Origin of the sequence: Micromonospora antibiotica, from assembly GCF_017599305.1 — a bacterium.
Taxonomy (GTDB): domain Bacteria; phylum Actinomycetota; class Actinomycetes; order Mycobacteriales; family Micromonosporaceae; genus Micromonospora; species Micromonospora antibiotica.
In genome coordinates, this window is sequence record NZ_JAGFWR010000014.1 from 1 (window position 1) to 57,671 (window position 57,671).

49 protein-coding genes and 3 pseudogenes (1 of these 52 running past the window's edge) are annotated in these 57,671 nt (G+C 72.7%); 26 read left to right on the plus strand and 26 right to left on the minus strand.

What is annotated here, in order from left to right:
- Positions 1-345 precede the first annotated feature (345 nt).
- The gene (locus tag JQN83_RS21555) at positions 346-924 is read right to left on the minus strand and encodes a GNAT family N-acetyltransferase (RefSeq protein ID WP_244252938.1); all 579 of its coding nucleotides are present in this window, start codon (positions 922-924) and stop codon (positions 346-348) included.
- A 101-nt stretch (positions 925-1,025) separates the two neighbouring features.
- Here JQN83_RS21555 and JQN83_RS21560 point away from each other — a divergent pair, with 101 nt between their 5' ends.
- Both JQN83_RS21560 and JQN83_RS21565 read left to right on the plus strand, forming a co-directional pair.
- Entirely contained in the window at positions 1,026-1,508 is a 483-nt protein-coding gene (locus JQN83_RS21560) for a MarR family winged helix-turn-helix transcriptional regulator (RefSeq protein WP_208568957.1), read from the plus strand.
- Positions 1,509-1,519: 11 nt separating this feature from the next.
- Complete coding sequence (locus tag JQN83_RS21565; protein ID WP_208568958.1) at positions 1,520-2,506, plus strand: pirin family protein; 987 nt, start codon at positions 1,520-1,522, stop codon at positions 2,504-2,506.
- Between the two features lie 167 nt (positions 2,507-2,673).
- Here JQN83_RS21565 and JQN83_RS33855 read toward each other — a convergent pair whose 3' ends face one another.
- Positions 2,674-2,802, minus strand: a complete 129-nt coding sequence (locus JQN83_RS33855; RefSeq protein ID WP_255597954.1) for a hypothetical protein — start codon at positions 2,800-2,802, stop codon at positions 2,674-2,676.
- A gap of 135 nt (positions 2,803-2,937) precedes the next feature.
- Between JQN83_RS33855 and JQN83_RS21570 the strand changes: the two genes are divergently transcribed.
- Positions 2,938-4,527, plus strand: a complete 1,590-nt coding sequence (locus JQN83_RS21570) for a phospholipase D family protein (RefSeq protein WP_208568959.1) — start codon at positions 2,938-2,940, stop codon at positions 4,525-4,527.
- Here the strand turns inward: JQN83_RS21570 and JQN83_RS21575 are convergent.
- Positions 4,476-5,249, minus strand: a complete 774-nt coding sequence (locus JQN83_RS21575; RefSeq protein WP_208568960.1) for an acetoacetate decarboxylase family protein — start codon at positions 5,247-5,249, stop codon at positions 4,476-4,478. The two genes, JQN83_RS21570 and JQN83_RS21575, sit on opposite strands and share 52 nt — an antisense overlap.
- Before the next feature lie 379 nt (positions 5,250-5,628).
- Here JQN83_RS21575 and JQN83_RS21580 point away from each other — a divergent pair, with 379 nt between their 5' ends.
- The gene (locus tag JQN83_RS21580) at positions 5,629-6,453 is read left to right on the plus strand and encodes a SigB/SigF/SigG family RNA polymerase sigma factor (protein WP_208568961.1); all 825 of its coding nucleotides are present in this window, start codon (positions 5,629-5,631) and stop codon (positions 6,451-6,453) included.
- 314 nt (positions 6,454-6,767) lie between these two features.
- Here JQN83_RS21580 and JQN83_RS21585 read toward each other — a convergent pair whose 3' ends face one another.
- Genes JQN83_RS21585 through JQN83_RS21595 form a run of 3 tightly spaced genes read right to left on the minus strand, consistent with a single transcriptional unit; the run spans position 6,768 to position 9,558 of the window.
- On the minus strand, positions 6,768-7,361 hold the full coding sequence (locus JQN83_RS21585) for a GNAT family N-acetyltransferase (protein WP_208568962.1): 594 nt from the start codon (positions 7,359-7,361) through the stop codon (positions 6,768-6,770).
- Complete coding sequence (locus JQN83_RS21590) at positions 7,358-8,878, minus strand: APC family permease (protein ID WP_208568963.1); 1,521 nt, start codon at positions 8,876-8,878, stop codon at positions 7,358-7,360. Before JQN83_RS21590 ends, JQN83_RS21585 begins: the two co-directional genes overlap by 4 nt.
- 53 nt (positions 8,879-8,931) lie before the next feature.
- Positions 8,932-9,558 (minus strand): GOLPH3/VPS74 family protein, encoded by a 627-nt coding sequence (locus tag JQN83_RS21595; protein WP_208569071.1) that lies wholly within the window; start codon positions 9,556-9,558, stop codon positions 8,932-8,934.
- Between the two features lie 142 nt (positions 9,559-9,700).
- Here JQN83_RS21595 and JQN83_RS21600 point away from each other — a divergent pair, with 142 nt between their 5' ends.
- Genes JQN83_RS21600 through hrpB form a run of 3 tightly spaced genes read left to right on the plus strand, consistent with a single transcriptional unit; the run spans position 9,701 to position 13,323 of the window.
- Positions 9,701-10,546 carry a helix-turn-helix domain-containing protein gene (locus JQN83_RS21600; protein ID WP_208568964.1) on the plus strand — a complete coding sequence of 282 codons (846 nt, stop codon included), beginning with the start codon at positions 9,701-9,703 and terminating at the stop codon, positions 10,544-10,546.
- 40 nt (positions 10,547-10,586) lie between these two features.
- Positions 10,587-10,787, plus strand: coding sequence for a DUF397 domain-containing protein (locus JQN83_RS21605; protein WP_208568965.1), 201 nt, complete (start codon positions 10,587-10,589; stop codon positions 10,785-10,787).
- A gap of 25 nt (positions 10,788-10,812) precedes the next feature.
- On the plus strand, positions 10,813-13,323 hold the full coding sequence (gene hrpB / locus JQN83_RS21610; RefSeq protein WP_208568966.1) for an ATP-dependent helicase HrpB: 2,511 nt from the start codon (positions 10,813-10,815) through the stop codon (positions 13,321-13,323).
- Positions 13,324-13,401: 78 nt separating this feature from the next.
- Here the strand turns inward: hrpB and JQN83_RS21615 are convergent, their stop codons facing one another.
- A complete protein-coding gene (locus JQN83_RS21615) occupies positions 13,402-14,127 on the minus strand; it encodes a PP2C family protein-serine/threonine phosphatase (RefSeq protein WP_208568967.1) in 726 nt (241 codons plus the stop codon).
- A gap of 254 nt (positions 14,128-14,381) precedes the next feature.
- Here JQN83_RS21615 and JQN83_RS21620 point away from each other — a divergent pair, with 254 nt between their 5' ends.
- Entirely contained in the window at positions 14,382-16,991 is a 2,610-nt protein-coding gene (locus JQN83_RS21620) for a glycoside hydrolase family 9 protein (protein ID WP_208569072.1), read from the plus strand.
- 289 nt (positions 16,992-17,280) lie between these two features.
- Complete coding sequence (locus tag JQN83_RS21625; protein WP_208568968.1) at positions 17,281-17,706, plus strand: hypothetical protein; 426 nt, start codon at positions 17,281-17,283, stop codon at positions 17,704-17,706.
- 811 nt (positions 17,707-18,517) lie between these two features.
- On the opposite strand, the pseudogene JQN83_RS21630 reads toward JQN83_RS21625, so the two are convergent.
- The 6 genes and pseudogenes from JQN83_RS21630 to JQN83_RS21655 form a co-directional block, all read right to left on the minus strand.
- Positions 18,518-19,093: pseudogene (locus tag JQN83_RS21630) on the minus strand (snapalysin family zinc-dependent metalloprotease); the annotation flags it as partial.
- 134 nt (positions 19,094-19,227) lie between these two features.
- On the minus strand, positions 19,228-19,485 hold the full coding sequence (locus JQN83_RS21635) for a UBP-type zinc finger domain-containing protein (protein WP_208568969.1): 258 nt from the start codon (positions 19,483-19,485) through the stop codon (positions 19,228-19,230).
- Positions 19,485-21,062: a Na+/H+ antiporter gene (locus tag JQN83_RS21640; RefSeq protein ID WP_204927910.1), complete on the minus strand. Its 1,578-nt coding sequence runs from the start codon at positions 21,060-21,062 to the stop codon at positions 19,485-19,487. Before JQN83_RS21640 ends, JQN83_RS21635 begins: the two co-directional genes overlap by 1 nt.
- A 37-nt stretch (positions 21,063-21,099) precedes the next feature.
- On the minus strand, positions 21,100-22,065 hold the full coding sequence (locus JQN83_RS21645) for a TIGR03885 family FMN-dependent LLM class oxidoreductase (RefSeq protein ID WP_208568970.1): 966 nt from the start codon (positions 22,063-22,065) through the stop codon (positions 21,100-21,102).
- A 102-nt stretch (positions 22,066-22,167) separates the two neighbouring features.
- Positions 22,168-23,580, minus strand: coding sequence for an NADP-dependent succinic semialdehyde dehydrogenase (locus tag JQN83_RS21650; RefSeq protein WP_208568971.1), 1,413 nt, complete (start codon positions 23,578-23,580; stop codon positions 22,168-22,170).
- Between the two features lie 12 nt (positions 23,581-23,592).
- Positions 23,593-23,856: a DUF6343 family protein gene (locus tag JQN83_RS21655; protein WP_208568972.1), complete on the minus strand. Its 264-nt coding sequence runs from the start codon at positions 23,854-23,856 to the stop codon at positions 23,593-23,595.
- Between the two features lie 200 nt (positions 23,857-24,056).
- Between JQN83_RS21655 and JQN83_RS21660 the strand changes: the two genes are divergently transcribed.
- Positions 24,057-24,911, plus strand: a complete 855-nt coding sequence (locus JQN83_RS21660; protein WP_208568973.1) for a GDSL-type esterase/lipase family protein — start codon at positions 24,057-24,059, stop codon at positions 24,909-24,911.
- Positions 24,912-24,954: 43 nt separating this feature from the next.
- Here JQN83_RS21660 and JQN83_RS21665 read toward each other — a convergent pair whose 3' ends face one another.
- The 3 genes from JQN83_RS21665 to JQN83_RS21675 form a co-directional block, all read right to left on the minus strand.
- The gene (locus JQN83_RS21665; protein WP_372444101.1) at positions 24,955-25,683 is read right to left on the minus strand and encodes an EcsC family protein; all 729 of its coding nucleotides are present in this window, start codon (positions 25,681-25,683) and stop codon (positions 24,955-24,957) included.
- 178 nt (positions 25,684-25,861) lie between these two features.
- A complete protein-coding gene (locus JQN83_RS21670) occupies positions 25,862-26,011 on the minus strand; it encodes a hypothetical protein (RefSeq protein WP_172898379.1) in 150 nt (49 codons plus the stop codon).
- Between the two features lie 231 nt (positions 26,012-26,242).
- Positions 26,243-27,145 carry a peptidase M23 gene (locus JQN83_RS21675; RefSeq protein WP_208568974.1) on the minus strand — a complete coding sequence of 301 codons (903 nt, stop codon included), beginning with the start codon at positions 27,143-27,145 and terminating at the stop codon, positions 26,243-26,245.
- Between the two features lie 420 nt (positions 27,146-27,565).
- Here JQN83_RS21675 and JQN83_RS21680 point away from each other — a divergent pair, with 420 nt between their 5' ends.
- The gene (locus tag JQN83_RS21680) at positions 27,566-28,486 is read left to right on the plus strand and encodes a proteasome assembly chaperone family protein (RefSeq protein ID WP_208568975.1); all 921 of its coding nucleotides are present in this window, start codon (positions 27,566-27,568) and stop codon (positions 28,484-28,486) included.
- A gap of 262 nt (positions 28,487-28,748) precedes the next feature.
- Positions 28,749-29,543, plus strand: a complete 795-nt coding sequence (locus JQN83_RS21685; protein WP_208568976.1) for an exodeoxyribonuclease III — start codon at positions 28,749-28,751, stop codon at positions 29,541-29,543.
- Positions 29,544-29,736: 193 nt separating this feature from the next.
- Here JQN83_RS21685 and JQN83_RS21690 read toward each other — a convergent pair whose 3' ends face one another.
- The 3 genes and pseudogenes from JQN83_RS21690 to JQN83_RS21695 all read right to left on the minus strand — a co-directional run bounded on the left by JQN83_RS21690 (position 29,737) and on the right by JQN83_RS21695 (position 30,877).
- Positions 29,737-29,928 (minus strand): DUF397 domain-containing protein, encoded by a 192-nt coding sequence (locus JQN83_RS21690; RefSeq protein ID WP_208569075.1) that lies wholly within the window; start codon positions 29,926-29,928, stop codon positions 29,737-29,739.
- A pseudogene (locus JQN83_RS33235) lies at positions 29,925-30,089 on the minus strand (Scr1 family TA system antitoxin-like transcriptional regulator); the annotation flags it as partial. The pseudogene JQN83_RS33235 and the gene JQN83_RS21690, both read right to left, overlap by 4 nt.
- Before the next feature lie 56 nt (positions 30,090-30,145).
- Positions 30,146-30,877, minus strand: coding sequence for a helix-turn-helix domain-containing protein (locus tag JQN83_RS21695; protein WP_307799539.1), 732 nt, complete (start codon positions 30,875-30,877; stop codon positions 30,146-30,148).
- Between the two features lie 387 nt (positions 30,878-31,264).
- Here JQN83_RS21695 and JQN83_RS33240 point away from each other — a divergent pair, with 387 nt between their 5' ends.
- The 3 genes from JQN83_RS33240 to JQN83_RS21710 all read left to right on the plus strand — a co-directional run bounded on the left by JQN83_RS33240 (position 31,265) and on the right by JQN83_RS21710 (position 32,606).
- Positions 31,265-31,609 carry a hypothetical protein gene (locus JQN83_RS33240; protein ID WP_307799541.1) on the plus strand — a complete coding sequence of 115 codons (345 nt, stop codon included), beginning with the start codon at positions 31,265-31,267 and terminating at the stop codon, positions 31,607-31,609.
- Positions 31,606-31,860 (plus strand): flavin reductase, encoded by a 255-nt coding sequence (locus JQN83_RS21705; protein WP_307799542.1) that lies wholly within the window; start codon positions 31,606-31,608, stop codon positions 31,858-31,860. Before JQN83_RS33240 ends, JQN83_RS21705 begins: the two co-directional genes overlap by 4 nt.
- 428 nt (positions 31,861-32,288) lie before the next feature.
- Positions 32,289-32,606 (plus strand): antibiotic biosynthesis monooxygenase family protein, encoded by a 318-nt coding sequence (locus JQN83_RS21710; RefSeq protein ID WP_208568977.1) that lies wholly within the window; start codon positions 32,289-32,291, stop codon positions 32,604-32,606.
- 37 nt (positions 32,607-32,643) lie between these two features.
- Here the strand turns inward: JQN83_RS21710 and JQN83_RS21715 are convergent, their stop codons facing one another.
- The 3 genes from JQN83_RS21715 to JQN83_RS21725 form a co-directional block, all read right to left on the minus strand.
- Positions 32,644-33,921 carry a lanthionine synthetase LanC family protein gene (locus JQN83_RS21715; RefSeq protein ID WP_208568978.1) on the minus strand — a complete coding sequence of 426 codons (1,278 nt, stop codon included), beginning with the start codon at positions 33,919-33,921 and terminating at the stop codon, positions 32,644-32,646.
- A 216-nt stretch (positions 33,922-34,137) separates the two neighbouring features.
- The gene (locus JQN83_RS21720) at positions 34,138-34,749 is read right to left on the minus strand and encodes a class F sortase (protein ID WP_307799545.1); all 612 of its coding nucleotides are present in this window, start codon (positions 34,747-34,749) and stop codon (positions 34,138-34,140) included.
- Positions 34,750-35,051: 302 nt separating this feature from the next.
- A complete protein-coding gene (locus JQN83_RS21725) occupies positions 35,052-35,594 on the minus strand; it encodes a hypothetical protein (protein ID WP_443674019.1) in 543 nt (180 codons plus the stop codon).
- A gap of 397 nt (positions 35,595-35,991) precedes the next feature.
- Here JQN83_RS21725 and trmB point away from each other — a divergent pair, with 397 nt between their 5' ends.
- A complete protein-coding gene (gene trmB, locus JQN83_RS21730) occupies positions 35,992-36,621 on the plus strand; it encodes a tRNA (guanosine(46)-N7)-methyltransferase TrmB (RefSeq protein WP_244252956.1) in 630 nt (209 codons plus the stop codon).
- Positions 36,622-36,638: 17 nt separating this feature from the next.
- Here the strand turns inward: trmB and JQN83_RS21735 are convergent.
- A pseudogene (locus JQN83_RS21735) lies at positions 36,639-36,701 on the minus strand (cupin domain-containing protein); the annotation flags it as partial.
- A 139-nt stretch (positions 36,702-36,840) separates the two neighbouring features.
- On the opposite strand from JQN83_RS21735, the gene JQN83_RS21740 reads away from it, so the two are divergent.
- Positions 36,841-39,354, plus strand: a complete 2,514-nt coding sequence (locus JQN83_RS21740; protein WP_208568981.1) for a DEAD/DEAH box helicase — start codon at positions 36,841-36,843, stop codon at positions 39,352-39,354.
- A gap of 84 nt (positions 39,355-39,438) precedes the next feature.
- Here the strand turns inward: JQN83_RS21740 and JQN83_RS21745 are convergent, their stop codons facing one another.
- A complete protein-coding gene (locus tag JQN83_RS21745) occupies positions 39,439-40,875 on the minus strand; it encodes a vanadium-dependent haloperoxidase (protein WP_208568982.1) in 1,437 nt (478 codons plus the stop codon).
- Between the two features lie 607 nt (positions 40,876-41,482).
- On the opposite strand from JQN83_RS21745, the gene JQN83_RS21750 reads away from it, so the two are divergent.
- Both JQN83_RS21750 and JQN83_RS21755 read left to right on the plus strand, forming a co-directional pair.
- A complete protein-coding gene (locus tag JQN83_RS21750) occupies positions 41,483-42,127 on the plus strand; it encodes a hypothetical protein (protein ID WP_208568983.1) in 645 nt (214 codons plus the stop codon).
- 592 nt (positions 42,128-42,719) lie between these two features.
- Positions 42,720-43,658, plus strand: a complete 939-nt coding sequence (locus tag JQN83_RS21755) for an endonuclease domain-containing protein (protein ID WP_208568984.1) — start codon at positions 42,720-42,722, stop codon at positions 43,656-43,658.
- Between the two features lie 1,076 nt (positions 43,659-44,734).
- Here the strand turns inward: JQN83_RS21755 and JQN83_RS21760 are convergent.
- Entirely contained in the window at positions 44,735-45,214 is a 480-nt protein-coding gene (locus JQN83_RS21760; protein WP_208568985.1) for a cytidine deaminase family protein, read from the minus strand.
- A 567-nt stretch (positions 45,215-45,781) separates the two neighbouring features.
- Between JQN83_RS21760 and hrpA the strand changes: the two genes are divergently transcribed.
- Positions 45,782-49,837: an ATP-dependent RNA helicase HrpA gene (hrpA, locus tag JQN83_RS21765; RefSeq protein WP_208568986.1), complete on the plus strand. Its 4,056-nt coding sequence runs from the start codon at positions 45,782-45,784 to the stop codon at positions 49,835-49,837.
- Here hrpA and JQN83_RS21770 read toward each other — a convergent pair whose 3' ends face one another.
- Positions 49,838-50,776 (minus strand): LysR family transcriptional regulator, encoded by a 939-nt coding sequence (locus JQN83_RS21770; RefSeq protein ID WP_208568987.1) that lies wholly within the window; start codon positions 50,774-50,776, stop codon positions 49,838-49,840.
- Between the two features lie 29 nt (positions 50,777-50,805).
- Here JQN83_RS21770 and JQN83_RS21775 point away from each other — a divergent pair, with 29 nt between their 5' ends.
- From JQN83_RS21775 to JQN83_RS21800, 6 genes are all read left to right on the plus strand, one after another.
- A complete protein-coding gene (locus tag JQN83_RS21775) occupies positions 50,806-51,537 on the plus strand; it encodes a succinate dehydrogenase cytochrome b subunit (protein ID WP_208569079.1) in 732 nt (243 codons plus the stop codon).
- 1 nt (position 51,538) lies between these two features.
- Positions 51,539-53,476 carry a fumarate reductase/succinate dehydrogenase flavoprotein subunit gene (locus JQN83_RS21780; protein ID WP_208568988.1) on the plus strand — a complete coding sequence of 646 codons (1,938 nt, stop codon included), beginning with the start codon at positions 51,539-51,541 and terminating at the stop codon, positions 53,474-53,476.
- Entirely contained in the window at positions 53,473-54,234 is a 762-nt protein-coding gene (locus JQN83_RS21785) for a succinate dehydrogenase/fumarate reductase iron-sulfur subunit (protein ID WP_208568989.1), read from the plus strand. Before JQN83_RS21780 ends, JQN83_RS21785 begins: the two co-directional genes overlap by 4 nt.
- A gap of 492 nt (positions 54,235-54,726) precedes the next feature.
- A complete protein-coding gene (locus JQN83_RS21790; protein ID WP_208568990.1) occupies positions 54,727-55,911 on the plus strand; it encodes a zinc-dependent alcohol dehydrogenase in 1,185 nt (394 codons plus the stop codon).
- Positions 55,908-56,927, plus strand: a complete 1,020-nt coding sequence (locus JQN83_RS21795) for an SDR family NAD(P)-dependent oxidoreductase (RefSeq protein ID WP_208568991.1) — start codon at positions 55,908-55,910, stop codon at positions 56,925-56,927. Before JQN83_RS21790 ends, JQN83_RS21795 begins: the two co-directional genes overlap by 4 nt.
- Positions 56,928-57,005: 78 nt before the next feature.
- A protein-coding gene (locus JQN83_RS21800; RefSeq protein WP_208568992.1) for a serine hydrolase crosses the window boundary here: on the plus strand, positions 57,006-57,671 show its 5' portion. The gene runs 354 nt beyond the window's last position; the window shows 666 of its 1,020 coding nt (coding positions 1-666); its start codon is at positions 57,006-57,008; its stop codon lies beyond the right edge, outside the window.

Genomic DNA, 57,671 nt, shown 5'->3' on the forward strand with positions numbered 1-57,671 from the left:
CGAAGTCGCCCACGAACTCAACACCCGACCCCGCGAAACACTCGACTGGAACACACCAGCCCAACGCCTCGCACAACTCATCGTCCCCTAACGATTGCACTCACCCCTTGACCCCGCCCGCCCCATTCCGCCCCAAACTTCTTGATCACCGCCCCTCCGGTGCCGTCTCCCGGCGATGCCTCCGGTGATCAAGAGGTTTGCGTCATCTGCGGGCCTGAAATTGACGCGAAGCTCTTGATCACCGGGGGCAGGGCGGGAGCGGAGCGGGCAGGGGGCGGGAGGAGGGCGGGACGGGGCGGGCGGAGCGGCGGGTGGGTGGTGGGGGGGTGGGGGGTGGGGGGTGGGTCAGGGGTCGGTGGTGAGGCGGGCGTGGAGGTGTTCGTCGTGTCGGTGGCCGTCGCCGTAGCGGTGGGATTCGCGCAGGGTCCCCTCCAGCCGGTATCCGGCCCGTGCGGCGACCCGGCAGGAGGCGGGGTTGCCCACGGCGTGACACAGCTCGATCCGGTGCAGGCCGAGCCGGGTGAAGGCCCAGTTGGTGAGCGCATCCAGCGCCCGGCCGGCGACCCCACGGCCCCGGGCCGGGGCGGAGGTCCAGTAGCCGACGGCGGCGTTGCCGTCCCGGATCTGGTGTACGGAGACCGCACCGAGCAGCGTTCCGTCGGTGTCCCCGGTCACCGCGAGGGAGGCGTGGCTGCCGTCGCTCCAGTCGGCGCGGCGGGCGATCCACGTGGCGGCCTGTGTCAGGTCGCCCACCCCCTGCCCGTTCCACCGGACGATCTCGGGGTCGACCAGGGCGGCCAGCACGGCCGGTGCGTCCGCCGCCCGCCAGGGACGCAGCAGCAGGCCGGGGGCGGTGATCTCCACGGGTTCCACCACGGCAGTCTGCCAGCTCGCCGTGGTCGGCGGCCCGCCCTTGTGGCTCATCCTTCGAATTCTGAAATTCCACCTCTCAAGCGATGGTGTCGCCCTGCTCACACGCATCACAGCAAGCTTGTTTAAATTTGAAAGAGTGCTATTGTTCGGGCATGACGGAGAGCCTGGACAGCGAGCGGATGGCTTGCTGGCGTGCCTACATCGAGGCCAGCCAGCGGCTGTTCACCCGGCTGGAGGATGACCTGCGTGCCGACGGGGAGCTGAGCTTCGCCGACTACCACGTGCTGGTCCTGCTCTCCGAGGCGCCGGGCCAGCGGCTCCGGATGGGTGAGCTGGCCGGCCGGCTGGTCTTCTCCCCCAGCCGGCTCACCTACCAGATCTCCACCATGCAGCGGCGGGGCCTGGTCTCCAGGCAGTCCTGCCCCGGGGACCGTCGGGGCAGTGAGGCGGTGCTCACCGCCGCCGGGTTGCTGACCCTGCGCGAGGCCGCGCCGGGGCACCTCGCCTCGGTCCGCCGGCACCTGATGGACGACCTCGACGACGCCGAGGTCACCACCCTGACCCGGGTCTTCGATCGGCTCGGCCGGCGGCTGCGCGCCGACCGGGACGCGTCGTCCACCCACCGCGACACCTGAGGAGAGCCGAGATGCCCGCGATCACCGTCGACGACGTCCTCGTCCTGCCCCGCCTGCCCCGGCTCGACGAGACCACCAGCTACCGGCCGGTCCGCCGGCTGACCACCGCCCCGAGCGGCTACGAGGGTGAGGGGTTCCCGGTCCGCCGGGCCTTCGCCGGGGTGCCGATGCAGGATCTCGACCCGTTCATCCACCTCGACCAGATGGGCGAGGTGGACTACGCGCCGGGCGAGCCGAAGGGCACCCCGTGGCACCCGCACCGGGGCTTCGAGACGGTCACCTACATGATCGACGGGATCATGGACCACCAGGACTCGCAGGGTGGTGGCGGCACCATCACCGACGGCGACACCCAGTGGATGACCGCCGGCAGCGGCCTGCTCCACATCGAGGCCCCACCGGAGCACCTGGTCGCCAGCGGTGGCCTCTTCCACGGCCTCCAGCTCTGGGTCAACCTGCCCCGGGTGGCCAAGATGATGCCGCCGCGCTACCAGGACATCCGGGGTCGGGAGGCGGCCCTGCTGACCACGCCGGACGGCGGGGCGCTGATCCGGATCATCGCCGGTGAGATCGCCGGGCACCAGGGGCCGGGGTCGACCCACACGCCGATCACCATCACCCACGTCACGCTGGAGCCCGGTGCCGAGTTGGACCTGCCCTGGCGGGCCGACTTCAACGCGCTGGTCTACGCGCTCTCCGGTCGCGGCACGGTCGGCACCGACCGGCGACCGTTGCAGGGCGGCCAGTTGGCCGTGCACGGTCCGGGCGACGCGCTGCGGGTGACCGCCGCCGGCAAGCAGGACGGCAACACCCCGGGCCTGGACCTCTACATCATGGGCGGAAAGCCCATCCGGGAGCCGGTGGCGCACTACGGGCCGTTCGTGATGAACACCCGCGCCGAGCTGATGCAGGCCTTCGAGGACTTCCAGGCCGGCAAGCTGGGCGTCGTGCCCGCCCAGCGGCTGCCGCACACCGGCGGCCAGGGCGACCGGCCCTGACCGGGCGTACGCCGGCCTGGAGCCGGTGACCCGTCCACGGGCGTCCCGGGACCATCCCGGGGCGCCCGTTTCGGGCGCGGTGAACGACGCGAAGGGGAGTCCCCGTGCGCCGAGGTGTCCGTTCCGGTGGACCGGGGCGGGCGGTGGTGGCAGGTGGGTGGCGGCCGTCAGGAGACCGCGAAGATCCCGGCCACCCCGAGAATCACCATGAGCAGCACCGCCAGGATCGCGCCGCGTTCGCTCTCGACCGCCTGCGTACGGTCCTCGGTCGCGGAATTCGTCGTCTCGGCGGGCATTGCGGTGCCTCCTCGGCGTTCGCGGCTCTACGGGGTGCGGTAGGCCACCGTCCGGGCATCTGTCGTGCCACCCGGAATGCGCATTCGCGGCGGGGGTCCTACCGTGAGGACGTCGTCGACCTCGGGAGGTGGAGCGTGGCGATCGAGGACTGGTTCCTGACCGCTGAGGAACGCGCCAACCCGGTGTCGGGGATACCCGTCTGGACGACCGGAAACCTCGCCGAGCCACTGATTCACGGTGCGGCGTACTTCGACCGCCTGGTCAGCGCGGTGGAGGCCCTCGGCGCGGGTGACCACCTCTTCTTCACCGACTGGCGGGGCGACCCGGACGAACGGATGCGCCCGGACGGCCCGACGGTGGCCCAGCTCTTCGCGCAGGCCGCCCAACGTGGCGTGGTGGTCAAGGGGCTGCTCTGGCGCTCCCACCTCGACGCGCTGTCCTACAGCGAGGTGGAGAACCGGGACCTGAGCGAGACGGTCAACGCCGCCGGCGGTGAGGTGCTGCTCGACCAGCGGGTGAGGCGGGGCGGGTCGCACCACCAGAAGCTGGTGGTGCTGCGCCACCCCGACGCGCCGGAACGGGACGTCGCCTTCGCCGGCGGGATCGACCTGTGCCACAGCCGCCGCGACGACGCCGACCACCACGGCGACCCGCAGCCGTTGGCCATGTCACCCCGGTACGGCCCGCGCCCGCCCTGGCACGACGTGCAGCTCGCCGTCCGGGGGCCGGTGGTCGGTGCGTTGGACACCACGTTCCGCGAGCGGTGGACCGACCCGATGCCGTTGGACTCGGAGAACCCGCTGGCCTACCTGCGGGACCGGCTGCGCGGCTCCGACCTCCGCCCCGACCCGCTGCCCGCCCAGCCGGCCGACCCGCCGCCCTGCGGCCCGCACCGCATCCAGGTGCTGCGCACCTATCCGGCGGTCCGCCCCCGCTACGCGTTCGCCCCGGACGGCGAGCGCACGGTGGCCCGCGGCTACACCAAGGCGGTACGCCGGGCCCGCCGGCTGATCTACCTGGAGGACCAGTACCTCTGGTCGACCGAGGTGGCGGAGCTGTTCGCCGAGGCGCTGCGGGCCAATCCGGACCTGCACCTGGTCGCCGTGGTGCCGCGTCATCCGGACGTCGACGGCGCGTTGGCGCTGCCGCCGAACATGGTGGGTCGGGAGCAGGCGTTGTCGCTGTGTGAGCGGGCCGCCCCGGAGCGGGTGCACGTCTTCGACGTGGAGAACCGGGCGGGCGAGCCGGTCTACGTGCACGCCAAGATCTGCGTGGTCGACGACGTCTGGGCGAGCGTGGGCAGCGACAACTTCAACCGCCGGTCCTGGACCCACGACAGCGAGCTGTCCTGCGCGGTGCTCGACGACACCCGCGACCCGAGGGCCCCCGCCGACCCGGCGGGTCAGGGTGACGGTGCCCGGGTGTTCGCCCGGGACCTGCGGCTGCGGTTGTGGCGTGAGCACCTGGACCGCGATCCGGACGGGGCCGACGACGCCGACCTGCTGGATCCGGCCGACGCGGTGGCGGCGATCACCTCGACCGCCAACGCCCTGCAACGGTGGTACGACACCGGTCGGCAGGGTCCCCGGCCACCGGGCCGGTTGCGTCCGCACCGGCCCGAGCGGTTGCCCTGGTACACCCGGCTCTGGGCGTTGCCGGCCTACCGGCTGGTCTACGACCCCGACGGCAGGCCGCTGCACGCCCGGCGCAAGGGCACCTGGTGAGCCGGCGCCCCGGTCGGCGTCGGCGCGGTGGCCGGTGGCGACGGGGGCGGCACGGGATACCTGGTCAGTCCGCCCGGGTGAGCGAAGGAGGCCCGCGGGGCGTAGCAGCCCCCGAAGATGAGCAGGGGGTTCTCCGGGCGCAGCGCGTAGCTCGGGTGCACCGGGTCGAAGAACTCGACCGACTCGATCTCGAAGGGGCTGACCGGCTCCGACACGTACGGGTAGACGCCGCTGACCAGGTCGCCGTCGCGGAGGGTGAAGTAGCGGTGGTGTCCGGCGCGTATCTCGTGGCCGGTCTGGCCGACCCGGGCCCGGGTCCGGATCAACGGGGCGCCACCGATCTCGGTGTCGGCGACCAGCACGTCACCGCGTACCCGCAGGGTGGTGCGCCCCAGCACGGCGGGGGCGCCCCGGGCGGCGGCGTAGTCGCGCACCCGGGGGCTGCAGGTGACGTAGTGGGTCCACCAGCCGCCGGGGGTCACCCCGTCGGGCGCGTCGACCCCGGCGAGGGCCACCCCGAGGCAGGTGAGCGTGTAAGCGCCGAAGCCGGAGGTCTGGGCGGCGTCCTCGACGACCTGTTGGTTCATGAAGACCTGGCGGTCGGGCCGGGGGCGCAGGCCCGGGGGGACCAGGGCGGCGACCGCGTCCGGGTCGGCCGGCAGCCAGCTGAAGTGCAGCGTCCGGCTGTCGACGACGAGTTGCGGGTCCGCGGGGTCGAGCACGGTGCTTCCTCCGTACGGGGTGGTCCCCGCGACGGTACGGGCGGGCTCGGCGGCGGGACAAGGACGGAAACCCGACACGGCGTCGTGGTGTCGGGCTCCCGGTCGACGGACCGGTCCACCGGTGGGCCGGGTGGGGCGACCCGGCGGGGCCGTGCCGGCTCCGGTCCCGGATCGGACGACGCTGCGTGGTGAGGGTCACCGCCATCGGTAATCTATGACCGCTTCGGGGCTTTAATGAAGCAAAATCACTTAAGTACATCAGCCTTTCGGCTAGATTTCCCCTCACCGATCAGGCTATGGTGGCTTCCGAACGGCCCATCTGAAGCTAAACCAAAGCGTCACGCCTTTTTCCGCGGACGAGGTGCAGGGAGGACCACCAATGACCGCGTCAACCATGAGCGAGCAGGCGACCACCACGCCGACCACCACCGAGAAGCTCGACCCCCGCGCCCTCACCGACAGCGCCGCCGACCTGCTGAACGCGATGGCCGCACTGCCCGCCAACCACCCGTCGCGGGCCGCGCTGCGGGACCGGGCGATCGAGGCCTGGCTGCCGCTGGCCAACCACCTGGCCCACCGCTACAGCGGCCGGGGCGAGCCCACCGACGACCTGGCCCAGACCGCCGCCGTCGGCCTGATCAAGGCGATCGACAAGTTCGACCCGACGCGCGGTGTCGACTTCGCCGGCTACGCCATCCCGACCATCATCGGTGAGCTGAAGCGGCACTTCCGCGACCGCACCTGGGACATCCGGGTGCCCCGTCGGCTCCAGGAGCTGCGGCTGGCCATCTCCGACGCCAACAGCTCGCTGCTGCAGACCCTCGGCCGCTCGCCGACGGTCGCCGACATCGCCGCCCACCTCAAGATCACCGAGGAGGAGGTCCTGGAGGGCCTGGAGGGTGCCCGCGCCTACAACGCGGTGTCGCTGTCCACCCCGACCGGCGACGGCGACCGGGCCACCGAACTGGGCGACATGCTCGGCGGCGAGGACAACGAGTTCGAGCTGGCCGAGCTGCGGGTCGCCCTCGGCCCCGCGCTGGCCACCCTCGACGAGCGCGAGCAGAAGATCCTCACCCTGCGCTTCTACGGCAACCTGACCCAGTCGCAGATCGCCGACCAGATCGGCGTCTCGCAGATGCACGTGTCGCGGCTGCTCGCCCGGGCCCTGACCAAGCTGCGCGGTCAGCTCGACGGCACCTACTAGGGGGTGGCGGCGGTCACCGACCCGGCGGGTCGGTGACGGCCACGACCACGAGGCCCGGCCGGCGGTTCGCCGGCCGGGCCTTCCCCATGTCCGAAGCCGCCGCGCCCGGCTCCGCAACCGCCGTGGCCCGACCCCGCAACCGCCGCGCCCGGCTCCACAACCCCGCGGCCCGACCCGCAACCCCGTGGCCCGACCCCGCAACCGCCGTACCCGACGTAGGAAGTGCCGCGCCCGACTCCGCACGGCGTGGCGCCACAGCGGAAAAGCCGTGGCCCCGACGCGCATGCGTCGGGGCCACGGTCTCGTCGGTCCGGTCAGCCGGCCGCCGGATCCCGCCACATCGGATAGAACGGCGTGCCGTCCGGCAGTCGGAAGACCTCCCGCAACCGGTAGCCGTGCCGGGCGTAGAGGTCCCGCCCGGCCTCGCTGCTCGCCTCCAGGTAGCCGGGCACCCCGTGGGCGTCCAGCCAGGCGTGGTGGTGCCGCAGCAGCGCGGTACCCAGCCCCTGGCCCTGCCGTCCCGGCCGGACGGCCAGCAGCGCCAGGTGGTGGTGGTCGGGATGCGGATGGTTGGCCGCGAACAGCTCGTCGAGGTGCTGGAACCGGGGGGTCCACTCACCACAGGCGGCGGCCAGCCGGTCGTCGTAGTCCACCGGGGCCGGCGAATCGCCACCGACCTGGGGCAGCCAGACCGCCACCCCGTCCCGGTCCGCGGTGCCGAAGACCAGGCCGTGCCGCATCGCGTGGTCGACCAGGATCTCGAAGTTGTCGGCGAAGACGGCCTCCCGCTTCGCCTCGTCCGGCACCAGCCACCGGGTCGCCGGGAGCACCAGGAACGCCTCGGCGATCCGCTCGGCGACGAGCCGGGTGTCGGCGGCGTCGAGTCGCTCGACGGTGACCGTGTTCACCGCCGGGCCTCCACCGGCACCGGGCCGTCCACCGGCGGGTCGAACAGTGAGGTCGCCGCGCTCTCCGCGCCGCGCCCGATCCGGGCGTAGACATCGGGACGGTTGGACCGCAGCACCATGCCCCAGAGGAAGCCGATCAGCGCGGCCACCGGGTAGACCCCCGGGATGATCCAGCGCAGCGGCGAGTCCGGCGCGACGCCGAGCAGGGTGGCGAAGTTCGTCACCGCCACCGCGACGACGGCCGCCAGCGCGACGGTGGCCAGTGCCGGGGCGATCGCCCGCCGCCACAGCGACTCCGAGGTGTCGGACCGGGCGAAGTAGACGATCACGGCGACGCTGGTGGTGGCGATCAGCAGCAGTACACCGAAGCCACCGCCGGTGCCGGCGTAGTAGAAGAGCTGCACCACCGGGTCCCAGCCGTTGACCGCGTACAGCACGATCACCAGCAGGCCGAGCAGGCTCTGCGCCAGCGACGCCACCCGGGGTGCCCCGGTTCGGGGCGAGGTCTGCCCGAAGGCGGCCGGCAGCACCCGCTCCCGGCCCAGCGCGAAGGCGTACCGGGCGGTGGTGTTGTGGAACGAGATCATCGCGGCCAGCACCGAGGTCATGAAGAGCGCCTGGCCGATGGTGACGGCGGTGTCGCCGAGGTGCGCGGCGGCCAGGTTGAAGATCAGTTCGATGCTCTGCTCACCGGCGGCGGCGGAGATGTTCTCCGGCCCCACGGCCACGGTCATCGACCAGGAGGAGAGGGCGTAGAGCCCAGCGATGATCGCCACCGAGAGGTACGTCGCCAGCGGCACCGTCCGCTTGGGGTCCTTGCTCTCCTCGCTGAACACCACCGAGGACTCGAACCCCACGAAGCCGGTCATGGCGAGCACCAGCAGCGCACCCGCCCCCGGCACCAGCAGGTTGGACGGGGCCAGCGCGGCGAAGCTGGTCGTGCCGCCCGCCGGGTTACTGAGCTGACCCAGGTCGAACACGACGATCAGCACGATCTCGGCGATCAGCAGCACCGCCAGGACCTTGCCGTTGACGTCCACCCGCAGCAGGCCGAGGAAGGCGACCAGCGCCCAGGCCACCAGGGCCACCACGGCCCAGTGCGGCTCGACGCCGAAGAGGGTGCCGAGCACCGGCGCGGCGGCGGCGCCGATGGCGCCGTACAGACCGACCTGGAGCGCGTTGTACGCGATGAGGGCGACCCAGGCCGCGCCGACGCCGGCCGGCCGGCCGATGCCACGCGCGACGTAGGCGTAGAACGCGCCGGCGTTCTCCACCCGGCGGGCCATCGCCACGTAGCCGACGGAGAAGAGCGCCAGCACGGCGCCGACGGCGAGGAAGGCCAGCGGCATCCCGGTGATGCCGGTGACCGCGTAGCCGGTGGTGACCACGCCGGCCACCACGGTCAGCGGGGCGGCGGCGGAGAGCACGAAGAAGATGACCGACGGCACGCCGAGGCGGCCACGGGCCAGGGCGTCACTGACGTTGCTTGGTCGTACGACTGTCGGATGGGGGGGCATGGGGCTGCTCCGGAAGAGGGGGAGATGAGGGGGAAGGTGGTGGCGCGGCGAGATCAGGGGATGCCGCGCAGCACCGCAGCGCCGACCGCGGCCTCGGTGTGCACGACGAGTTCCTTCAGCGGCGGAGGCAGCGACTGGACGAGGGTGGCCAGTCGGTGGTGGGCGCGCGGGCCGGCGCTCCACAGCACCTCGCGGGTCAGCCCGGCGGCGGCCACCAGCCCGAGCAGCGTGGTGTCCGACACCAGGGGCTGCTCCGGCCGCTCGACCAAGGCCCGCAGCCGGGTCGCCGGCCAGGCTGCGGCGTTGAGGTCGATCGGCAGGTAGCTGACCGTGGTCCGCAGCAGCCGGCGGTTCTCCTGCCGGCGCAGCACCCCGGCACGGGCCAGCCGCTCCCCTACCGAGGTGGTGGACGACTGGGCCAGGAAGGCGAGCCAGGTGCGCACCGCCTGGTGCTGCGACTCACCGATCAGTTGGTCGAGCACGGTGTGGGCCAGTGCGTCGGCCGGGGGACGCCGGTCGATCACGCTGACCAGTCCACCCGAGACGGTGATCTGTCCGAAGAGGATCAACTCGGCCAGCAGACCGGCGGCGAGACCGAGGCCGGTGGCGCTCGGATGCAGCTTGGCCTTGCCCCGGCTGTCGTTGTGCGCAATCAGAAAAAACTCGTCGGCGATCAGCAAACGAGCCTCCAACGCATTGTCCACAGGTGATCCACGCCGGGTGACAGGATGCCCCCAGACCTCCAGCTTTGCAACTCCCAGATTCGATGGTTGCACTCCGTACTCATGCGACCTGCGGATCTTGTCGTGACAGACTCGGAGGGTGACTGCCAGCCCCACCGTTCGCCGCCGCCGCATCGCCCGTGAACTCCGCCAACTGCGGGAACGCGCGGGCATGACGCTCGACGTGGCCGCCCGCCAACTCGACATGTCCAAGAGCAACCTGTCCCGGATCGAGAACGCGCAGATCGGGATCAAACCCCGTGACGTCCGCGCCGCCCTGGCCCTCTACGAGGTGACCGGCGTCGATGCCGAGGCGCTCATCGAGATCGCCCGGGGCGCGCAGCAGCGCGGCTGGTGGCAGAACTACAGCGACGTGCTGCCGGAGTGGTTCGAGTTCTACGTCGGCCTTGAGGCGGAGGCGGAGAGCCTGCGCACCTACGAGGCGGAGTCCGTCCCCGGCCTGTTGCAGACGGAGGCGTACGCCCGGGAGATGTTCCGCCGTACGGCCGGCGAGGAGGGGTTGGAACGGAAGGTGGCCGCCCGGCTGCGCCGGCAGGAGGTGCTCCACCGGGAGTCTCCCCCGGTCGAGCTGTCGGTGGTGCTCAACGAGGCGGTGCTGTTGCGCCCGGTGGGCGGACCGGCCGTCATGGCGGAGCAGCTGACCCACATGGCCCGGATCGCCCAGTCACCGAACGTGACATGCCACGTACTTCCGTTCGCGTCCGGCGGGCACCCGGCGATGAGCACTCCGTACGTGATCATCACGTTTGCCGACGCGGCCGACAATTCCGTGGTTTACCTGGACAATCTCACGCTGGGTCTGGCGCTGGAGGAAGCGGGACACGTGCGCGGGTATACCCTTGTGCACGAGGAGCTGTGCCGGATGGCACTGGATCCGGCGGCGTCTTTGGCCCGCCTGGAGGAGGCTGCTCGTCACTTTGCGTGATCGCATTGCGGCACGCCCGGGGGGAACGGAAGGTATGGGAATGCAGGCGCTGCCTCTGTCCATGATGGACTGGCGGACCAGCAGCCGCAGCAGCGGCAACGGCAACTGTGTGGAGATCGCCACCACCGACGACCGGATCGCGGTGCGCGACAGCAAGGACCGGTGCGGTCCCGCGCTGGTCTTCTCCGCCCACGCCTGGACAGCCTTCGTCACCGGCATGGAGGCGGTACGACCGGGCTGACCCCCGGCGTGCCACAGTGGCAGCCGTGCTCCGTGACGTACCACTCGACCTGCCGGTCCGGCCGGCGCTGCCACCGCTGCTGCGGGCGCTGACCGGCACCGGCAGCGCGGTCCTGGTGGCCCCGCCCGGCACCGGCAAGACCACCCTCGCGCCGCTCGCGGTGGCCGACGGGGTGCCCGGTCGGGTGCTGGTCGCCCAGCCCCGCCGGGTGGCCGCCCGCGCGGCGGCCCGACGGATCGCCGACCTGCTCGGCGAGCGGGTCGGCGACCGGGTCGGGTACGCCGTGCGCGGCGACCGCCGGGTCGGCCCGGCCACCCGGATCGAGGTGGTCACCACCGGCCTGCTGGTCCGCCGGTTGCTGCGCGACCCCGAGCTGCCCGGGGTCGACGCGGTGCTGCTCGACGAGTGTCACGAGCGGCAGCTCGACGCGGATCTCGCGTTGGCCTTCACCGTGGAGGCCCGCGCGGCGCTGCGGCCCGAGCTGTGGCTGGTGGCCATGTCGGCGACCCCGGAGGCGGACCGGTTCGCCGCGTTGCTCGGCGGCGACACGCCGGCCCCGGTGGTCCGCGCCGAGGCCGCCCTGCACCCGGTCGCCCGGGTCTGGACGCCGCCGCCGCGCCCGGTCGCGCCGCCGGGCGCGGGACGGGTCGATCCGCTGCTGCTCGACCACGTCGCCGCCACCGTCCGGCGGGCCCTGCACGAGCAGGACGGCGACCTGCTGGTCTTCCTGCCCGGGGCGGGCGAGATCGGGGCGGTGGCCCGCCGGTTGGCCGACCTGACCGACCGGGTGGCCGTCCTGCCGCTGCACGGGCGGCTACCCGCCGCCGCACAGGACGCCGCGTTGCGCCCGGCCGCACGACGTCGGGTGGTGCTCGCCACCTCCGTCGCGGAGAGCAGCCTGACCGTGCCCGGGGTCCGGGTGGTGGTCGACGCGGGCCTGGCCCGGGTGGCCCGCACCGACCTGTCCCGGGGGCTGGGCGCACTGGTCACCGTGGCGGTGTCCCGGGCCGCGGCGACCCAGCGGGCCGGGCGGGCCGGCATGCAGGCCCCGGGGGTGGTCTACCGTTGCTGGTCCGAGGCCGTCCACGGCCGGCTCGCCGCCCAGCCCGAGCCGGAGATCGCCACCGCCGACCTGACCGGCTTCGCCCTGGACCTGGCCGCCTGGGGCAGCCCCGACGGCGTCGGCCTGGCACTGCCCGACGCACCGCCGCCCGCCGCGCTGACCGTCGCCCGGGAGACGTTGACCAGCCTCGGCGCGATCGACGCCGAGGGTCGGGTGACCGCCCGGGGACGGGCCATCGCCGCCACCGGCACCCACCCCCGGCTGGGTCGCGCCCTGCTCGACGGCGCCGCCCGGGTCGGCCGGGACCGGGCCGCCGAACTGGTCGCCCTGCTCGCCGAGGACGGCCTGGCCGGGCGGCACGACGACCTCACCGCCGGGTGGCGGCGGCTGCGCGACGACACCGATCCCGGTGCCCGCTGGCGTGCGGAGGTACGCCGGCTGCGCGCCGCCCTGCCCGCCACCACCGAGCGGGGCGGCGTCGGCGCACGGCTGCCGGACGATCTGGCGGCGGGGCTGCTGGTGGGGCTGGCCTATCCGGAGCGGCTGGCCCGGCTGCGCCGGGCCGGCGGGACGTCGTACCTGATGGCGGGTGGGACCGGGGCGGAGCTGGCGGCCGGGTCGGCGCTGGCCGGGACGGGCTGGCTGGCCGTCGCCGTCGCCGACCGGTCGCCGGGCGCACCGACCGCCCGGGTCCGGTTGGCCGCGCCGGTCGACGAGGCGACCGCCCGGGAGGTCGGCGGTCCGCTGCTGACCGAGGTACGCGAGGTCGGCTGGGTCGACGGCGACGTGCTGGCCCGGCAGGTGACCCGGCTCGGGGCGATCGAGCTGGTCAGCCGCCCACTGGCCCGGCCGGCGTCGGAGCTGCTGGCCGCCGCCCTCGCCGACGGGCTGCGCCAAGTGGGCCTGGACCTGCTGACCTGGACCCCGGCGGCCCGGACACTGCGCCAGCGGCTGGCGTTCTGCCGGCAGGCGTTGGGGGCGGACTGGCCGGAGGTCTCCGACGCCGCGCTGCTCGCCGCCGCCGACCGGTGGCTCGGGCCGGAGCTGGCCGCCGCCCGTCGCCGTGCCGACCTGGCCCGGATCGACGTGACCGGGGCGCTGCGTCGGCTGCTGCCCTGGCCGCAGGCGGGCCGGCTGGACGAGCTGGCCCCGGAACGCATCGAGGTGCCCAGCGGCTCCCGGGTCCGGGTCGACTACGCCGATCCGGCGGCGCCGGTGCTGGCGGTGAAACTCCAGGAGACGTTCGGCTGGGCGGACGCGCCCCGGCTGGCCGACGGTCGGGTGCCGGTGCTGCTGCACCTGCTCTCCCCCGCGGGCCGGCCGGTCGCGGTCACCGCCGACCTGGCGTCGTTCTGGCGCACCGGCTACCCGCAGGTGCGCGGGGAACTACGCGGGCGCTATCCGCGCCATCCCTGGCCGGAGGACCCGACCACGGCCACCCCGACCCGGCACACCACGCACCGCCGACGCTGAGCCGACGCACCGCCGGACGACGCCGAGCCGACGCACCGCCGGACGACGCCGGGCCGACGCCGCAGGGCGGCGGAGCTGTCACTCGTCGACGACGTCGGCGATGAGCACGGTGATGTTGTCGGGGCCGCCGGCCCGCAGCGCCAGGTCGATCAGGCGACGGGCGCACGCCTCCCGGTCGGGGGTCTCCCGGAGCACCTCGGTGAGGGTCTCCAGGCGGACGACGTTGGAGAGGCCGTCGCTGCACAGCAGCCAGCGGTCACCGGCCCGGGGCACCATCGTCGCGTACGACGGGGAGACCTGCTCGCCCTGCAACGCCTGGGTGACCACGGCCCGCCGGGGGTGGCTGGACGCCTCCTCGGGGCTGATCACGCCCTGGTCGACCAGCATCTGGACGAAGGTGTCGTCCCGGGTGACCTGCTTGAGGGTGCCCTCGCGGAACAGGTAGGCCCGGGAGTCACCGACGTGCGCGAGCGCCAGGCAGCTGCCCGTGCGGGAGAAGAGCAGGGCGGTCAGTGTGGTGCCCATGCCCTGCCGCTCCCGGTCCTCCTCGACCGCCTGGTGGATCCGCGCGGTGGCCAGCTCGATGCCGGTCTGCAACGCCGCCACCAGGGCGTCCTCGGGGGTCTCCACGTCCAGTGGGGCGACCGCGTCGATGGCGATCCGGCTGGCCAGGTCGCCGGCCGCCATCCCGCCCATACCGTCGGCGACGGCGACGAGCCAGGCACCGGAGTGCAGGGCGTCCTGGTTTCCGCTGCGGATCAGCCCACGGTCGCTCGTCCCGACGGAACGAAGCTTCAGGGTCATGGGTGGCAGCCTGCCAGGCGGAGGGCGTTGTTGTCTCTAGGAGATCAGGACGACTGCGCGTGGCGCGGCGAATCTCACTACCGCAGGCGTCGATCCGGGCGGCTGCGACCAGCCCGAAGGTCATCCAGTCGAATCGATTGACAGGGACGAGACGCGCTGGAAACATCTGGCTGATAGCTGGGAGCGCTCCCAGTGATGAGCGTCTACGGCACACCCCACCACTGTCCTTCCGCCCGGAAAGGAATCCCGTGATCCTGACCCGACGACGTCGGCGGCATCTCGCGGTATTGGCAGCGACGACCCTGATCCTCACCGGCGCCGGCACCGGCGTGGCCCACGCCGAAGTCCCGCCGGACGCGCCCGAGCAGATCAGCAACGGCGACTTCAGCGAGGGCGTCTCGCCCTGGTTCTCCTACGGCACCGGCCCGCTCGACGTCGTCGACGGCCGGCTCTGCGTCACCGTCCCCGCCGGCCTGGCCAACCCGTGGGACGCCGGCATCGGCCACGACGGGGTCCGGCTCAACGCCGGGGCCGAATACAAGCTCAGCTTCGACATCTCCGCCACCCCCGGGTTGAGCGTCAACGCCGTGCTCCAGCTCGGCAGCGCCCCCTACACGTCGTACGCGAGCGTGCCGGCGGTGGCCGCCCCGACGAGCAAGCGGGTCGAGCAGACGTTCACCGTCCCGGACGACAACCCCAACGCCCAGCTCATCTTCCAGGTCGGCGGGGCCGCCGCCGAGCAGCGGATCTGCCTGGACAACGTCTCGCTGCGCGGTGGCGAGGCCGCCCCGCCGTACGTGCCGGACACCGGCCCCCGGGTCCGGGTCAACCAGGTCGGCTACCTGCCCGGCGGCCCGAAGAACGCCACCGTGGTGACCGAGTCGACCGGGGCGCTGCCCTGGCAGCTCAAGTCGGCCGCCGGCACGGTCGTCGCCAGCGGCCAGAGCACCCCGCGCGGGGTCGACGCCGCCTCCGGGCAGAACGTGCAGACCGTCGACTTCTCGTCCTTCCGTACGCCCGGCACCGGCTACACGCTGGTCGCCGACGGCGAGACCAGTCACCCGTTCGACATCTCCGGCGACCTCTACGACCGGCTGCGGGCCGACGCGATGCAGTTCTTCTACGCCCAGCGCAGCGGCATCGAGATCGACGGTGACCTGATCGGCGAGGAGTACGCCCGCCCGGCCGGTCACCTCGGCGTGGCCCCCAACCAGGGCGACACGCAGGTGCCCTGCCAGCCCGGCGTCTGCGACTACTCGTTGGACGTGCGCGGTGGCTGGTACGACGCGGGCGACCACGGCAAGTACGTGGTCAACGGCGGTATCGCCGCCTACCAGTTGCTGAGTGCCTTCGAGCGGACCAAGACGGCGGAGACCGCCGCCGGTGGCGCCGCACTGGGTGACTCGACGCTGCGGGTGCCCGAGCGGGGCAACGCGGTGCCGGACATCCTCGACGAGGCCCGCTGGGAGATCGAGTTTCTGCTCCGGATGCAGGTGCCGGACGGCAAGCCGCTGGCCGGGATGGTCCACCACAAGATCCACGACAAGGCGTGGACCGGCCTGCCGCTCGCCCCGCAGGACGACGCCCAGCCGCGTGAGCTGCACCCGCCGACGACCGCCGCCACCCTGAACCTGGCTGCCGTCGCCGCGCAGTGCCAGCGCCTGTTCGCCCCGTACGACGCGGCGTTCGCCGCCCGCTGCGGCACCGCCGCGTCGAGCGCGTACGCCGCCGCGAAGGCGCACCCGGCGGTCTACGCCGACCCGAACGACGGCATCGGCGGCGGCGCGTACGACGACACCAACGTCACCGACGAGTTCTACTGGGCGGCCGTGGAGCTGTACCTGACCACCGGCAAGAAGGCGTACCTGGACGACCTGACCGCCTCGCCCCAGCACACCGGCGACGTGTTCGCCACGGGCGGCGCGTTCAGCTGGCAGAGCGTGGGCGCGGTCGGCCGGCTCGACCTGGCCACCGTGCCGAACGGCCTGCCGGCCGCCGACAAGACCCGGGTCCGCGCCTCGGTGACCGCCGCCGCCGACAACTACCTGACCACCCTGCACGCCCAGGCGTACGGCCTGCCGGTGCCGGGCGAGGCGGCAAGCTACGTCTGGGGCAGCAACAGCAACATCATCAACAACATGGTCGTGCTGGCCACCGCGTTCGACCTGACCCGGGACGCGAAGTACCGGGACGGCGCCGTGCAGGCGACCGATTACCTGCTCGGCCGCAACGCGCTGAACATGTCGTACGTGACCGGCTGGGGCGAGCAGAACGCGCGCAACCAGCACAGCCGGATCTTCGGCAACCAGCTCAACCCGGCCATGCCGAACCCGCCGGTCGGCTCGCTCGCCGGTGGCCCGAACGCCGCCCTGCAGGACCCGTTCGTCGCCCAGCTGCTCAAGGACTGCGCGCCGATGTTCTGCTATGTCGACGACATCAACTCGTACTCGACCAACGAGGTGGCGATCAACTGGAACTCGGCGCTGGCCTGGCTCGCGTCGTTCCTCGCCGACCAGGGGGAGGCCAAAGCCGTGGCCCCGCGCACCTGCGCGGTCAGCTACCAGGTGCACGGCACCTGGCCGGACGGCTCCAACACCCAGGTCGTCCTGCGCAACACCGGTGACACCGCGATCAACGGCTGGACCCTGCGGTACGCCTACAACGGCGACCAGAAGGTCACCCAGGCGTGGACGGCCAAGGTGACCCAGTCCGGGGCCACCGTGACGGCGAAGAACGAGTCGTACAACGCGAAGATCGCGCCGGGCGCCAGCATCACCTTCGGTCTGCTCGCCAAGACCGGCACGCTGGCCAACCCGTCGCCGGACCTGATCACCGTCAACGGCGTCGCCTGCACGGTGTCCTGACCGGCACTCCCACCCTCGGGCCCCGGGCTGCCACCCGGGGCCCGAGCGCGCGGGGCGGTCGTCCCCCGACCGTCCGGCGCTCCCCCACCAGGCCCCACACCCCCGACACCACCACCCGGCACCCCATCACCCGGCAGGCCCACCGCCCACCGCCGCCACCCGGCACGCCCAACCACCCGGCTCGCCGACCGCCCACGCCCAGCCCGACCAACCGGCACGGCCAGCCCGCCAGTCCGATCGGCCCGCCGAACCCGACCCGACCGACCGGCACGTCCTGTCCGGTCCAGTAGTGGAGACGAGTTCCATGCCCGAGCTGACCAGGATCTCCGACGCCGAACGTCGGCGCATCGTCCACGAGTTCGTCGACGAGACCGTCGGCGACGCCCACCCCGAGGTCGTGGCGATGGTCCGTGACCTCACGTTCCGGGTCCGCGACACCGTCGAACTGGCCCGCGCCGCCGGCATCACCCCCGAGTCGCCCCGCGCCGGCCACGTGGTGGCCGCGCTGGTCGCCGCGTACGGCGAGGTCTTCGACCGGGTCGACGACGCCGGTTACCGCAGCGCGCTACTGGCCCGCCTGGAGGTGGCGAACGACCCGCGGACCGAGCGGTACTTCCAACTCCTCGCCACGGTCAACGGCTGGACCCCACCCCCCACCCTGACCCCCGTCCTGGACTGGTTCATCGCCGCCCTGCGTCACCATCCCGCCCCCTGACCGCCCTTCGCGCCCTACCCGACCCGGACCCCGCCCTCCGCGCTCCCGCCTGATCGGCGGTGGAGCGGCGCGGGCAACGGAGGCGCAGGGTTGGCGGCGGCGCGCGCGATGCCAGCAGCACGGACGGTACGGGTGGGGGCCGGTGGCGATGGCGCGGCAGGGCCAGCAGCACGGACGATGCGAGCAGACGAGCGGCGCGAGCCGAGCCGGCGGCACGAGCGGAACCGGCGGCGCAGGCAGTGCCAGCAGCACAGGCAGCGCGGCCACCGAGACCTGACGACCCGCGGCTCGGGCTCGGGCTCGGGGAGATCGTCTGCCTACCCACACCATTGCCCGAGACCTGTATGCCTGCTGGGCATTAATATGACGGACAGTCATACCTGTTCCAGGACAGTCATACTCATCTGCCGCTAACGCAAAGTGACGATCACTACAAGGCATGGGGTGGGCGGCGCCGTCTTGTCGATGACCGCGACCAGCAGTCCCAGCCGGCAGGGTAAGAGCGGACCAGGGAGCCGGAGGTCCCACTTGAGCAGCGCGGCCACCTCGTCCCACGCCCGCCTGGCACGAGCGCGTGACACGAACGCGTGACACGAACGCGTGACACGAGCGAGCCGGGCCGGGCCGAGCCGCGCAGTGCCGCGCCGACTGAACCGAGCAGGGCCGAGCAAGGCCAAGCAGGTCTGAGCTGCGCAAAAGCAGGACCGAAGCAGAGCAGGACCGCGCAAGGGCAGGCCAGAAACGGGAGCAGGGCCGAGCGCCCGCTGTCACGGCACGACAGGCGGGCGCTCGAACCCGGCCGGACTCAGCCGGGCAGGCCGCTGACGGCGGCGGGCACAGCGACGTCGCCGCCGGTCCAGACGTAGCTGGCGTCCACGTCCGGTGCGGCGAACCCTCCGGCGAACAGCGAGTTGACCCGGGACGCCTCGGCGGCGCTGGGCTTGGCGTTGCGGCAGGAGACCGGGGCGCTGCTGCCCGACATGAGGTCGGTGCACAGGCCGGTCCGGTTGTCCGGCAGGCCGAGGATGTGGCCGATCTCGTGGGTGGCGATCCGGGTCCGGTCGTAGCCCTGGTCGACGGCCTGGGTGCCCATCCAGACCCGACCGTTGCCGAGGCTGGTGGTCTGCGCCCGGGGCCAGCCCGTGTCGACGTAGATGGTGATGTTGCCGGGCGTGCGGGCGACCAGCCGGACGTTGCCCACCGAGCTGTTCCAGATCGTCGCGGCCTGGTCGAAGTTGGTGCGGAATTCGCCGGCCCGGCTCGCGTCGTAGTAGACCGTCCGGGCGGCCGCCGACGCGGTGGTGCCGGCCGAGGTGACCGCGCCGGTCGCCGCGAGCACCAGCGCCAGCAGGGTCCCGGCGGTACGCGAGAACTGTCGTCGTCGAATCATCCGACCTCCATCGATAGAAGTTTACCGATGTTATGTGGTTGGTCGGACCCGGGTCGAATAGCGATTACGTCATACCGCCGCGACCGCCCGCCCGGCCACTCCCGCCGCGACCGCCCACCTCAGCCACCCGGTCAGCCGATCTCCTCGTCGAGGAAGCACCAGCGCCAGGACTCCCCCGGCTGGATCGAGCGCATCACCGGGTGCCCGCTCGACTCGAAGTGCTTGGTCGCGTGCTGGTACGGCGACGAGTCACAGCACCCCACCTGCCCACACTCCACACACGACCGCAGGTGCACCCAGTCGTCGTTGCCGACGGCCACGCACTCCGGGCAGGCGTCGGTGACGGTCGGCTCGGCGGTCCCCGCCCCGGTCAGGTGCGCACAGCTCATCAGTCGCTCTCCCGTCGCAACAACGACTCCTCCAGGTCAAGGTCACGGTAGGCCCGCACCAGCACCTCCTCGGGAATCCGTCCCTCGTCGCGGGCGGCCCGGAAGACCTCCCGCTCGGCGTCGATCATCTCCTGCCGCAGCCGACCGTACGCCTGCGACGGGGTCTCCCGGTCGCTGCCACCGAGCCGTTCCCACGCCAGGTTGGTGCGGCTCTGCACCAGCCCGCGCAACCGCTCCACCACGGCCGGCGGCGCACCGTCGGCCAACGCGTCCAGCTTCTCCCGGGCCGCGCGCCCGGCCTGCTGCTGCACCGTGGCGGCGGAGAGCGCGTCGGCCACCGGGTCGTCCGGGGGCAGCTTCAACCGGCGGGCCACCCACGGCAGGGTCGCCCCCTGGCCGAGCAGCGTCGCCATGATCACCGCGAAGGCCAGCCAGATGAATAACGCCCGCTGGTAGGGCTGCTCCCCGGCCAGGGTCAGCGGCAGACCCAGCGCGGCGGCCAGCGTCACCACCCCGCGCATCCCGGCCCAGCCGATGACGATCGGGAACTGCACCGGCGGACCCGGGTCGCGCTGCCGCACCCGGGGTACCAGCCGGGCCAGGTAGGTGGCGGGGAAGACCCAGACGAACCGGGTCAGGAAGACCGCCGCCAGCACCGCCGCGGTGATCCCCACCAGCCGCCCGGTCGGCTCGTCGAGATCCCGCAGCACCTCGGGCAGTTGCAGGCCGACCAGCAGGAAGACCAGCCCCTCCAACAGGAACTGCACCAGCCGCCAGAACGCGCCGGTCTGCAACCGGGAGGCGGCCGACAGCAGCAGAGGCATCTTGTGGCCGATACCCAATCCGGTGACCACCACCGCCACCACCCCGGAGGCGTGGATCTCCTCGGCGGCGAAGACCACCGCGAACGGCACGATCAGCGACAGCGCGTTGTCCAGCAGCGGGTCGGTGGTCCGCTTGTGCAGGTAACCGAAGACCACCACGCCCAGCAACCCGACCAGCACCCCGCCACCGGTGGCGACCACCACCTCCTGCGCCACGTACCCGAAGCTCACCGAGCCGGCGCTGGCGGTGGCCGCGACGATCGCCACCCGCAGCAGCACCAGCGCGGTGGCGTCGTTGACCAGGCTCTCCCCCTCCAGGATGGTCACCACCCGCCGGGGCAGACCCACCCGCCGGGCCACCGCGGTCGCGGCGATCGCGTCCGGCGGGGCCACCACCGCACCCAGCGCCACACAGATCGCGTACGGCAGGTCGGGCAGGAACAGGTGCACCACGGTGCCCACCACGAAGGCGGTGAAGATGACCAGACCCACCGCGAGCAGCAGGATCGGCCGCAGGTTGAGCCGGAACGCCGGCACCGACGTGCCCAACGCCGCCACGTAGAGCAGCGGCGGCAGGATGCCCACCAGCACCAGGTCGGGATCGAGCCGGACGTGCGGGAACCCCGGCAGGAAGGACAGGCCGAGGCCCAGCACCACCAGCAGGATCGGCGCAAGCAGGCCCAGCTTGCGGGCCAGCGCGGCACCGAAGGTCGCGATGGCCAGGAAGACCACGACCTCGAACAGAGCTTCCATGGGGTACGAGCCTAGGGGTACGACCCGGCCGGGGTGATCACCCGGCGGCGCGCAGTTTCGGCAGCACCTCCGCGCCGAACGTGTCGATGAAGGCGCGCTGCTCCTGCCCGACGTGGTGCAGGGCGATCTGGTCGACGCCCAGCGACAGGTACTCCTCGAGCCAGCCCACGTGCCGGCCCAGATCCGACGACACGTTCACCACCTCGGTGACCTGCTCCAGCGGCACCCGCGCGCTGACCGCGTCGAAGTGCTCGGCGGTGTCCAGGTCCCAGCAGACCGGCGGCGGGAAGATGTTGCTGCGCCACTGCTCGTACGCGATCGCCTCCGCCTCGGCCTGCTCCGGCGCCCAGCTCACGTGCACCTGCAGGTGCACCGGTCCCCGCCCACCGGCGTCCCGGTAGGCGTCGATCATCTCGCGCAGGTGCGCGGTCGGCGCGTTCACGGTGATCAGCCCGTCCGCCCACTCGGCGCACCACCGGGCGGTGGCCACGCTGACCGCCGCCCCGATCAGCGCCGGGGGTTCCTCGGGCCGGGTCCACAGCTTCGCGCGGTCCACCCGGACCAGGCCGTCGTGGCTGACCTCCTCGCCGGCCAGCAGCGCCCGGATCACCTCGACGCACTCCCGCAGCCGGGCGGTACGCACGTCCTTACGCGGCCAGCCGTCGCCGGTGATGTGTTCGTTGCTCGCCTCGCCGGTGCCCAACGCCGCCCAGAACCGGCCCGGGTACATCGCGCCGAGGGTGCCGATGGCCTGCGCGATGATCGCCGGGTGGTAGCGCTGGCCGGGGGCGTTGACCACCCCGAACGGCAGCCCGGTGGCCTGCAGTGCGGCCCCCAGCCAGGACCAGGCGAACCCGGACTGGCCCTGCCGGGTGCTCCACGGCGAGAAGTGGTCCGACGACATCGCGGCGTCGAAGCCGGCGCGTTCGGCGTGCACCACCGCCTCCAGCAGGCGACTCGGATGGATCTGCTCGTGGGAGGCGTGGAAGCCGAACACCGTCATGGCGTCCTTCCGTACCCATGACGGTGTCCGGTTAAAGCTCACCCGCGCCGACTTGGCCGGCGCGGTCGTCCGCCGCCCGGCCCGGGTGGCGGCGACGCGGGGTCACTCGGCGTGCGCGCCGGCCCCGGCGGTGGCGGCACCCTCCCCCACCCAGACGGTCTTGGTGTTGCAGAACTCCCGCATCCCCAGCGCCGACAGCTCCCGGCCGTAGCCGGAGTTCTTCACCCCGCCGAAGGGCAGCTCCGGGTACGAGGTGGTCATGCCGTTGACGAAGACGTTGCCGGCGTCCAGGTCGGTGGCGAACCGCTCCTGCTCGGCCGGGTCGGTGGTCCAGGCGTTCGCGCCCAACCCGAAGGGCGTGCCGTTGGCCACCTCGATCGCCTCGTCGTACGACGACACCCGGTAGAGCCCGGCGACCGGCCCGAAGACCTCCTCGGCCCACATCCGCATCTGCGGGTTCAGGTCGGTGACCACGGTCGGCGGATAGAACCAACCGTCGCCGGTCGGCTTCTCGCCGCCGCAGAGCACCGTCGCGCCGTGCTCCACCGCGTCCTGCACCTGGGCGTGGATCTCGTCCCGGCCGCTCTCGCTGGCCAGCGGGCCGACGTCGGTGTCGGCGTCCATCGGGTCGCCGACCCGCAGCGCGGCCATGTTCGCGGCGAACTTCCCGGCGAAGGCGTCGAAGACGTCGGTGTGCACGATGAACCGCTTGGCGGCGATGCAGGATTGGCCGTTGTTCTGGCAGCGGGCGGTGGTGGCCACCTCGGCGGCCCGGTCCAGGTCGGCCGAGGGCATCACCACGAACGGGTCGCTGCCGCCCAGCTCCAGCACCGTCTTCTTCAGCTCCCGGCCGGCGATCTGGGCGATGGAGCGGCCCGCGCCCTCGCTGCCGGTCAGCGTGGCGGCCCGGACCCGGGGGTCGGCGAGGATCCGGTCGACGGCGTCGGAGCCGACCAGCAGGGTGGTGAACGCGCCCTCGGGGAAGCCGGCCCGGCGGAACACGTCCTCCAGGTAGAGCGCGGTCTGCGGCACGTTGGAGGCGTGTTTGAGCAGGCCGGTGTTCCCGGCCATCAGGGCCGGCGCGGCGAACCGCAGCACCTGCCAGAGCGGGAAGTTCCACGGCATCACCGCGAGCACCGCCCCGATCGGCTGGTAGCGGACGAAGGCCCGCTTGGCCTTCACGGCGGCGGCGTCGGCGGGCTCGTCGGCGAGCATCCGCTCCGCGTGCGCGGCATAGAACCGGCAGGCGGTCGCGCACTTGGTGACCTCGGCCTTCGCTGCCGTGTAGGTCTTGCCCATCTCGGTGGTCATCAGCCGGGCGGTGTCGTCGCGTTCGGCGTCGAGCAGGTCCGCGGCGGCGTTCATCCACTGCGCCCGCTGGGCGACCGTGGTGCGGCGCAGGTCCCGGAACGCCAGGTCGGCCCGGTCGATGGCGGCGTCGATCTGCTCGGTCGACATCGGCTCGTACGACTTGAGCACCTGACCGGTGGCGGGGTTGGTGGTGGCGATGGGCATCTCGTACTCCTGTCACTCGAAGAGTGAGTGCCGCGCGCCCGGCTGCTCATGGCGGCGGGCGGCACGGCGGCGCTGGATGACGACCAGGTCGACGACCGCCACGACGGCGAACAGCGCGCAGAGCACACCCAGCCAGGCCAGCCCGGCCCAGAACGCGCCGACCGCGAAGACGGTCATGCTCACCAGGCCGAACAGGGCAAGCGTCAGGCGGAGGTTCAACGCGCTGTAGGCGTGGCCGACCGTGCCACGGGCACGCCGGGGCTGCGATCTCGTCATCGTCTGGGGCTACCCCGGCACGGACACCGTTAACCGGCCCCGACGCCCGGATCACGACGGGTGTCTTACACACTCGTACCAGATTCATGTTTCCAGGTATTTAATCTGCCCGGAAGTCGACACGACCGGGTCGTAGCACCGCACCTGGCCCGTAGAGTGACCGGGCTGTCGCTCTGCGCCGTCTGACCGGGGGAAGACGCATGCCTCGACGCTGGGTCGCCGCCGTGGCCTGCCTGTTCGCGCTGGTCGCGCTCGCCTGCGAGGAGGGTGGCGGGGCGTCGCCCCGCCCGACGAAGAGCGGGTCGACACCGACCGGCCTGCCCACCACGATGGCCGCCCTCGGCGACTCGATCACCACCGGTTTCGGCTCCTGCCTGGTGCTCACCTCGTGCCAACGCAACTCCTGGTCCACCGGGGACGGCATCCGGGTGGAGAGCCACTACCGGCGGCTGCTCGACGCCGACGCGCCGATCCGCAACCGGGCCCGCAACCACGCCGTGCCGGGGGCCCGCGCCGAGGCCCTCGCCGGGCAGGCCGGTGCCGCCGTCAAGGACAAGGCCGACTACGTCACGGTGCTGATCGGCGCGAACGACGCCTGCCGCGCCGACATCGACGCGATGACCTCGACGGCCACCTTCCGCAGCCAGGTCGACCGGGCGCTGCGGGTGCTGCGCGAGGGCCGCCCCAAGGCCCGGGTGCTGGTGGCCAGTGTCCCCGACCTGAACCGGCTGTGGGAGATCGGTCACACCGAGTCCCGCGCGGTGCGGATCTGGAAGACCGGCATCTGCCCGGCCCTGCTGGCCAACCCCACCTCGGACGCCAAGGCCGACCGGGACCGCCGGGCCCGCTTCGCCGAACGGATCGACGCGTACAACAGCCAACTCAAGGCGGCCTGCCGGGCGTACGGGTCGCGGTGCCGCTACGACGGCGGCGCGGTGCACCGGGTGCGGTTCAGCCTGGACGAGGTCAACGCGCTGGACTGGTTCCACCCCAACGTCGCCGGGCAGAACCGGCTCGCCGACGCGACCTTCCCGGCGGCCGGCTGGCGACTGTGAGCCACCCGGGCAGCCGCCGGGCCGGATCCGGCGTGCCCACTGATCAGGGGCGACGCGGTTGGGGCACCCCGCCCCGGTGTTCCCGGTAGAGCGTCTGGGCGCGCTCGGCGAGATCCTTGGTGGCCGACGAGTTGGCCCAGGTGCCGAGGATGATCGCGGCCCCGGGGACGACCTTGGCGAAGACCCGTTTCGCCGCCCGCACCCCGGCCATCCGGGCCAGCCGGACGCCCAGTTGCAGCATCACCCGCCCCAGCGGATTCTGGGCCGCGTGGCCGAACAGCGCACCGGCCCGCTCCCGACCGGCCGCGACGCCCAGCGCCAGCCGGGCCGTCTCGGCCGCCTTGTGCACCTTCTGCAGGACGAGCAGGTCGGTGGCCCGGTCCGGGTGCTCAGGGTCCGCCCCGTACGCGGCGGCGACGTGCAACACCAGGCGGGCCTGGGTCCAGGCCAGCACCCCGACGTCGATGACGGCACCCGGTAGCCCCGCCGCGCCGGAGACCGCCCCGGAGAGCCGGGCCCGGTTGACGAAGCGCCGGATCGCCTGCTCGGCCAACTGGTCGGCGGTCGCGTCGGGTCGTTCCGCCCGCGCCTTGGCGAGCCACTGCGCCGCCTCCGGGCCGAGCCGGCGGACCGCCTCCAGGGCCAGGTGCTCCGGGGCGTACTGCGGATCTTCCCGCATCCGGTCCCAGAGCCGGGCCGGCGGCGCCTCGGGGGCGTCACCCGGGTCACCGGCCGGTGCTCCCGGCACCGCCGTGACCGCCACCCCCGGCACCGCCGTGACAGCCGTTCCCGGGGCCGCCGGTGGTGGCGCGGCCGTCGGGGCGGCGGGCGGCGTCGCGGGGACCGCCGGTGTGTCGGCCCGGACCGGCGGCGTGGGGACGGTCGGTTCGTCGTCGACAGGCACGGCGTCGGTCACAAAGGCTCCCGGGGTGGAATCGGTTCAGGGGCGGTCAGCGGCGGCGGCCCGACAGCTTGCTGGCTGCCTGCTTGAGCCGCGCCTGGTTCTCCGGCTTGGCCAGCTCGCGCCGACCCCGGTCGACCAACTGCTGCCCCTTGGGGGAGCGCAGGAAGGCGCTGATCCGCTGCATCAGTGCTGACATGTCGTCCTCCGATCGGGTGTCCTGCGTCATGTGTACCCGATTCGAGCAACCGCCAACCGTCCACTGTGTCCGGTCGAGGATATCCACCGACCGGTTTCGCCCCGAACGGACCCGACCGCCCCGCACGGCCCGGGCCCGCAGGACGGGACGAACGGGACCGGCCCGCCCGAGCGGGGCTCGGGCGGGCCGGGTCACCGGGGCGGATGCCGCTCCGGCCGGACAGGCGGTGATTCAGACCAGGATGGCGCCGACCACCTCGGTGGCCCGCCACTCGTGCTGGGCGTAGAGGTCCGGGTAGGCCGAGATCTGCACGGCCTGCGCGGCGACGGTCAACGGCAGGTCCTCCCAGCCGGGAATCGCCAGCAGCGCGGTGAGGAACGCCCGGGTGGCGAACGCCGGGTCCATCAGCTGACCGACCTCGCCCCAGCCGCTGCTGGGCCGCTGCTGGAACAGCCCGACCGAGTCGTGGTCCCAGCCGATCGCCTGGTGCGGGTAGTTCTGCGACTCGGGCAGCACGCCGCTTGCGTAGTTGTAGAGGTTGCTCTCCTGCATCGCGGTGGCCACCGCGATGATCAGGGCCCGGCGGGGCACACCCATCGCCCGCCCGGCCTTGACGATCTCCTTGGCGTTGTCCATCTGGGCCTGGTCGAGACCGGCCACCGGGACGATCCGCTTCGGTTTCGGCTTCGGCGTGGGCTTGGGGCGGGGCTTGGGCCTGGTGGTCCTGGTCGCGGTCGGCGTCGGGGCGGCGGCCGTCGGGCTGGCCACGGTCGGGCTGGCGGTGGGGGTGCCGGGAACGATGGTGACCGGGGTACGGATCTCGGCGCGGGAGGCGGCCTGCCGGCTGCGTTCGGCGAGCGCCGCCTCGGTGCCGGCCCGGTCGGCGGTCGGCTCGTCCGGCAGGGCCTGTGCGCCGGCGACGGCGGTCGCGCCGAGGCAGCAGAGCACCCCGGCGGCGAGGGCCACCCGGGTACGCACCGGGCGGCGTCGGAGGTTAAGGAGCCCGCCGAGGCGGGTACGGAAGGAGCGGGGTTCATCGAGAACGCCGACCTGAACGGACGAGGGGGTGTCGTCCGAACGGCCAGTCATGCCCTTGGGGGCGACCTGGTCGTCGATGGTGTCGTCGTCACGCATCCGCCGAGGCTAGACACGCTCCCATCCGGTGACCCACCGTCACAGGGTGGCCCTCATCACAATCGCGCACCTGCGGGTGGGACACCCGTCGTGGACGCGCGGCCAGGGTGACAGACCTCCCGCAACAGGCATTACGGTCAGGAAAACCGGGCGACGTCGTCCCGCGTGGTTAACCGCCCAGAGCGCCGCGGCCGGCCGCATGATCCACTATGTCCGCCTTTCGGATGACAGGCCGGAACCATCCGACCGAGTCGCCCCGGCACTATCGGCGAATTGGTGGCTTCCTCCGGGTTTGATAGCCGGATCGGTCACGACACGCCCAGTGCTGGAATGGATGACGCCGACAGGTACGTTCCCCGAACCGGGTGCCGTCCGCGCACGGTCGCCCGTACGCGCGTGTTTCCTCAGGAGGTCCGACCGGTGCTCGACCCACACGAGCTCTACGAGCTCACCGACGATCTGCCCGACCTCGGCCAGCCGGTGCTGATCCAGGCGCTCACCGGCTTCGTCGACGCCGGCAACGCCAGTCGGCTGGCCCGCGAGCAGCTGCTCACCTCGCTGGACGCCCGCACGATCGCCACCTTCGACGTCGACCAGCTCTTCGACTACCGGTCCCGCCGCCCGGTGATGACCTTCGTCGAGGACCACTGGGAGGACTACGACGCCCCCGAGCTTGCCCTGCACCTGCTGCACGACGACGACGAGACGCCGTTCCTCCTGCTCACCGGCCCGGAGCCGGACCTGCAGTGGGAGCGTTTCGTGGCGGCGGTCAGCGCGGTGGCCGCCCGGCTCGACGTCCGGCTCACCGTCGGGCTCAACTCGATCCCGATGGCCGTGCCGCACACCCGGCCCACCGGGGTCACCGCACACGCCACCCGCCGGGAACTGATCTCCGGCTACGAGCCGTGGTTGCAGCGGGTGCAGGTCCCGGGCAGCGTCGGGCACCTGCTGGAATACCGGCTCGGCCAGGCCGGCCGGGACGCCCTCGGCTTCTCCGCCCACGTGCCGCACTACGTCGCGCAGACCGAGTACCCGGCCGCCGCCGAGGTGCTGCTCTCCTCGGTGTCGCGCAGCACCGGCCTGCTGCTGCCCAACGACAGCCTCCGCTCCGCCGCCGAGGTGGTCCGGGTCGAGATCGACCGGCAGGTCGCCCAGACCGACGAGGCCGCCGCGCTGGTCACCGCCCTGGAGGAGCAGTACGACGCGTTCGCCCGGGGACGGGGCGAGAAGAACCTGCTGGCCGCCGAGACCGGCCCGCTGCCCACCGCCGACGAGCTGGGCGCCGAGCTGGAACGCTTCCTCGCCGAGCAGACCCGACCGGGCGACACCCCGGGCACCTGACCCACCCCTACCACGGCGGCGGCGACCCGACCCGGGACGCCGCCGCCCGGTCATCCCTGAGGCACCGGCACGCCGGGGCGGCCCGGCGTACCGGTGTGCCACCAGGCCCGGCGAGCCGGTGCGCCACCAGGCCCGGCGAGCCCCCACGCCGCCAGGATCGGCGGTGCGGGGAGCCCGCGGCGGGCGGGGTCGGTGACCACGCCGGCGGGCTGCCCGGCGGGGCTGCCCGGCGGGGCGGGCCGGGATGCGGCAGGCTGGGCACATGCGCCTGGCGACCTGGAACGTGAACTCGGTGAAGGCCCGCCTCCCCCGGCTGCTGGACTGGCTGGCCGGCACCGCCCCCGACGTGGTCTGCCTCCAGGAGACCAAGTGCCCGGACGGGGCGTTCCCGGTCGCCGAGGTCGGTGAGCTGGGCTACGAGGTGGCCAGCCACAGCGACGGCCGGTGGAACGGGGTGGCGATCCTGTCCCGCGTCGGCCTGACCGACGTCACCGTCGGCTTCCCCGGCGAACCGGGCTTCCCGCAACCTGAGGCCCGCGCCATCTCCGCCACCTGCGCCGGGGTCCGGATCTGGTCGGTGTACGTCCCGAACGGCCGGGCGGTCGACGACCCGCACTACGCCTACAAGCTGGCCTGGTTCGCGGCGCTGCGGGACGCCCTGGAACCGGAGGTGGCCGCCGGTCGGCCGGTCGCCGTCTGCGGGGACTTCAACGTCGCCCCGACCGACGCCGACGTCTGGGACCCGGCGCTCTTCGCCACCTCCACGCATGTCACCCCCGCCGAGCGGGCCGCCCTGGCCGCCCTGCGCGACCTCGGACTCAGCGACGTGGTGCCCACCCCGATGAAAGGCCCGCACCCGTACACCTACTGGGACTACCGGGCCGGCATGTTCCACCAGAACAAGGGCATGCGCATCGACCTGGTGTACGCCTCCGCGCCGCTGGCCACGACGGTCCGCGCCGCGTACGTGGACCGGGAGGCCCGCAAGGGCAAAGGCCCCTCCGACCACGCCCCGATCGTGGTCGACACCGACCCACCGGCTGTCGACACACCCTGACCCGCCCCGGGACAACGCCGCCAACGGGTCCGGCCCCTGCCCTGCGGGGGCGTCACCTCCTATCGGGGATGCGCCGCCGCCTGTCGCGGGTGCCCTATCGCCGGACGCCCCCACACTTGTCGCGGAAGGGGTGGCCGTCCCTGCAGTTCGGGTATCGCGGGGGTCCCCGGCCTTACCGCAGGGGTGCCCCTGTCTATCGGGGGTGGGATGTCTTGGCGCGGTCGACGAAGCCACGCCACGCTCCCGGCGTGAACATCAGCGTCCCCCCGTCGCGGTCCTTCGTGTCCCGCACCAGCACGATGCCGGGCAGGTTGTCCGCCACCTCGACACACGCCCCACCGTTGTTGCCGCTCCTGGTGCTCTTGCGCCACCGCGCACCGGTCACGTCCATATCGCCGCCACCTTCCGAATAAGATCCAGGGACTGGGCCCGGGGCAGGGCCTCCCCCACTATGCGCGCCCACCGCTGCTCCAAGGTAGCGATATCCTGACGCTGGTCGATGATCTGCGCCCGCACCTGCCCGTCCACATGCGCCACCCGCGTCCCGCTGCCGACATCAGCCCATCACCTGCGGACCGACACCGCCAGCCTCACAGTCAGCCTTACTCGGCCGCCGCGTCGGCCCACAGTGCGTCAAAGTGCTCGAGGTACCTGCTGAACGGCCCGCCGGTCTCCCGTCGGCGAAAATGAAGCGTGACGGAGTCCTGGCCCAGTGCGCCGCCGATATGGGTGGCGACGATGGCGTCGTTGTCGAACACCCACACCGACATCCCGACATGCCGGTCGGACAGCCGGACGGCCAACGGTGTGGCCGACTTGCTGATCTCGGCTCGTGTCATGGCGATCCGCGTAGCGAGGTTGAGCGGCGTCGCCTCGATCCGGTCCCGGCTGGTGGTGACCGGGCTCGCCGGATCACCCAGCAGGAAACGTACGTCCGCGCCGGCCTGGGCTTTCGCGCCGATGGTCTCGGCGGCGTTCGGCACTTCCAGCCAGACGAAATAGCTGGTGTAGCCACCGAACAGGAGGCGGGACCGAGCCCCCTCGATCAACTCTCGGAAGAGCGTTCGGGGCAGTTCGGAGCGACGTGCGTAGACGCCCACCAACTCACGGTCGGCACCCAACTTGACCGCGCGACGCACAGCTTCAGGCCACAGCACGTCCACATCCTTACCCAGAACGCTGGCCACCCGCACACGCGAGCGCGGATGCGGCAGTCGCCCCCGGCTGACCCACCGTTCCACCGTCTTCGCATCGACATCGCACTTCTCAGCGAGCTGGCTGACCGTCAGCCCGGCAGTAGTCAGCGCCTCCCGCAGGAAGTCGTTTCTCGGCACGGGGGGGGACCTTTCCTAGACGTCCCTCGATGGTCGCATACGGGCGGTTAATTCGTCCGTCACTCGCTGCAAAGGTTCGTAGCAGAGCGACGCCGCCGGTCTGGGTGAGATCCCACCGGTCGCGTCTGCCCGAGGGGCCGCCCGGTAGGAGGGGACCGGACGGCCCCTCCTCCACAACCAACGGACATAAGGGACCGCCATGCCTGAGGAGCAGCCGAGACAGCCCACGCCCGCACCGGGCCCGCCCTTTCCACCGCCCCCACCACCCGCGCGCCCGATCGTCCCCGGGCCGATCGGACCGTTCGTCCCGCTCTACCGGGGGCCGGGCCGGATCACCTGCATCGTGCCAGGGCACCGCTGGACGGGCGGGCGGAACCGGGGTCCACAGTGAGGGGGACGGCGGTCGGGGCCGGCGACCTGCTGCACCTGACCAGGGAGGCGAGCGTGCAGTTCAGCCGGCCGATCACGGTCCGGGTCATCCGGGTGCTGACGGACTGGCACACGTACGACGGGTGGGTGTGGATCGACGCATATCAACTGGATGCCGGCGGCGACGCGGTGCGGCGGCGGACCCTGTTCCTGATGCCGGCGGGTGCCCGCCGGCCCACCCCGCAGCCGGGGCGATCCGCCGGCCGGCCGGGGGCGGCCGGGGCGCAGCGCGGGGCGGCGACTGCAGCGCGCGGCACCCGGCCAGGCGCGGCACCGGCACGCCGGTCGGCGGTGGCGCGGTGACCGCACCGCTGCCTGGTCCACACACGCCGGTACGCCCGCTCTGGCTGTGCCGGGTCGACGCGCGGCCCTGGCCGTGCGGCGAGGCGAAACTCGCGCTCCTCACGAGGTACGACGGCGACCGGCCGGGCTTGTTGATCCTGCTCTCCCGGTTGTCGGTGGAGGCGAGCACCCACCTGACGCAGCTCGACAGCGGTCGCCGAGCCGACCTGACCAACCGCTTCCTGCGCTGGGCATACCCGCCCGACGGCTGACCTTCCGCACCGGACGCACTGCACCCCGGCTACCCTGCCGGCGGCTGCCCGCTCCCCGCCTGCGGAGATCAAGATCGGAACAGGTCGGCGAGGGCGGGCGGCGCGGCCGGGGACGGCCGGGCACGACCCGAAGGGGCAGGCAGCTGATTGTGGAGATTTATTGCGCCCCTGGCGACAAGAACTCTCCACAATCAGCTCGGCGCGCTCGCCTCGATCCCCACCCACCGCATCCCGCACCGCACCGCTGCCCGCCCCGCACCGCACCGCACTGCTGCCCGCTCCGCACCACAGCGCACCGCACCGCACTGCTGCCCGCCCCGCGCCACAGCGCCTCGCACCGCACGGCGGCATCGCGCGGGCGCACCGGCCGGTCAGGGGCTCGGGCGCAGGGACAGGGGCGGGCGCAGGGGCAGGGATAGGGTGGTGGGATGGCAGTCGTGAAGATCAACGCGATCGACGTCCCGCCGGGTGCCGGCGAGGAGTTGGAGAAGCGGTTCGCCGCTCGGGCCGGCGCGGTGGAGAACTCCCCCGGTTTCCTCGGCTTCGAGCTGCTGCGCCCGGTCGCCGGGGAGAGCCGCTACTTCGTCTACACCCGGTGGGAGACGGAGGAGGCGTACCAGGCATGGGTCGCCGGGTCGTCCCGGGCCGCACATGCCGGCGAGGGCGGCGAGCAGCGGCGGCCGGTCGCCTCCGGCGCGACGCTGCTGGAGTTCGAGGTGGTCCAGCAGGTGACCGGCAAGGGCTGACCGGCGATACCGCCCACGGCGGTCGCCGGCGGGCGGCTCAGATCCAGGGCAGGACGGGGGCGGTGGCGGGAGCGGCCAGCCGGGCGAGCCAGCCGGCGATCCCGGCGGCACCCTGCATGAAGCCGGGCTCCGGCGGCAGCTGCGGCGGGGTCCTGGTGTGCTCGGTGTTCGACCAGGTGACGCCCGCCGGGGTGGACACGGTACGGGCGAGGACGTCCTCGGCGAGCGTGTCGGCCCAGGTGAGCAGGGCGGGGTCGCCGGCATCCTGGAAGCGGTCGACCAGCATCTGCCCGACCCCGGCGGTGCCACAGCAGCGGGCGAGATTGTCCCAGTACCCCGGGTAGAGCCGCTGCGGGAGACGGCTGTCGCGCAGCGCCCCCAGGCATTCCTCGACGGCCAGCCGCCAGCGGGGCTGCGGGTCGACGGCGTCGAGGAGGGCGAAGAGTCGTACCGTGCCGGTCGGGCCGTGGCACCAGCCGAAGGTGACCGCCGGACGGTCCGGGCGGGACGGAACCAGCAGCGGCAGCGCCCACCCGCCGGGGCGGCGCCCCAGGGCCAGCAGTCCGTCGGCGGCGCGCACGGCGATGTCGCGCAGATCGTCGCGACGCAGGGAGTCGCCGGCTGTGGCCAGGACGTAGGCGACGCCGGCCGTGCCGTGGGAGAAGCCGGGCATGAGGCGCTCGTCGCCCGCCCGCATCCGCCAGTGCAGCCCATCGGGCCGGTCCTCGGCCAGCCCCACCAGCCCGTCGGCCAGGACGTTGGCCGCCTGCGCCACCACCGGATCGGCATCCTCGTCGAGGGCGTCGAGGAGGGCCAGCAGGATGCCGGCGTCGCCGGAGATGACATCGGAACACCGGCCCGGGTCCACCGGACGGCGCAGCAGCCGCTCGGCCATCCGTACCGTCACCGACGCGGCGGTGTCGAGGGCCACCCGGTCGCCGGAGACCCGGCCCCAGGCGCGCAACGCGACCGCCACCCCGGCCCAGCCGCCGAACAGCCCGTCGTCGGGCATCGTCGCGGCGTCCGGCTCGTGCCGGGCAAGATGCACCAGCCGACCCCGGGCCCCGGCCGCGACCCGGCCGAGCGCCGACCCCGCTGCGGTGACGACGCCGCCGTCGGTCGTGGTGACGACGGGCCCATCGGCCGGGTGGCGGCCGGTGGCCGTGGCCTCGGCGCAGCCGAGCAGCACCCCGGCGGTCCCGGCATAGAGGTCGTCGAAGCGTTCACCCGCCTCCTGCCACCCCAGACCACCCTCGGCGGGCACCGCCACCGACTCGATCCACCTGAACGCCTGCCGCACCACGTCCGCCGTCACCGCGCCGATCCTGCCACCGCCGCCCGACGGCGTCCCCGCAATATCGGGCGCACACCCCGGCCACGACCGGTCAGGGTGGGCGGTCCCGGCCATGACCCGGTCAGGACGGGCTCGGCCCCGGTCGAGACCGGTCAGGGTTGGGCGGTCCCGGCCGTGACCCGGTCAGGCGGCGGACCCGGCCGGCGCGGCGGGGCGCGGGGTCAGGGTGAGCGGGGGTCAGGGTGAGCGGGTCTCGGCCAGCGAGGCGAAGGCGATGACGTTGTCGGCGTAGCCGGTACGCCCGCCGACCCACTGGCCACCACAGGTGATCAACCGCAGGGCCGGCGCTCCGCTGTCGCCGTAGACCCGGTCGGCAGGCAGGGCCGACTTGTCGAAGAACTCCACCGAGTCGACCCGGAACACCACCACCCGGCGGTCGTCGCGGGTCACCTCGATCCGATCACCTGGCTTCAGTTTGCGCAGGTCGTAGAAGACCGACGGCCCGTCTTTCGAGTCGACGTGGCCGACGATGATCGCCCGGCCCGGCTCGCCGGGGGTCGGACCCCGGTCGTACCAGCCGGTCTCCTGGTGCCGGTCCAGCGGCGGGACGTCGATCGACCCGTCCCGGGCCTGACCGACCGGGGCCACCGGGGCGGCCACCTTGATCGTCGGAACGGTGAGCCGGACCGGTCGGCTGGCCGGCAAGCTACCCGGCGTGGGGCTCTGCCGGGCACCCGCCGCCGGCCGCTGCGCCGTCGTGTCGGTCCGGTCCAGTGGGCCGACCGTACGACCCAGCCCGGCCCCGGTGGCGAAGACACCCAGCAGCACCAGCAGCACGGCCAGCGGCACCGACCAGGGACTGCGGGTCGACGCCGGGCCCCCGGGCGACGCCGCCGGCCCGGCGACGCCCGGCTGCGCCGTCGGCCCACCGGGCGGTGGGAACGGGCCATCACGCGGCGGGAACGCAGAGACACCCGGCGGGATCAGCCCACCGGGTGGCGGGAACGGACCGCTGCGGGGTGGCACCGGGCCGCCGGGCGACGCCTGGCCACCGGGTAGCCGGACCGGGTCGTGGTGCTGCGGGTTCGGGCCGGCGGACGGTCGGAACGGGCCGCTACGGGGGCCTGAGGGGACGGGCGGTGGGGGCATGGTCAGCTCCCGGCGACGCCACGCGGCCGGCGGGCCGCCACGATCCCGACGACGGCCCCGGCGATGGTCAGCGCCAACCCGCCGGGCACCAGCAGTCCGCCGGGCAACCCGCCGTCCGCCGCGCCGCCGAAGCCGGTGTGCGGACCGGGGCTGGGCTTGACCTTCTTGACCACCTGGAGCGCCGTCGAGGCGGTCGCCCCGTCGGGACATTCCAGCTTGATCCGGTAGTTGCCGGGCCGGACCCGGTCCCTGACCATCGGGGCGGCGGTGAGCCGTCCGTGCTGCGGCTGCACCTGGACCCGGCCGAAGGCGTCCGAGACGACTGTCGCCGGGATCGAGTTGTCGTGACAGCTCGCCTCGATGCCGACCAGGTAGCCAGGCTCGACGGTGCCCGGGGTCACCTCGACGAAGACCACGCCGGGCGGTGGTTGCGGATCTCCGCCCTGGTCCGGCGCGGGTTGCCCCGGGCCGGGGGCCGCAGCAGCGACCGCCGGGCCGACGACCGGCCCGGCGAACAGCAGGGGCGGGCCAGCGAGCAACGGCACAGCCGGCGGGACAGCCGAGACCGGGACGGCCGAGACCGGCGGAACAGCGGAGACCGGGACAGCGGAGACCGGGACGGCCGAGATGGGCGGGGCAGCGGAGGCCGGGGCGGCGTGCCAGAGCGCGGGGGCGAGGGCACCGACGGCGACCGCCAGCGCGGTGCGGTACAGCGCGATCGCCACCATGTCCCCCTCCCGGCGCCCAGGGCAGCGCCGGACGACCCGGACGCCGACCTGCCGTACGGGATGAATCGTCTCACCCCCCGACCGACGGCACATCCGATACGGCGGAACCGTCGCGTACGCTCGGGTCGCTGTGACCTCCATCGACCAGAACCCCGCCGTCCCGGTGGCCCCGTCGGCCACCCGGATCCGCACCTTCCATCCCCGTCGGGGCCGGATGAGCAGCCGGCAGACCGACGCGCTGGCCCGGCTCTGGCCGGCGTACGGGATCGAGATCGCCGACCTCGACGGGCCGGTCGATCCGGCCGGGTTCTTCGGTCGTGGTGCGCCGGTGGTGCTGGAGATCGGCTCCGGGATGGGTGACGCCACCGCGGCGATGGCCGCCGCCGACCCGGACCGGGACTACCTCGCGGTCGAGGTGCACACCCCGGGCATCGCCCACCTGCTCGACCTGGTGCAGCGGCACGGCCTGGGCAACGTCCGGGTCGCCCAGGGTGACGCGCTGGACCTGGTCCGGGCCATGCCGGAGCGCTGTCTGGACGCGGTGCACGTGTTCTTTCCCGACCCGTGGCCCAAGTCGCGGCACCACAAGCGGCGCATCATCCAGCCGGAGCACGTGGCGTTGCTGCGGTCCCGGCTGGCCGGCGGCGGGACGCTGCACTGCGCCACCGACTGGGCCGAGTACGCCGAGTCGATGCGCTCGACGCTGACCGCCGACCCGGAGCTGGTCGACGGGTACGCCGGCTACGCGCCCCGCCCCGACCACCGCCCGGTGACCAAGTTCGAACGCCGCGCGCTGACCGCCGGGCGTCCCGTCTTCGACCTGATTTACCGCCGCCGCCCCTGAGCCCGTCGGACCGCCCACCCGGCGGTACGCGGGCCGAGCAGCACCCGCAGCTCCCCGCCGCGCCGCCGGTCGGCCGGCACGTCCCGGGCGGCATCCGACCGCCGGTGACACCGTCTCCTCGGCCATCCGAAAAACCGGGCGGGCGGCGGGGACCGATCGGGGCGGGCGGGGTGGCCCGGTTGGCGGGCGGGGTGGTGGTGCGGGCACGATGGGGACGCTATGACGCTGACTGCCGCGCTGCCTCGAAGCGCCGACCCCGACACCCTCTTCGACGCGTTCGCCGGCTGGGCGTCCGAGCGTGGGCTGAACCTCTACCCCCACCAGGAGGAGGCGGTCATCGAGATCGTCTCCGGCGCCAACGTGATCATGAATACGCCGACCGGTTCGGGCAAGAGCCTGGTTGCGATCGCGGCGCACTTCACCGCCCTGGCCGACGACCGGACGAGCTTCTACACCGCCCCGATCAAGGCCCTGGTGTCGGAGAAGTTCTTCGCGCTGTGCGAGGTGTTCGGCGCGGAGAACGTCGGCATGCTCACCGGCGACGCCAGCGTCAACGCCGACGCCCCGATCATCTGCTGCACCGCCGAGATCCTGGCCAACCTGGCGCTACGCGAGGGGGCACGGGCCGACGTCGGCCAGGTGGTGATGGACGAGTTCCACTTCTATGCCGAGCCCGACCGGGGCTGGGCGTGGCAGGTGCCGATCATCGAGCTGCCGCAGGCGCAGTTCGTGCTGATGTCGGCCACCCTGGGGGACACCACCCGGTTCGTCGACGACCTGACCCGGCGTACCGGCCGGTCCACCGCCGTCGTCCGGTCGGCCGAGCGGCCGGTCCCGCTGATCTTCTCGTACGCGATGACGCCGCTGCACGAAACGCTCGAAGAGCTGCTGGAGACCAAGCAGGCCCCGGTGTACGTGGTGCACTTCACCCAGGCCGCGGCGCTGGAACGCGCCCAGGCGCTGATGAGCGTCAACGTCTGCTCCCGGGCCGAGAAGGACATGATCGCCACCGCGATCGGGAACTTCCGGTTCACTTCCGGCTTCGGCAAGACGCTGTCGAGGCTGGTGCGCCACGGCATCGGCGTGCACCACGCCGGGATGCTGCCCAAGTACCGCCGGCTCGTGGAGACCCTGGCCCAGGCCGGCCTGCTGAAGGTCATCTGCGGCACCGACACGTTGGGCGTGGGCATCAACGTGCCGATCCGCACCGTGCTGTTCACCGGCCTGAGCAAGTACGACGGGGTACGCACCCGGCTGCTCAAGGCCCGCGAGTTCCACCAGATCGCCGGTCGGGCCGGCCGGGCCGGCTTCGACACCATCGGGCGGGTCGTGGTGCAGGCCCCCGAACACGTCATCGACAACGAGAAAGCGCTGGCCAAGGCCGGCGACGACCCCAAGAAACGCCGCAAGGTGGTGAAGAAGAAACCACCGGAGGGCTCGATCGGCTGGGGCGAGCCCACCTTCCAGCGCCTGGTCGAGGCCGAGCCGGAGCCGCTCACCTCCAGCTTCCAGGTCAGCCACTCGATGCTGCTCAACGTGATCGGCCGGCCGGGTGACGCGTTCGCCTCGATGCGGCATCTGCTCACCGACAACCACGAGGACGCCGCCGCCCAGCGCCGGCACATCCGTCGGGCGATCGCCATCTACCGGGCGTTGCGTGCCGGTGGGGTGGTCGAGCAGCTCGACACGCCCGACGAGACCGGCCGGCGGGTCCGGCTCACCGTCGACCTCCAGCTCGACTTCGCGCTCAACCAGCCGCTGTCGCCGCTGGCGCTGGCCGCCATCGAACTGCTCGACGTCGAATCCCCGTCGTACGCCCTGGACGTGTTGAGCGTGATCGAGTCGATCCTCGACGACCCACGCCAGGTGCTCTCCGCGCAGCAGTTCAAGGCGCGCGGCGAGGCGGTCGCCGCGATGAAGGCCGACGGCATCGAGTACGAGGCCCGCATGGAGCTGCTCGACGAGGTGACCTGGCCGAAGCCGCTGGCGGAGCTGCTGCACGCCGCGTACGAGATGTACCGGCAGGGGCACCCCTGGGTGGCCGACCACCAGCTCTCCCCCAAGTCCGTCGTGCGGGACATGTACGAACGCGCGATGACCTTCGGCGAGTACGTGCAGTTCTACGGGCTGACCCGCTCCGAGGGTCTCGTCCTGCGCTACCTCGCCGACGCGTACAAGACGCTGCGGCAGACCGTCCCCGAGGACGCCAAGACCGAGGAGCTGATCGACCTCATCGAGTGGCTGGGCGAGCTGGTCCGCCAGGTCGACTCCAGCCTGATCGACGAGTGGGAGCGGCTGCGCAACCCCTCCGACGTCGCCGACGCCGCCCTGGCGCACGCGTCGCTTGAGGAGCGGGTGCCGGCGGTCACCCGCAACGCCCGCGCCTTCCGGGTGCTGGTGCGCAACGCGTTGTTCCGCCGGGTCGAGCTGGCCGCCCTGCGCCGCTGGTGGGACCTGGGCGAGCTGGACGGCGCATCGGGCTGGGACGCCGACGCCTGGGCGGAGGCGCTGGAGCCGTACTTCGAGGCGTACGACGGGATCGGGGTGGGGCCGGACGCGCGCGGCCCGGCGCTGCTCATGATCGAGCAGGGGCGGGAGAAGTGGGCCGTCCGGCAGATCCTGGACGACCCGGAGGGCGACCACGACTGGGGGATCAGCGCCGAGGTCGACCTGGCCGCCTCGGACGAGGTGGGGGCCGCCGTGGTCCGGGTGACGGACGTCGGGCAGCTCTAGCGCGGCGACGAGGCGGCGGCATCACCTGGTGGTGACACCGCCACCCCGCCCACGTGCGTCCGCACCGCCAGGCGGACCCGTCGGTCAGGACCCGGCGGGTTCCTCGGCCGGTCCCGCCGCCGTGGCGGCGTGCAGACCGTGCGCCGCGAGATCGTCGGCCACGGCCAGCCCGAGCCGCACACCGCCGACGTTGGGGCCGAGATCGATCCGGTCCTCGTCGTCCACGGCGAACGCGTCGAACACCCAGTGCACCCCGAGGTAGACCCGGCTACGACCGTTCTCCTCGATCATCTGCCACAGCCCACCGGGGAACCGGCGTGCCAGGCGTGGACGTACCGTGCCGGTGTTGTCCACGCTGACGCCGTTCAGTTCGTCGGACACGAACTCCAGCCCGTCGGCGAGGTCGTCCGGGCCGTGGCCGCCCCGGCCATAGAACTGGCGCACCGTCTGCAGTGCCGCCGCGCCGAACGTCGCGTGACCCGACGGGTAGGCGGGGAAGTTCGGGGTGCGGTTCTTCTGCCCGACGTTGTTGGTGTTCGGCGCACCCGACGGCAGCCACCCGATGTCGGTGTCCGGGTCCAGTTCCGTACCGCCCTGTCCGGTCGGCCCCAGCGCACTGTCGTGCTCCCGGATCCCGACCACCGGACGCCACAGGTCGTGGCGGTACTTCTCGGTCCAGCAGAGAATCCCGCCGTCCGCCATCGCGGTGTTGACCAGTGCGAACAGTCTGGCGTTGGCAGCCGGGTCGTTGTCCCGCGCCCGGGCGACCCGCCGGACGATCTGGTTGAACAGCCGTGGTGGCGTGCCGAGGCCCTTGGCAGCGTCGTAGGCCCAGAACAGCCCGATGCCGGTTTCGGTGGGCGTCCGCTGCGGGAACCGGTCGGGCAGCGTACCGGTGAGATGCGCGGCGATGCCCTTGCCGCGGACCTGCCGCAGGGCCCGCCGGTAGGCCCGGTCGCCGGGACGCGGCGGGCCGTCCAGACCGTGGCGGACGCCGACCGCGAAGCAGGCTGAGCGGGCACCGTGGAAGGGCGCGTAGAAACCCTGCCCGGGGCTGTCCGGGTCCTCCCGGTGGTGTTCCGGGGCGAGCGAGGGCACGTAGCCCTCGTCGCCGTGACCAGGGTCGCCCCGGCGCAGCGCCAGCAGTTCCCCGGCCACCCGCCGCCCGTAGTCGTGGCTCTCGGCGGCGTGTTTGCCGTCGACCAGCCCGGCCGCGAGGTGCCGCGCCGCGAAGTGGTCCCGCTGCGCCGGGTAGAGCGCGCTCAGCGTCGTCCGGGCCGCGCCCGCGACGGCGGCGGCCACGTCGCCCCCGGTCGGCGGCGTCGGCAGCCGGTTGCCGAGGTACGGCTCCTGCCCGCCGACGATGCCGAAGAACGCGTCGTGCATGGCGAGGTGGGTGATGGCCAGCGCCCGCGAACTGCCGAGCGGGCCCCGCGCCCCCGCCTCGGTGGGATCACCCGTCGTGTGGGTGACCCGGTCCGCTTCCAGAGCGACCTCGTTCCAGTACATGATTGGGTCCACGATGCTCCCCCGAGGTGTGGTGGACAGACATTTTCTCGACACCCGTACCGCATTTCGGTGGGCGGCCAGAATTTGACGCGCATTGTGGAGACAATGCCGTTGGGTGCAATTCTCGCCGGATCTGAGCTGCGGCGACGCCGGCGATTCGACGCCCCGATCCTGGATGGATGTCGACAATCAATGGTTGCCACCGGCAGCACGACGGGTCAAGCGAAAGCACTGAAATTGTGGGCGACTGTCGGGAGTGGGCATTCGAGAAAACGGTGCAACGGAACCGGGCACGTACGTTGTGCCAGGTGACAGCCCCGCCCGGGGGTCGACCACACGGGGCTGGGCCATGCGCCCCCACTCCGGGGCTTCCGGTCGGCGCGGAGCAGCCCTCCCGGCCGCGTCAGCCCGCGCACGGCCGGAGCCCGGGCGCGGTCGAAGCCCAGGCGCGGTCGAAGCCCGGGCGCGACAGTCCGGTGCGGCGCGACCAGGGGTGACGTGGAGGGCGGGAAGAAGAGCCTGCACGGCGGGAGAGGAACCCGCTCCGAACCCTGGGAGATGTCACCCCCGTCGATTAGAATGTATGTACTAATCGAGTTCCTGACCTGGGAGGACGCTCGTGACCGCGCCCGTCAACGCCCCCCTCACGCCGTACGCCACCCTCCTCGGCTTCACCCGGTACGTCGACCGCACCGGGCCCACCAAGGCAAGCTTCGTCGGCGGGCTGCGCAAGCAGCGAGCCAGCCGGCACGGCTTCAACCCGCACGGCCAGTTCGTCAAGGCGCTCAAGGCCGACATCGCCTTCCACACCGGCGGCACCCACCTGGCCGGCGTGGCCGACGTGGTCAAGCCGCGCTGGCGTCCGCTCTACCAGGCACTGGTGCCCGGCGCGACGGCCTGGCTGGAGTCGCTGGGCGAGCCGGCCGGCATCGACCTGGCGCAGACCCGCGACGCCCTCGCGATGCTCGGCGACCTACCCGTCAAGATCAACCCCCACTTCGGCATCCGGTACGCCGACGGTCACGCCGAGGCGGTCCGGCTGCACTTCGACGAGACCCCGCCGAGCGAGGAGGCGGCGTTGGCCACCCTGCACCTGATGGCCCGGCACATGGACGCGGTGCTACCGCACGCCGAGCCGGTCCTGGTCGACGTGCGGCGGGGGGTGGCGCACCGGACGCCCGAGCACGTCAAGTCGGCACAGGTGGAGCAGTGGTTGGCCGGCGAGGCCGCCGCCTTCCGCGCCATCTGGTCCACCGCCGCCTGACCCCGGGCAACGACCGGTCCGGGAGGAGCAGAGCCCGCCCGGACCGGCCAGCGCCCACCGGCAGCCCACCGACCCACCGCGACCACCCTCCCCCGGCCCCCCAGCAGCGCACCCCCCAGCAGCGCACCCCCCAGCAGCGCACCCCCCAGCAGCGCACCCCCCAGCAGCGCACCCCCCAGCAGCGCACCCCCCAGCAGCGCACCCCCCAGCAGCGCACCCCCCAGCAGCGTCCGAGCCTCGACGAGGCTCGGACGCTGCTGGCTTTCACCACCCCACCCATCCCGCCGCGTGGACGTCCCCGGGACTCGACACCACGGGGACCGGCGTAGCGAGGCCGAGGATGCGGATCCCCACGGCGCAAGATCGTGCTCGAACCAGGATGTAGTGGCCTCCCCGCCGTGGGAGGCCACTACATCCTGGTTGCAGCGTGATCTTCAGCCACTCGGGCCAGCTGCCTCTCGCAGCAAAGACGTCATCCGTCACCTCGGGGTTATCCACAGGGAGTACGGGCGAAGGGGCACCACGGCAGAGGCGGCGACGAAGTTATCCACAGGGGACAGACTGGGAGGCGACGCGCCGGCAAGGTGGGGGTATGCCGAAGGCTCCCCGTCGCCCGCCGCAGTTGCGGGGGCGCATCTTCCGTGGATCGGTGGCCGTGTCGCGCGGGCTGCTCACCCGCAACGACCTGCGCAGCTCCGCCTGGCGACCGCTGTTTCGGGACGTCTACGCCGACGCCCAGCTCAGGGTCACTCACCGCCACCGGTGTACGGCTGCGGCCCGCTGGCTGCTGCCGTCCGGTGCCGCCATCGCCGGCCGCTCCGCCGCAGTCCTGCTCGGTGTCACCGGCGTGCCCGCCGACGAACCGATCGATGTGCTCGTACACCACAGGCGTCTGGTCGGGGGCGGACAGCCAGCGGCCGGGCAGCGACGCGGACCGGCAGTCGGCCTACGGGTGCACCACGGTGATCTCGCGCCCGAAGACGTGATCGACCAGGCCGGGGTACCGGTGACCTCGGCAGAACGTACCTGCTGGGACCTGGCCCGGTGGTGCGATGTGGTGGAGGCTGTCGTCGTCATCGACGCGCTGTTGGCCGGCCGCGTCACCGAGATCCCCACCCTGCGGGATTATGCCCTCGCGCGGGCCGGGCAACGCGGGTGGCGAGCCCTGCTCCGCGCCGTCGACCTGGCCGATCCGGGGGCCGGGTCGCCGCAGGAGTCACGGACGAGGGTCCGCCTGGTGCTGGCCGGCCTGCCTCGACCCGAGACCCAGTGGGTCGTCACGGCCGACGGTCGGTTCGTTGCCCGGCTTGATCTCGCCTGGCCACAGTTCAAGGTCGCCGTCGAGTACGACGGGCTGTGGCACAACGATGCCGACCAGTTCCACCGGGACCGGCGTCGACTGAACCAACTGCTCGGCGGGGAGTGGATCGTGCTGCACCTGACCGCCCGGCGGCTCCGCGAGGACTTTCCCGGCTTCCTCGCCGAGGTACGCGCCGCACTACACCGTCGCGGGCACCGCTCCCGGGCCTGATCTCCCACCACGCCCCGTCCCCCCACCACCCCACTCCCCATACGGCCGCTCTCCGCCTCACCCCACACCCCCACACGGCCGACCGCCCCACACCGCCGCCCTTCACCACACCCCCGCCCCACACCGCAGCCCCCACCAAACTGCCGCCTCCTCCCTCCACACGGCGCCGTTCGCCGCCCCGCCGCATTCCATTCGCGGCTGCCTACCCAGCCCCGTGGTGGACCAGAACAACGACATGCGCAAGATCGCGGCGTGGGCGGCGATCGCGTCGTTGACCCAGCATTTCGCTGGCGCGATGCGCCACCCCGCCGCGCCCGCACCCACTCGCTGGCGCACCCACCCGTGCCCTCGCGCCCGGCCCATGCCCCGGCATCCCCGCCCGCCCCTGCGTGCCACGGTGCCCGTGCCTCCCGCGACGGTCGGAAGATCATGCACGAACATGGAAGTAGTGGCCTTCACCGACAAGAAAGCCACTACTTCGTGGATCGAGCGTGATCTTGCTTGAGCCCCAGGACCCGTGGAGAACTCCCGGCGGTCGGAAAGACGCACCCGGTGCCGGGGAAGGGGCCCAGGTGCCAGGGAAGGGGCCACGGTGCCGAGCAAGGGCCCCCAGGGTTCGGGGCAGGGCCCCCTGGTGCCAAGGAAGGAGACCCGGGTGTCGGGGGGAGACCCGGGTCCGGGGAGGAGACCCGGGTCCGGGGAGGAGACCCGTCCTACTTCGGAGGGCGGGCGAGGTGGATCAGTCCGTCAGGTGCTGGCCAGAGCATCGAGGATCTTGTTGGCGATGCCGACGCGGATCTTCCAGACATCGCCGGAGACATCATGCGCCACGCTTGCCCTGACGGATCGAGGCCCCGACGTCGACACCGAGAACCCACGGTTCGACACCAAGGAGCGACCCACGGGTAGCTACCAGAGGAACACGCGCCAGCCGAGAAGACCGCGCAGGAACGCCGCCACCTAGTCCAGCGACACCAAGAATCGGCCCACGGGTTGACGCCGAGGATCGAGGAGTAGAGAACAGGGGCTCCACACCGAGAAGCCGGGACCGGGAGGGAGCGGGGCTCGACGCCGGGTCAGTCCTCCGAGGCGGGCCGGCTGGCCGGGACCGTCGGCATCGGCCACTGCCCGGTCCGCACGATCGCCGACGCGTCCAGCTGCTGGTCGGCCCAGACGTAGCTGTCCGGCAGCAGGTCGGTCACCGGCAGTTTCCGCAGTGCGTCGATCGGCCCGACGATGACCTGGATGCCCGGGTGGTAGTCGAGCAGTACCTGCCGGCACCGTCCGCACGGCGGGAGCACCCCGCGCCCCCGGTCGCCCACGGCGACGATGGTCTCCAGTTCCGTCTCCCCCTGGGTGGCGGCGGCGCCGAGGGCCACCAGCTCGGCGCAGGGGCCGCCGGTGAAGTGGGCGAGGTTCACCCCGGTGAACACCCGGCCGTCGGCGGTCCGGGCGGCCGCCGCGACGGAGTGGTTGTCGCTGCGGCAGCGCAGCTTGGCGACCGCAGTGGCCGCCTGGACCAGTGCGCGGTCGGTGTCCAGCATCGTCGTCGTCATCCGGCAGCCCCCCGTGTCGCGTCGTCCGGCGGTCAGCGTAGCCCGGCGACGGCCGGTTTCCCGGGCAGCGCTCCGACGGACGCGACGACACCTAGACCGCTCGGCCCGCAGCACCGTGACCTGCGTCTCGACCCCCTCGGCCCGCAACGCCATGACCCGCCCGCACCCGTCGTCGCACAGACACCATGACCTGCCCGGACCGGAGACACCCTGACGGTGGACGCCGCGTCGCGCCCGAAAGCCGCTACCCGGGGCCGCCCCGCAACAGACCGCACGGCGGATGCCGCCCGGGAGGCGCAACCCGGGACGGCCCCGCAACAAACCGCCACCGGGACCACACCCACACGGCGGACACCGCCCGGGAGGCGCTACCCCCGGGCCGCCCCCGCAACAGACCGCCGCCCGGAACACACCCACACGGCGGACACCGCCCGAAAGCCGCTACCCCCGGGCCGCCCCGCACAGACCGCCACCCGGACCACACCCACACGTCGGAGGCGGCGCCGTAGCCCGGGAGGCGTAACCCGGGGGCGGTCCGGCGGCGGGCTGCCTATCCTTGGCGACGACATGCAGAATCCAACCGCCTCCGGCCCCGCCGCGCCCGCCGATGCCGTGTCCGCCCGTGAGCTGCACCGCCGTCTCACCCCGCTGATGTTCCGCGACCAGCGCCGCCTCCAGCGGCGGCTGGAGGGGGTACGCAAGCTGCGTGACCCGCAGCGGCGCGACGAGGCGCTGATCGAGATCGCCGGCGAGGTGTCCCGGGCGGAGGCCCGGCTGGCCACCCGGCGGGCCGCCGTGCCGAGCATCACCTATCCGGCGCAGTTGCCGGTCAGCGAGCGGCGCGACGACATCGCCGCCGCGATCCGTGACCACCAGGTGGTGATCGTTGCCGGGGAGACCGGCTCCGGCAAGACCACCCAGCTGCCCAAGATCTGCCTGGAGTTGGGGCGTGGGATCACCGGGCTGATCGGGCACACCCAGCCCCGCCGGTTGGCCGCCCGGACGGTCGCCGACCGGATCGCCGAGGAACTCGGCACCGAACTGGGGGACGTGGTCGGCTACAAGGTGCGTTTCACCGACCAGGTGAGCGACCGCAGCCTGGTCAAGCTGATGACCGACGGCATCCTGCTGGCCGAGTTGCAGACCGACCGGATGCTGCGCCAGTACGACACCCTGATCATCGACGAGGCGCACGAGCGCAGCCTCAACATCGACTTCATCCTCGGCTACCTGCGGCAGCTGCTCCCCCAGCGTCCCGACCTCAAGGTGGTCATCACCTCGGCGACGATCGAGACCGCCCGGTTCGCCGAGCACTTCGCCGACGCCGACGGCCGGCCCGCGCCGATCGTCGAGGTGTCCGGGCGGACGTACCCGGTGGAGGTGCGCTACCGGCCGTTGGTGGAGGTCGCCGAGGGCGACGAGGACGGGGCCGACGACGAGGAGAACGTCCGCGACCAGATCCAGGCGATCGGCGACGCGGTGCAGGAGCTGGCCGCCGAGGGGCCGGGCGACATCCTGGTCTTCCTCAGTGGGGAGCGGGAGATCCGGGACACCGCCGAGGCGCTGGGCAAGCTGACCCAGTCGAAACGCTCGCTGCTGGGCACCGAGATCCTGCCGCTGTACGCCCGGCTGTCGGCGGCCGAGCAGCACCGGGTCTTCGCCGCCCACCCCGGTCGCCGGGTGGTGCTCGCCACGAACGTCGCGGAGACCTCGCTGACCGTGCCCGGCATCAAGTACGTGGTGGACCCGGGTTCGGCCCGGATCTCCCGCTACTCCAGCCGGTTGAAGGTCCAGCGGCTGCCCATCGAGCCGGTTTCCCAGGCGTCGGCCAACCAGCGTAAGGGCCGCTGCGGCCGGACCTCCGACGGTATCTGCATCCGGCTCTACGACGAGCAGGACTTCGCCTCCCGGCCGGAGTTCACCGACCCGGAGATCCTGCGCACCAACCTGGCCTCGGTGATCCTCCAGATGACCGCGATCGGCCTCGGTGACCTCGCCGCGTTCCCGTTCATCGACCCGCCGGACCGGCGCAACGTCACCGACGGGGTCAACCTGCTGCACGAGCTGGGCGCGTTGGACCCGACCGAGGCCGACCCGGCCAAGCGGCTCACCCCGTTGGGCCGGCGGCTGGCCCAGCTCCCGGTCGACCCCCGGCTGGCCCGGATGGTGATCGAGGGCGAGCGTAACGGCTGCGCCACCGAGGTGCTGGTGATCGCCGCCGCGCTGTCGATCCAGGACCCGCGGGAGCGGCCGGCGAAGAAGCAGGCCCAGGCCGACCAGGCGCACGCCCGGTTCGCCGACAAGGAATCCGACTTCGTGTCGTTCCTCAACCTGTGGCGTTACCTGCGGGAGCAGCAGCGGGAGCTGTCGTCGAGCGCGTTCCGCCGGATGTGTCGGGCGGAGTACCTCAACTACCTGCGGGTACGCGAGTGGCAGGACATCGTGGCCCAGTTGCGCCAGGTGCTGCGTACCCCGGAACAGGGTGACGGGCGGCGGGGGCGGCGGGGCGCGACGCAGGCCCCGGCCGACGGGGGCCGGCGCGGTCCGGCCGCCGACCTGCCGGAGGAGATCGACACCCCGAAGGTGCACCAGTCGCTGCTGCCCGGCCTGCTGTCGCACATCGGGCTCAAGGACGCCCAGAAGCACGAGTACCTGGGCGCGCGGGGGGCGAAGTTCGCGGTCTTCCCCGGCTCGGCGCTGTTCAAGAAGCCGCCGCGCTGGGTGATGGCCGCCGAGCTGGTGGAGACCTCCCGGCTGTGGGGCCGGGTCGCCGGGCGGGTCGAGCCGGAGTGGGTGGAGCCGCTGGCCCAGCACCTGGTCAAGCGCAGCTACAGCGAGCCGCACTGGGAGAAGAAGCAGGCCGCCGTGATGGCCTACGAGAAGGTCACCCTGTACGGCGTCCCGCTGGTCACCTCCCGCAAGATCAACTTCGGGCGGATCGATCCGGCGCTGAGCCGGGAGCTGTTCATCAGGCACGCCCTGGTCGAGGGGGACTGGCAGACCCACCACCCGTTCTGGCGGGACAACGAGAAGCTCCGCACCGAGATCGAGGAGCTGGAGAACCGGGCCCGCCGCCGGGACATCCTGGTCGACGACGAGAGCATCTTCGCCTTCTACGACCAGCGCATCCCCGCCGACGTGGTCTCCGGGCGACACTTCGACGCCTGGTGGAAGAAGGCCCGGCACGAGCAACCCGACCTGCTCACCCTCACCCGGGAGGTGCTGGTCAACGCCGGGCGTGGCGGGGTCGACGAGGCCGACTTCCCGGACGAGTGGCGGGCCGACGGGGTGACCCTGCCGCTGACGTACACGTTCGACCCGACCGCGCCCACCGACGGCGTCACCGTCGACATCCCGCTGCCGCTGCTCAACCAGGTGCCGGCGGAGAGTTTCGACTGGCAGGTGCCGGGGCTGCGCGAGGAGCTGGTGATCGCGTTGATCCGGTCGCTGCCCAAGCCGATCCGGCGCAACTTCGTCCCGGTGCCGGACCACGCCCGCGCGGCGCTGGCCGCGATCACCCCCGGTGCGGAGCCGCTGCTGGACGCGCTCAGCCGGCAGCTGCGCCGGATGACCGGGGTGACCGTCCCCCGGGAGGCGTGGGAGCCGGCGAAGCTGCCGCCGCACCTGCGGGTGACGTTCCGGGTGATCGGTGACGCCGACAAGCCGGTCGCCGAGGGCAAGGACCTGCCGGCCCTGCAACGCCAGCTCCGCCAGGAGGTACGCCAGGTGGTGGCCGCCGCCGCACCGGAGGTGGCCCGGACCGGGCTGACCGGGTGGACCATCGGCACCCTGCCGCGCACCATCGAGCAGGTCCGGGCCGGCTACGCGGTGACCGCCTATCCGGCGCTGGTCGACGAGGGTACGACGGTCGGGGTGAAGGTCTTCGACTCCGAGGCGGAGCAGGCCGCCGCACACTGGGCGGGCACCCGGCGGTTGTTGCGGCTGACCGTGCCGTCACCGGCGCAGTTCCTGCAGGGGCGGCTGAGCAACGAGGCGAAGCTGGCGTTGAGCCGCAACCCGCACGGCGGGGTGCAGCAGCTCATCGCCGACGCCGCCGGGGCCGCCATCGACAAGCTGATCGCCGACGCGGGCGGGCCGGCCTGGGACGCCGACGGCTTCGCCGCCCTGCGCGACCGGGTCCGCGCCGACCTGGTCGACACGGTGGTGGAGGTGATGGGCCGGGTCCGTCAGGTGCTCGCCGCCGCGTACGCGGTGGAGCAGCGGCTCGGCGCGACCCGCAACCTGGCCGTGGTGGCCGCCCTGGCCGACCTGCGCCAGCAGCTCACCGGCCTGGTGCACGACGGTTTCGTCACCGAGACCGGCTACGCGCGCCTGCCCGACCTGCTGCGCTACCTGACCGCGATGGAACGCCGGCTGGACCGGCTGACCGCCAACCCGCAGCGGGACAAGTCCCAGCAGGACCGGATCGCCACGGTGCAGAAGGAGTACCGGGACCTGGTGGCCGGGCTGCCCCCGGCCCGCCGCGCCTCGGCCCCGGTGCGGCAGATCCGCTGGATGATCGAGGAGTTGCGGGTGAACGTCTTCGCGCAGGCCCTCGGCACCCCCTATCCGGTCTCCGAGCAGCGCATCTACCGCGCGATGGACGACGCCGAGGGGCGCTGATCAGGGCAGCGGTTCCACGCCGGGCGGCAGGTCGCTGGTGCTGGTGGCCGCGTGCACGTAGTCGAGCAGGATGCGGCGCAGCTCCCGCCCGGCGTGGGTGGGCACCACGTCGCGGCGGCGGGCCACCGCGATGGTCCGGCGCACCCCGGGCGGGGCGAGCCGGGTGACCCGGATGCCGGGGCGGCGGCTGACCACGATGCCCGGCACCAGGGCGATGCCCAGGCCGGCCTCGACGAAGCTGAGCACGGCGTCCATCTCGCCGCCGTCGACCGAGAAGGTGGGCTCGAAGCCGGCCTCCCGGCACGCCTGGATGGTGGCGTCGCGCAGGTCGTAGCCCTCGCGGAACATCACCAGCGGTTGGTCGCGCAGGTCGGTGATCCGCAACTCGCCGCTGACCAGGGCGGCGGGCAGCGGCTCCACCGAGGCGATCACCAGGCTCTCCCGCAGGATCGGGTCGACCCGCAGCCCGGGGTCGGCCCCCTGCGCGGGCATGATGATCAGGGCGAGGTCGAGGTCGCCGCGCAGCAGGTCGCGGACCAGGTCCTGCGAGCCGCCCTCCTCGACCCGCAGGTCGACGGCGGGGTGGGCGTCGCGGAACCGGCGCAGCACCGGTGGGGCGAGCGAGGTGGCCAGGCTGGGGGTGGCCCCGAGCCGGACCCGGCCCCGGCGCAGGCCGACCAGTTCCTGCACCTCCCGGGTGGCGGTGTCGACGTCGGCGAGGATGCGCTTGGCCAACGGCAGCAGCACCTCACCGGCGGCGGTGAGGGCGATGTTGCCGCGTACCCGCTCGAACAGGGGGGCGCCGAGGGCGGTCTCCAGAGCGTGAACTTGCTTACTCAACGACGGCTGGGTTATGCCGACGAGGTCGGCGGCTTGGGTGAAATGTCGTACTTCAGCCACTGCGACGAAGTACCTCAGCTGATGGAGCTGCATCTTCATAGCTTATGGCTATCGAGACTGCGAGGTCGATGCATTGGACGACTGATTGCAGGGCTCCTAGCGTCGGTCAGGTGGTAATCACGAAAACTCGGTCGCCCATCCGCTCGAACGTCGGCCTCAAGGCCGTCATGGCGGTGACGGGCATCATGCTCGTGCTGTTCCTCGTCGCCCACATGCTCGGCAACCTCAAGGTGTTCACCGGCGAGACCTCGTTCGACCACTACGCGCACTGGCTGCGCGACATCGGCAAGCCGCTGCTGCCCGGGGTCTGGTTCCTGTGGATCCTGCGCACCGCGCTGGTGGTGGCCGTACTCGGGCACATCTGGGCGGCGACCGTGCTGGCCGTCCGGGCCCGCGCCGCCCGCCCGGTGCGCTACGCCCACCGCAAGAAGGTCCAGGGCAGCTACGCCGCGCGCACCATGCGCTGGGGCGGCGTGATCATCCTGCTCTTCGTGATCTACCACATCCTGGACCTGACCACCGGCACCCTCAACCCGGTCGGCGACGCCAGCAACCCGTACGGCAACGTGGTCGCCGACTTCGCCCCGGACCGCTGGTACGTGACGCTGTTCTACACGCTGGCGATCGTCACCGTCGGCTTCCACCTGCGGCACGGGGTGTTCTCCGCGTTGCGCAGCCTCGGCCAGCAGACCCCCCGGGGCGAGCGCCGGGCCCGTACCGCCGCGCTGGTCTTCGCCGTCGTGCTCTGCGCCGGCTACCTGGTGGTCCCGTTCGCCGTACTCACCGGATTGGTGTCCTGACATGGAACTCTTCACCGAGGGCGAGCCGATCGCCGACACGAAGGCTCCCGACGGCCCCGTCGAGAAGCGCTGGGAGACCCGCCGCTTCGAGGCCAAGCTGGTCAACCCGGCGAACCGGCGCAAGATGACGGTGATCGTGGTCGGCACCGGCCTGGCCGGTGGCTCCGCCGCCGCCACCCTCGCCGAGCAGGGCTACCAGGTCCGCAGCTACTGCTACCAGGACAGCCCGCGCCGGGCACACTCGATCGCCGCGCAGGGCGGCATCAACGCCGCCAAGAACTACCGCAACGACGGCGACTCGGTGCACCGGCTCTTCTACGACACCGTCAAGGGCGGCGACTTCCGCTCCCGCGAGTCGAACGTGCACCGGCTCGCCGAGGTGTCGGTCAACATCATCGACCAGTGCGTCGCCCAGGGCGTCCCGTTCGCCCGCGAGTACGGCGGGCTGCTGGACACCCGCTCCTTCGGCGGCGCACAGGTGCAGCGCACCTTCTACGCCCGGGGCCAGACGGGCCAGCAGCTGCTGCTCGGCGCGTACCAGGCGCTGGAGCGGCAGATCGGCCTGGGCAACGTGGAGATGCACACCCGCCACGAGATGCTGGAACTGGTCGTGGTGGACGGCCGGGCCCGGGGCATCGTGGTGCGGGACATGGTCACCGGTGAGATCAGCACCGAGATGGCCGACGCGGTGGTGCTCGCCTCCGGCGGCTACGGCAACGTCTTCTACCTCTCCACCAACGCCAAGGGCTGCAACGTCACCGCCTCCTGGCGGGCGCACCGCAAGGGCGCGTACTTCGCCAACCCCTGCTACACCCAGATCCACCCGACCTGCATCCCGGTCTCCGGCGACCACCAGTCCAAGCTGACCCTGATGAGCGAGTCGCTGCGCAACGACGGCCGGGTCTGGGTGCCGCAGAACAAGGACGACGACCGCGCCCCCCGGGACATTCCCGAGGACGAGCGGGACTACTACCTGGAGCGGATCTACCCGTCGTTCGGCAACCTGGTCCCCCGGGACATCGCCTCCCGGGCCGCCAAGAACGTCTGCGACGAGGGCCGGGGCGTCGGGCCGACCAAGCTCGGGGTCTACCTCGACTTCTCCGACGCGATCGACCGGCTCGGCCGCAAGGCCATCGAGGCCAAGTACGGCAACCTGTTCGAGATGTACGAGCGGATCACCGGCGAGGACCCGTACCAGGTGCCGATGCGGATCTACCCGGCCGTGCACTACACGATGGGCGGGCTGTGGGTCGACTACGACCTCCAGTCGACCATCCCCGGCCTGTTCGTCATCGGTGAGGCCAACTTCTCCGACCACGGCGCGAACCGGCTCGGCGCGTCGGCACTGATGCAGGGCCTGGCCGACGGCTACTTCGTGCTGCCCACCACGATCGCCCACTACCTGGCGTCCGGACCCCGGGAGAAGGTCGACGCCAGCCACCCGGCGGCGGTGCAGGCCCGGCGCGAGGTGGAGGACCGGATCGCCCGGCTGCTGGCCGTGAACGGCGACCGGACGGTGGACTCGTTCCACCGGGAGCTAGGTCAGATCATGTGGGAGCACTGCGGCATGGAGCGCTCCGAGGCCGGGCTGCGCAAGGCCATCGACGAGATCCGGGCGCTGCGCGAACAGTTCTGGCAGCGGGTCCGGGTGCCGGGCGACGGCGAAGGGCTCAACCAGTCGCTGGAGAAGGCCGGCCGGGTGGCCGACTTCTTCGAGCTGGCCGAGCTGATGTGCATCGACGCCCTGCACCGCGAGGAGTCCTGCGGCGGCCACTTCCGGGCCGAGCACCAGACCCCCGACGGTGAGGCGCAGCGCGACGACGACCGGTTCGCCTACGTGGCGGCCTGGGAGTTCACCGGCACCGGTGAGCCGGCCGTGCTGCACAAGGAAGACCTGAAGTTCGAGTACGTCCACCCCACGCAGCGGAGCTACAAGTGAACCTGACCCTGCGCATCTGGCGTCAGTCCGGCCCCCAGGACAAGGGGCGGATGGTGACCTACCCGGTCGACGACGTCTCCCCCGACATGTCGTTCCTGGAGATGCTCGACGTGCTCAACGAGCGGCTGATCCTCTCCGGGGAGGAGCCGGTCGCGTTCGACCACGACTGCCGCGAGGGCATCTGCGGCATGTGCGGCCTGATGATCAACGGGGACGCGCACGGCCCGCAGCGCGGCACCACCGCCTGCCAACTGCACATGCGGCAGTTCAAAGACGGCGAGACGATCGACATCGAGCCGTGGCGGGCCCGCGCGTTCCCGGTGATCAAGGACCTGGTGGTCAACCGGAACGCCTTCGACAAGATCATCGCGGCCGGTGGCTACATCACCGCGCCGACCGGCAGCGCCCCCGAGGCGCACGCCGCCCCGGTGGCCAAGGCCAACGCCGACGCGGCTTTCGAATCCGCCGCCTGCATCGGCTGCGGGGCCTGCGTGGCGGCCTGCCCCAACGGCTCCGGCATGCTCTTCACCGCCGCCAAGGTCACCCAGCTGTCGCTGCTGCCGCAGGGCCAACCGGAGCGCTACACCCGGGTGATCGGCATGGTCGACGCGCACGACGAGGCCGGCTTCGGCGGCTGCACCAACGCCGGCGAGTGCACCGCGGTCTGCCCCAAGGGCATCCCGCTGAACACCATCGGCCGGCTCAACCGGGACTACCTCACCGCCACCGCCAAGCGCGGCGACACCCCCGGTTCCTGACCCCGCCGACGGTCCGACCGGCCGCCTCCGGACCCTCCGACCGCCGCACCCCCGACCGAGGGGTGCGGCGGTCGCTCCGTCCCGCCCCCACGCCTCCGCCCCCCACGCCCCGCACCCAGCGCGCCCCACGCTGCGGGCCCCACGCCCGCGCTACGGGCCCCGCGCCCCGCGCCCCGCGCCCCGCGCTGCGGGCTGCGGGCTGCGGGCTCGATCCTGGATGTAGTGGCCTCCGCACGCCGTGAGGCCACTACATCCAGGATCGAGCGCGATCACGACGGAGACCGGGGACGACCACGGGCAAGGACCGAGAACGATCACGGCAGGGGCAGGGGCAGGAGCAGGAGCAGAAGCAGGAGCCGAGGCAGGGGCAGGGGCAGGGGCAGGGGACGATCACGGCTCGGTGGGCCGCCGACCTTGGCTGGCCGGTGGCCGGTTCAAGCTTCCCCGCTCGGGTAGCAGACCCCTCGACGGCACGGAGAGGGGACAGCAGCGATGAAGGCACTGACCTGGCACGGCAAGCGCGACGTCCGGGTGGACGAGGTCCCGGACCCCCGGATCGAGGAGCCGACGGACGCGATCGTCCGGATCACCTCGACCGCGATCTGCGGCTCCGACCTGCACCTGTACGAGGTGCTCGGGCCGTACCTGAAGCCCGGTGACATCCTCGGGCACGAGCCGATGGGCGTCGTCGAGGAGGTCGGCTCCGGGGTGACCCGGCTCAAGCCCGGCGACCGGGTGGTCGTCCCGTTCAACATCGCCTGCGGGCACTGCTGGATGTGCGAGCGGCAGCTTTTCGCCCAGTGCGAGACGACCCAGGTGACCGCCGAGGGCAAAGGCGCGTCGCTGTTCGGCTACACCTCCCTCTACGGTTCGGTCCCCGGTGGGCAGGCCGAGTACCTGCGGGTCCCGCAGGCGCAGTTCGGCCCGATCGTCATCCCGCAGACCGGGGCCGACGAGCGCTACCTGTACCTCAGCGACATCCTGCCCACCGCCTGGCAGGCGGTGAAGTACGCCGACACCCCGCCCGGTGGCACCCTGGCCGTGTTCGGCCTCGGCCCGGTCGGGCAGTTCTGCGCCCGGATCGGCCGGCACCTCGGCGCGGGCCGGGTGATCGGGCTGGACCTGGTGCCCGAGCGGCTGGAGATGGCCCGCCGGCACGGCATCGAGACGCTCGACGTCAGCCAGCTCGACGACGTGCCCGGCGCGCTGGTCGACCTGGTCGACGGGCGCGGCCCGGACGCGGTGATCGACGCGGTCGGGATGGAGTCGCACGGCTCCACCAGCGGCAAGCTGGCCCAGCACGCCGCCGGGCTGCTGCCGGACAAGCTGGCCGAGAAGATGATCGACAAGGTGGGTGTGGACCGGTTGACCGTGCTCAAGGCCGCCCTCAAGGCGGTGCGACGCGGCGGCACCGTCTCGATCTCCGGGGTGTACGGCGGCGAGGTGGACCCGATGCCGCTGATGGAGATGTTCGACCGGGGCATCCAACTGCGGATGGGTCAGTGCCACGTACGCCGGTGGACCGACGAGATCCTGCCGCTGCTGTCCGGCGACGACGACCCGCTGGGCGTGGAGGACCTGCGGACCCACCGGGTGCCGCTGGTGGACGCGCCGAAGGCGTACGAGATGTTCCAGAAGAAGGAGGACGGCTGCGTCAAGGTCGTGTTGGCTCCGTGAGTCGGGTGGTGGTGGTCACCGGGGCCACCAGCGGCATCGGCCGCGCGGCGGCCCGGGAGTTCGCCGGGCGCGGGGACCGGCTGGTCCTCGCCGCCCGCTCCCCCACCAGCCTGGCCGAGGTACGCCGGGAGTGCCGCACAGCCGGCGCGGACCGGGTACGCACGGTGCCCACCGACGTGACCGACGCCGACGCGCTCGACGCCCTGGCCGACACGGCGGTACGCGAGTTCGGTCGGATCGACGTGTGGGTGCACACCGCGGCGGTGATGGCGTACGGCCGGTTCGAGGAGATCCCGGCGGAGGTCTTCGACCAGGTGGTCCGCACCGACCTGCTCGGCGCGGCCGGCGTCGTCCGGGTGGCGCTGCGCCGCTTCCGGGCGGCCGGCGGGGGCACCCTGATCCTCACCGGTTCGGTCCTCGGGCACGTCACCGCCCCCTACATGAGCGGCTACGTGACCAGCAAGTGGGGCCTTCAGGGGCTGGTCCGTTCGGTGCAGCAGGAGGCCCGGGACCTGCCCGGGGTGCACGTCTGCCTGGTCACCCCGGGCAGCGTGGACACCCCGGTCTACCAACGGGCGGCGAACTACCTCGGGCGGGCCGGCCGGCCACCGCTGCCGATCACCACCCCGCAGCGGGTGGCCCGGGCCGTCGCGCGCCTGGCCGACCGGCCCCGCCGGGAGGTGTCGGTGGGCCGGGTCAACCTGCTCATGCGGGGTGGCTTCACCCTCCTGCCGGGCGTCTACGACGCGCTCGTCGGGCCGTTGATGCGGCGCGGCGGGCTGACCGGGCAGCCGGTCGCCCCGCACGACGGCGTCGTCTTCTCCCCGGACCCGGCGGGCGCGGCCGTCCGCGGCGGGTGGCTGCCGGAGCTGTCCGACCTGCTGCGCCGGGCCGGTGCCCCGACCGGCCGGGCGGCGACGGCGGTCGCGGCGGGGGCGGCGGTCGCGGCCGGGACGGCGCTGGCGGTCGGGACGGCACTCGCGGCGGGTGGGGCGGCCCGGCGTCGGCGGCGGTGAGCAGCCCCCCACGGGCCGGTCCGCCCACCTAGAGTGGTGGCCCGGAGACAGCTCCGGGCACCGCTCGACGGGAGAGACGTGACCAGCAGGGTGAACCGCAGGACGGCGCTGGGTCTCGGCACGGCCGCCACGGCCGGGGCGGTACTCGTCGGCACACCGGCATCGGCCGCCGGCCGCCCCGGCAAGTCCGCTGCCCCTGCGGCGAGCCCCGAGCTCGTCGCCCCGAGGATCGCTGCGGCCTTCCAGCGGGAGAAGTCGCTGACCGGCGGCAACTGGCAGGTCCACCTCAGCCTGGAGAACGGGGTCACCCCGCTGGTCGCGGTCTCCGAGTCCGCCGACCGGCGGGTCGAGGCGTACAGCGTCAACAAGATCGCGGTGGCCGTCGCAGTGCTCGACAAGATCGACCGGGGGCTGCTCGCCCTCGACCAGCGGGTCGAGGTGGCCGCCTCGACCGTGGTGCCCGGCGGTGACGGCATCTTCGTCCTGGACACCGCCTACCCCAGTTCGGTGACGGTGGGGCACGTGCTGGCCAACCTGCTCACCGTCTCCGACGACACCGCGTCGCGGCTGTGCGGTCTGGTCTGCCCGGCCGCCGAGATCAACCGCACCCTGACCGCCAAGGGTTTCCCCAACACCCAGGTGCAGCCGCTGTCCGACCCGCACCGGTTCTATCTGGGCACCAGCACCGCCCGGGAGACGCACGCGCTGCTGCGCGCCCTGGTCGCCGGCACCCTGCTGTCGCCG

Excerpts from the sequence above, each read along its gene's own strand:
- JQN83_RS21655 (WP_208568972.1), bottom strand. The coding sequence starts at position 23,856 with ATGACGAGATCGCAGCCCCGGCGTGCCCGTGGCACGGTCGGCCACGCC.
- JQN83_RS21790 (WP_208568990.1), top strand. The coding sequence starts at position 54,727 with ATGAAGGCACTGACCTGGCACGGCAAGCGCGACGTCCGGGTGGACGAG.
- trmB (WP_244252956.1), top strand. The coding sequence starts at position 35,992 with ATGAGCAGCCGGCAGACCGACGCGCTGGCCCGGCTCTGGCCGGCGTAC.
- JQN83_RS33855 (WP_255597954.1), bottom strand. The coding sequence starts at position 2,802 with ATGCCCGCCGAGACGACGAATTCCGCGACCGAGGACCGTACGCAGGCG.
- JQN83_RS21760 (WP_208568985.1), bottom strand. The coding sequence starts at position 45,214 with ATGACGACGACGATGCTGGACACCGACCGCGCACTGGTCCAGGCGGCC.
- JQN83_RS21560 (WP_208568957.1), top strand. The coding sequence starts at position 1,026 with ATGACGGAGAGCCTGGACAGCGAGCGGATGGCTTGCTGGCGTGCCTAC.
- JQN83_RS21780 (WP_208568988.1), top strand. The coding sequence starts at position 51,539 with ATGGAACTCTTCACCGAGGGCGAGCCGATCGCCGACACGAAGGCTCCC.
- JQN83_RS21650 (WP_208568971.1), bottom strand. The coding sequence starts at position 23,580 with ATGCCCATCGCCACCACCAACCCCGCCACCGGTCAGGTGCTCAAGTCG.
- JQN83_RS21565 (WP_208568958.1), top strand. The coding sequence starts at position 1,520 with ATGCCCGCGATCACCGTCGACGACGTCCTCGTCCTGCCCCGCCTGCCC.
- JQN83_RS21555 (WP_244252938.1), bottom strand. The coding sequence starts at position 924 with ATGAGCCACAAGGGCGGGCCGCCGACCACGGCGAGCTGGCAGACTGCC.
- JQN83_RS21605 (WP_208568965.1), top strand. The coding sequence starts at position 10,587 with ATGCAGGCGCTGCCTCTGTCCATGATGGACTGGCGGACCAGCAGCCGC.
- JQN83_RS21645 (WP_208568970.1), bottom strand. The coding sequence starts at position 22,065 with ATGACGGTGTTCGGCTTCCACGCCTCCCACGAGCAGATCCATCCGAGT.
- JQN83_RS21770 (WP_208568987.1), bottom strand. The coding sequence starts at position 50,776 with ATGAAGATGCAGCTCCATCAGCTGAGGTACTTCGTCGCAGTGGCTGAA.
- JQN83_RS21660 (WP_208568973.1), top strand. The coding sequence starts at position 24,057 with ATGCCTCGACGCTGGGTCGCCGCCGTGGCCTGCCTGTTCGCGCTGGTC.
- JQN83_RS21640 (WP_204927910.1), bottom strand. The coding sequence starts at position 21,062 with ATGGAAGCTCTGTTCGAGGTCGTGGTCTTCCTGGCCATCGCGACCTTC.
- JQN83_RS21580 (WP_208568961.1), top strand. The coding sequence starts at position 5,629 with ATGACCGCGTCAACCATGAGCGAGCAGGCGACCACCACGCCGACCACC.
- JQN83_RS21775 (WP_208569079.1), top strand. The coding sequence starts at position 50,806 with ATGCATTGGACGACTGATTGCAGGGCTCCTAGCGTCGGTCAGGTGGTA.
- JQN83_RS21710 (WP_208568977.1), top strand. The coding sequence starts at position 32,289 with ATGGCAGTCGTGAAGATCAACGCGATCGACGTCCCGCCGGGTGCCGGC.
- JQN83_RS21615 (WP_208568967.1), bottom strand. The coding sequence starts at position 14,127 with ATGACCCTGAAGCTTCGTTCCGTCGGGACGAGCGACCGTGGGCTGATC.
- JQN83_RS21635 (WP_208568969.1), bottom strand. The coding sequence starts at position 19,485 with ATGAGCTGTGCGCACCTGACCGGGGCGGGGACCGCCGAGCCGACCGTC.
- JQN83_RS21675 (WP_208568974.1), bottom strand. The coding sequence starts at position 27,145 with ATGCGTGACGACGACACCATCGACGACCAGGTCGCCCCCAAGGGCATG.
- JQN83_RS21590 (WP_208568963.1), bottom strand. The coding sequence starts at position 8,878 with ATGCCCCCCCATCCGACAGTCGTACGACCAAGCAACGTCAGTGACGCC.
- hrpA (WP_208568986.1), top strand. The coding sequence starts at position 45,782 with ATGCAGAATCCAACCGCCTCCGGCCCCGCCGCGCCCGCCGATGCCGTG.
- JQN83_RS21755 (WP_208568984.1), top strand. The coding sequence starts at position 42,720 with ATGCCGAAGGCTCCCCGTCGCCCGCCGCAGTTGCGGGGGCGCATCTTC.
- JQN83_RS21685 (WP_208568976.1), top strand. The coding sequence starts at position 28,749 with ATGCGCCTGGCGACCTGGAACGTGAACTCGGTGAAGGCCCGCCTCCCC.
- JQN83_RS21670 (WP_172898379.1), bottom strand. The coding sequence starts at position 26,011 with ATGTCAGCACTGATGCAGCGGATCAGCGCCTTCCTGCGCTCCCCCAAG.
- JQN83_RS21740 (WP_208568981.1), top strand. The coding sequence starts at position 36,841 with ATGACGCTGACTGCCGCGCTGCCTCGAAGCGCCGACCCCGACACCCTC.